The sequence below is a fragment of the Sediminicoccus sp. BL-A-41-H5 genome (assembly GCF_050632405.1).
GTDB lineage: Bacteria > Pseudomonadota > Alphaproteobacteria > Acetobacterales > Acetobacteraceae > Roseococcus.
This window is the reverse complement of the sequence record NZ_CP192601.1, coordinates 4,632,672-4,686,823: the sequence shown is the minus strand read 5'-3', so window position 1 is coordinate 4,686,823 and position 54,152 is coordinate 4,632,672. Positions and strand designations below refer to the sequence as shown.

Sequence of the window (54,152 nt, the reverse complement as noted above, 5' to 3'; positions counted from 1 at the left end):
CGCATCATCCGAGACATCGAGGCGGATGGCGCGCGCCGCGTGGCCCTCGGCGCGGAGGGAAGCGGCCATCTCCTCCACCTCCTCCAGCACGTCGGAGAGCACCACGGGATGACCGGCTTCGGCGAGGCGGCGCGCGATGCCGGCGCCGATCCCGCGCGCGGCGCCGGTGACGAGGGCGAGGCGATCCGCCGCACTCATGGCCGCAGCATCACCTTGCTGGCCGCGCGCTGCCGCGCCAGTTCGAAGCCCTCGATTCCCCGCGCGAGCGGCAGGCGATGCGTGATCATCGGGCGGAAGCCCTCCGGATGGCGCGCCAGCAGCGCGAGGACGCGGTCCCAGGTGCCGCGCGCGGCCCCGTGCGAGGCGAGCAGGCGGTGGCGCATGCGCACGAAATCGGTGAGAGCGAGCGTCAGCGGCGCCGAATGGATGCCGACCGCGACGAGCCGCCCCTCCTTCCGCAGCACGCCAAGGCCCTCCTGGATGGTGGCGGGGACTCCCGTGGCCTCCAGCACCGCATCCACCGGCGCGCCGCCGGTGCGGGCCAGGACCTGCGCGCCGAGCGGCCCTTCCGCGACATCCACGATGTCCTCGAATCCCAGCGCGCGCAGCACGTCGAAGCGCGGGCCATCGGCACGGCCGGAGATGATGACGCGCGTGGCCCCCGCCGCCCGCGCCATGATGGCGAGCGCCTGGCCGATGGTCCCCGGCCCCATGACCAGCACCGTCTCACCGAGCCCGATGCCGGCGGTGATCACGCCCTCGCAGCCGACCGCCAGCGGCTCGGCCAGGGCGCCGAGTTCGGTGTCCACCGCATCCGGCAAAGGCAGGCAATTGGCGGCCGGCACGCGCACATGCCGGGCGAAGCCGCCATCCACCGTGAGGCCGATGGTGGCCCTGCGGGTGCAGCCACGCGGATCGCCGCGGCGGCAGGCGGCGCATTGCCCGCAGGGAATGCCGGGCATCACCGCGACGCGTTGGCCGGGTGCAAGCGCGCCGGCGCCCGGCCCCACCGCCGCGACCACGCCGGCGAATTCATGGCCCATCACCACCGGCAGATGCGGCACCATGAAGCCGTAGCCCTCGGTCCACTCATAAGCGTGCACGTCGCTGCCGCAGATGCCGACATGCTCGACGCGCACCAGCGCCCCGCCGGGGCCGGGGGCCTCGGGCTCCGGCGCCTCGCCGAGGTCGAGGCCGAAGCCCGCCGCAGTCTTGCGGAGCGTGAGCATCAATAGGGCTCGTCAAAATGGCCGGCGTAGTAGTTGATCGGCGGTCGCGCATCCGGGTCGGAATGGACATCGATCAGCATGGGCCGGCGCGCCGCGAAGGCCTCGTCCAGCGCGGGGCCGATGCCGGATGCCTCGGTCACCTTCAGGCTCGCCACGCCGCAGGCCTGGGCGATCAGCGTGTGGTCCACATCGGTGAAATCCACCGCATCCGTGTGGTCGCCGAACTTCACCAGCTCGGCGTGCTTCTGGTAGCCGAGGATGCCGTTGTTCAGCACGATCAGCGTCACCGGAAGCTGCATGCGGCGCATCATCTCCAGCTCGGACCAGGAATGGCCGAATCCGCCATCGCCCGCGAGGCAGATGACGCGCCGGTCGGGGGCGGCCACCTGCGCGCCGATGGCGAGCGGCACGCCCCAGCCCAGCCCCGCGATGCCGCGCGGCGTGAGAAAGCGCTGCCCCGCGCGGCGCGCCGTCAGATACTGGCCGATCCACATGGAAGAGTAGCTGGCATCGGCCACCACGATGGCCGAGGGGTCCATCCGTCGGTCCAGCTCGGCCATGATGCGCTCGGGCCGGACCAGCCGGCCCTCACGCGTCATCACGGCCGCGATGCGGCGCCTCCAATCGGCGACGGCATCGGCGATCTCAGCCTCGATCGCCGGGCGGGCTGCGGCGCGGGCCGAGAGATCCTGCCGCGCAAGCGCGGCGCCTAGCGCCTCGAGCGTGAGGCGCGCATCGCCCACCAGGCGCAGCGCCTCGTAGTTGCGGCCGATCTCCATGGGGTCGGGGTCAATGTGGATGAAGCGCGTGCCGGGCGGGAACATCGTCCAGTTGTCGGTCGCGTTCGCATTGGTGCGGGTGCCGACGAGCAGCACGACATCAGCGCGCTCCACCATGCCGCGCAGGCGATGGGTGCGGGCGCCGGGCGACATGACATAGCCGATGACGCCGAGCGTCAGCGGATGCGTCTCATCGACTGCGCCCTTGCCCATGACCGTGGTGCCGACCGGCAGATGGGCGCCCTGCTGGAGGGCGGCAAGCGCGGCCGAAGCATCGGAGGAATGGACGCCGCCGCCGGCCAGGATCAGCGGCGCCTTGGCGCCGGCCAGCAGCGCCGCCGCCTCCTCGAGGCGGGCGGGGTCCGGGAGCGTGCGGTCGAGCGGATAGATCCCGAGGCTCGCGCGGCGGGGGCTCGGCGCCGCCGCGTTCTCGGAGAGCAGATCGGCCGGCAGCAGCAGCACGGCCGGGCCCGGGCGGCCCGAGCAGGCGGCCGTGAAGGCCATGTCCACATAGTCTTCCAGCCGGTCGGCGCGATCAATGCGGCGCACCCACTTCGCGACGGGCTCGAACATCCGGATGTGGTCGAGCTCCTGGAAGGCGTTCTTGTCCGTTTGGTTGCGGTTCACTTCCTGCACCAGGGCGACGATGGGGATGGAGGCCTTCAGCGCCTCGGCCAGGGGCGGGACCAGCAGCGTCGCCGCCGGTCCGTTCTGCGCGGTGACGACGCCGACGCGGCCGCTGATCCGCGCATAGCCGTCGGCCATGATGCCGCCCATGTTCTCCTGCCGGTACATCGCCTGGCGGATGCCGACGGCGGGTGCGGCGAGGTGAAAGGCCGAGGGCAGGCTCTGGCCGAAGGCGGTGGTGACGCCATGCCGGGCGAAGGCCTCGGCGAGGCGCATCGCGACTGTGGCATTGTGGATCGCGCCTGGTGGCGTGGCGGCGTCAGGCATTGTCTGTTTCCTTCCCGGGGCCCGCGAGCCCGTTATTCGATATATCAGACGAGTGCGGATGGGGCGGTGTCAATAGGCGCGGCCCCGTCCGGAATCCCGGAGGCGCGACACAATATGAAACATCGTCCATCTTGCAGCGCATGAGGCGCCCCACAACCTCGACAGCATGATGAACGCACAAAGCCTCCTCGAACGATTCCTCGGCAACAATGCGGCCGCGCCGCAGACGCAGCCTTCCCCCTGGTCCAGCCAGGCCGCCCCGGATGTGGCGGGCGCGGCGCGCAAGGCATTGAATTCGGCCGGTGGGCTTGGCGGCCTTGCGGCCTCCGGTGCTGCCGGCGGCCTGCTGGGCCTCCTTGTGGGGGGCAAGTCGAAAAAGCGTGGGCTCAACGGCGTGTTGAGCCATGGCGGCGCCGCGATGTTGGGCGCGCTGGCGAGCCAAGCCTATCAGAGCTGGCAGAGAGGACAGGCGGCCGCGACGGCGCCCGTGGCGGCACCGCAGCAGGTCGCACACGTCCCGCAGCCCTTCCTGCCAGCCGCTGCGCCCGGCTCTGACGGTGCGCCTTTCGAACTCGCGCTCATCCGCGCCATGATCGCCGCAGCGAAAGCGGACGGGCATGTGGATGCGGAGGAACAGCGCCGCATTTTCGAAAAGGTCACCGCCTTTGGCCTGGATGCGGAGAGCAAGGCGTTTGTCTTTGACGCATTGGCTGCGCCGCTTGGAGTATCGGACATCGCGGCCCTGGCCACCACACCCGAGCAAGCGGCCGAGCTCTATCTCGCCTCGCGCCTTGCGATGGAGCCGGACGGGGCGGTCGAGGCGGCCTATCTGGACGCGCTGGCCCATCGCCTGAAGCTGCCCGCCGAGTTGGTCGCCCACCTGAATCGCCAGGCCGACGCAGGCTAACGCGTCGAGCCAACGCCAGGGCGGGCTGGCGGCGCGGCCTCGATCTCTGCTTGGATGTCGTCAAGCAAGAACCCGAGGAAGCACGCCATGTCCCGCATCTCCCGCCGCACCGCGCTGGCTCTCGCCGGCACCGCCGCAAGCTTGACCGCTGGCGCTCAGAGCGCAGATTTCCCGAACAAGCCGCTGCGCATCATTGTGCCCTACACGCCGGGCGGCACGACCGACATCGCCACGCGCCTGGTTGCCGAGCCGTTGGCGCGCGCATTGGGCCAGCCGGTGGTGGTCGAGAACCGGCCGGGCGCGAACAGTATCCTCGGCGTCGGCGTGGCTGCCGCCAGCCCGCCCGATGGCCACACCATGGTGATGGTGCTACCCGCGCATGCGGCCAATGCGACGCTGCAGGCCGGGCGCATGCCCTTCGATCCGATGGCCCTGGCGCCCGTCTCGCTCGTCGTCCAGGCGCCATTGGTGCTGGCGGGCAGCCGCCATGTGCCAGCGCAAAATCTACGCGAATACCTGGAGTATGCGCGGGCCCGCCCCGGACATGTGAACTATGGATCGAGCGGCATCGGTGCCACGGCCCACCTGGCGATGGAGGATTTGCAGCTGCGCACCGGCCTGCGCATGGTCCATGTGCCCTATCGCGGCACGCAACCTGCGCTGGCCGACCTGATGGCCGGCCATATCGGGCTGATGTTCGACACCTACTCGACATTGAAGCCACAGTTCGAGGCCGGCACCATCCGCCCCCTCGGCATCGCCACCGCGAGACGGCCGCAATTCGCCGCCGAGCTCCCCACCATCATCGAAGGCGGCCTACCGGACTTCGTGGTGAGTTCCTGGTGCATGCTGCTGGCGCCGCCGCGCACGCCACAGTCCATACTGGACCGGCTCTCCGCCGAGGTTGGCCGCATCGTGCGGGAGCCCGCCATGGCGCAGCGCCTGGAGGATATCGGCTTCGTCGTCGAGGGCCGCAACTCGGCTGAAACCTGGGCCTTCCTCCAAGCCGAGGTCACGCGTTGGGCGGGTGTTATCCGAACCGCCAATGTCCGGGTAGACAACTGAGCGAGGCTTGTCGGAACCGGGGGGCAGCCCAGGAGCGTGACACAGTGCGAGGCACGTGCGCTCGGCCGTGATCGGCCGGCCATCGGAAGCGATGCGCGTCGCGCTCGCCGATAGCCTCTCCGTGTCTCGCTCTCTCGTACCTGTTCCGGCGCTCCGGGTAGGCTTGGGCCGATCGGTTGGCGCCAGCCGATCGTGAGGCTTGCGCGCTGGAAACCGCAGCCACCGGAACAACCTCGCCCTGTTTGTGCGCCCACTCCTCCCCGGCCTAGGATCGAAGGGGCGTCGGCAGTGCCGGGCGCGCCAAGTCTTGCCAATTCCCAGCAGTGAAGGCGATGCGACATGCGGCTTGCGAACAAGGTCCTCCTCATCACCGGCGGAGGCAGCGGCATCGGGCGTGCCACCGCCCTCCTGGCCTCCCGAGAGGGCGCCACGGTCGTGGTGGCCGACCGCAACCAGGCCGCGGCGGAAGAGACGGTCGGTTTGCTCGCCGGGCCAGGCCTCGCCCTCGCCGTGGATGTCACGATCAGCGCCGATTGCTCGCGCATGGCCGATGCGACGGTCGCGCGCTTCGGCCGCATCGACATCCTCTGCAGCAATGCCGGCTATGGCATCCAGGGCGATGTCGTGAGCACACGCGAGGAGGACTGGGAGGCGCTCTTCGCGGTCAACGTGAAGGGTGTCTTCCTCTCGGCCAAGCATGTCGTGCCCGTCATGCGCGCGCAGGGCGGCGGCGCCATCGTCAACACCTCATCCAACATCGCGATCATCGGGCTCAGGGACCGCGTCACCTACGTCGCCAGCAAGGGCGCGGTGGACAGCCTCACCCGCGCGATGGCGCTCGATCACGTGGCCGAGGGAATCCGGGTGAACGCGGTGGCACCCGGGCCCATCGGCAGTCCGTACTACGACAAGATGATCGCCAACGCCTCCGACCCGGAGGCCTTCAAGCGGGCGCTGAACGCGCGCTGCCCGATGAACCGCCTCGGCCGGCCCGAGGAAGTCGCGCAGGTGATCGTCTTTCTCGCCTCAGACGACGCATCCTTCGTCACCGGCGCGACCTATGTCGTGGATGGTGGCGGCGTGGTGATGTGAGCCTCAGCCGGCGAGGAACGGCAAAAGCCGCGCCAGGAAGGCCGTGGGCCGGGTTTGCGGATAGAAATGTCCACCATCGGGCAGCGGCTCGAACACCGCGCCCGGAATGGCGGCAGCCATGGCGCTCTGGTGGTGATGCGGCACGATCACGTCATCGGGCGTGCCAAGTACCAGGCTGGGCACAGCCACGTGGGGCGGCAGGTTCGTGCCGTCGAAGCCCAGTAAGGCGCCGATCCGCTCCGACCATCGGGCCCTCTCGGCCGCCTCGCGCTCCGGCGGCAACCATTCGGGCGCCGGGAATCTTCCCTCCGTGACAAGCCACTCGGGTGGGTAGCCGAGGAAACGGCCGACAACTTCATAGGCACCAAAGCCCGCGCGCTCCAGCACGGCGAGGCGCGTCTCGAAGAGGCTTTTCAGGTAATCGTCAGGCCTCAGCCAGCCGGCCGACAGCGCGAGGTGCGATACGGGACACAGGCCCTCCGCCGCCATGGTCAGCACAATGGCCGCGCCCGTCGAGTGTCCGCAGAGGGCGACCCTGCCGCCCAGGGCCAGCGCGACGGCCGCCGCATCGGCCGCGAGCGTGCCGATGGTGACGGGCGCCGTCCCACGCGTGCTGGCCCCGACGCCGCGCTGGTCCATCACCGCGACGCGGTGCGACCGCGCCATCTCGGGCAACAACCCCTGCCAGAAGCGCGCCGTACCCCCGAGACCGGAGAGGAGCAGCAAGGGCGGCCCCTCCCCCGTCACGGTGACAGCAAGACGGGCGCCGTCGGGTCGCTCGATCAGCATGCGCGCAGCCAGCCGTCCGCCGTCACGCCCGCGACTTCGCTGCCTCGATCTCAGCCAGCAGCGCGCGGCCGTTGGGGGCGTTGCTGAGGATGGTCTCATAGGCCGGGCGGGCGGCCGCCTTGAAGGGCGCGAGGTCGGGCTCGATGATGTTGATCCCGCGGCGCCGCACCTCGACGAAGCTCTCGTCACGGAAGCGGTTGTAATAGGCCAGGCCCTCGGTAACGGCGGCCGGCACGCTCTCGCGGATGGCGGTCTGCACATCGGGTGGCAGTGCCGTGAAGCGCGAGCGCGAGGCGATCAGCACGGAGGGTAGCTGATGGGTCTTCGTCAGAACATAATGGCGGATTACCTCGACGAAGCGGTCGGCGATCATCTGATCCGGCGCCAGTTCCGCTGCATCCACCACACCGTTCTGCAGCGCGAGGAAGAGCTCGGCATAGGCCGTCGGTGTGGGCTGCATGCCAAGGCTGCGGTAGGCTTCCACATACCCCGGCGACTGGATGACGCGGATCTTCAGGCCGCGCGCCTCGGCCAAGTTGGTGAAGGGGCGGTTGGTCAGGACGCTGCGCTCGAAGAGGTTGAACCAGGAGAGGCCGACCATGCCGACGGGATCGAGCAGCGTGAGAAGGCGTTGGCCCATCGCGCCCTGCATGAGACGGTTTGCCTGCTCGTAGCTGTCGAACAGCCAGGGGAGCGAAAGCACGCCGAGATCCCGGATGGTGTTCTCGAGCGAGGGCTGACTGTTGAACATCAGGTCGATCGCGCCTGTACGCGCCGACTGGATCAGGCGCAGTTCACCGCCGAGTGCCGAGTTCGCGAAGACATTGATCTTGACGCGGCCATTGGTGCGCCGCTCCACCAGTTCGGAGAGCTTGGTGCCGGCCACGTGATAGGAGGATTGCTCGGACAGCACATGGCCGAGGCGCAGTTCGGTTACGCCCTGTGCGCGGGCGACAAACGGCATGGCCAGGGGTGAGGCCAGGGCACCAAGGGCCAAGGTGCGGCGGGACATGGCGGACATCTGGGTGTTCTCCTGAGCGTTATCGCACCAGCGCCAGGGACAGCGCGGGCACATAGGTGATGATGAGCAGGCAGATGACGAGTGTGGCGAGGAAGGGCAGCAGCGGCGGCATCAACTGCTCCATCCTGAGCTTGCTGATGCTGCAGGCGACGAAGAGGTTCACGCCGACCGGCGGCGTGACCATGCCGACGGCCAGGTTCACCACCACGATCGTGCCGAAATGGATGGGATCGATGCCGAAGGCGATGGCCGCCGGCGCCAGCACGGGCGCGAGGATGATGATCGCCGCCAAAGTCTCCATGAACATGCCGACGATGAAGAGAAACCCGTTCACCAGCAGCAGGAAGATCAGCGGACTCGCGGTGATCGCGGTCAGCCACGCGGCCACGGCCTGCGGCGCCTGGTAGGTGGTCAGCACATAGGCGAAGACGCTGGCAAAGGCGACGATGATCAGCACGATGGCCGAGGTCTTGGCGCTGCCGGCCAGGATCTCGGGCAGGTCCCGCCACTTAAGCTCCTTGTACACGAAAAGGCCGAGGATCAGCGCATAGACGGCAGCCACCACCGCGGCCTCGGTCGCCGTGAAGATCCCCCCATAAATGCCGCCCAGCACGATGATGGGCATGAGCAGCGAGAGGGTCGCGCGCTTCGTCGCCGCCCAGACATCGCGGGCGATCTCGCGCGGGACGAAGCGCGTGGGGTCGCCATAGCCGCGCATCGTGGACTGCACGATGATCAAAGCCATCATGCTGAAACCGATCAGCAGGCCAGGCAGGATGCCGGCGAGGAAGAGCGAGCCGATGCTCTCGCTCACCGTCACCGCGTAGATCACCATCGGGATGGAGGGCGGGATGATGACGCCGATCTCGCCTGATGACGCGATGATTGCCGCAGCGTAAGGCTTGGGATAGTTCCGCTTGGTCATCTCGGGCACTAGGATCGAGCCGATGGCGGCGGCAGTGGCGGAGGAAGACCCGCTGATGGTCGCGAAGAACATCGCCGTGAGCACGCCCGCCGCCCCCAGGCCACCGCGCACCCAGCCCACCAGCGCAGCCGCGAGGCCGACGAGCCGCGTGGCCATGCCACCCGCCAGCATGATGCGGCCAGCCATGACGTAGAAGGGAATGGCAAGCAGGGTGAAGCTGTCCAAGCTCTCCAGCGCCGCCTGGGCGATGACGATGAGCGGAATGCGCTGGGCGTCCAGCGCGATGAGCGGCGCCATCCCGAGTGCGAAAGCGATGGGCACTGCGGCCGCGAACATGACGATCAGGGCGATGGCGGTCCCGATCATGGCTCAGTCCGCCACGGCATCGAGGGCACCGCGCGGATCGCTGCCCTCGATGATGCAGGCCAGAAGGAAGCCCAGGATGTTCATCACCATCAGGCCCGCACCGATCGGCAGCGCCATGAAGACGTACCACTTGGAGAGCCCAAGCACCGGGCTACGCTCGATCTCGCCGATCTCGGCGAACTCGAGCCCGATGACGACAAGCAGCAGGCAGAAGGCGGCGCAAGCGAGATAGGCGAGCACCTTGACGGCAATACCCATCGCGCGGGGCACCGCGTGAGTCACCACGTCCAGCGCGATGAGTTCACCATGACGCAGCGCCCAGGCCGCACCCAGAAAGACCGTCCAGATCATCGAGAAGCGCGCCACCTCCTCCGTCCAGGCGGCGGAGGCGTTGAAGCCGATCAGCGGCAGTGCGAAGCGCACGATCACCTGGCCCAGCGCACCGACCGTCATCATCAGGAGCAAAAGGGCGAGCACGTATTTGAGCAGAAGGTTCACGCCATCAATGGCGGCGAGGATCAGCCTCATGGGCGGCACGCCTTCTCCAGATGGCCGCGCAGGGCGGCAATGGCACGGTCCCGCCGCTTCTGGCGTGCAGGGATCTCGGCGAGCGGGAGTTGGGCACGCAAGCCCGCTTCCAGCTTATCGACCGCGGCCGGCGTGAGCGCCTGGGCCGCGCCGCGATCCTTCGCCACATCGTTCAGGATATAGCCGAACAACTCCATGTACTGCCGGATACCGCCCAGCGCATTCAGGTCCACGCCCGCGAAGGGACCGATGACGGCCCAGCGCAGGCCGAAGCCGTGGGTCAACGTGGTATCGGCATCCTCTGGGCTGATCACGCCGTCGCGGACGAGCGCCACCATCTCGTTCAGCATGGCCGCCTGAATGCGGTTCATGGCGAAGCCGCTGATCTCGCCATGCACGCGGATGGGCTTCTGGCCGACTGCCTCCATCACCCGATAGGCCTCCGCCAGCGTCGCCTCCGACGTGCCCGGATGCGTCACGATCTCCGTGACCGGCAGCAGGAAGGGCGGCGTGAGCGGATGCACCACAATGAAGCGATCCGGCCGCCTCAGCACGGAGGCGAGTGCCGCCTGGGAAAGGCCCGAGGTCGAGGTCGCGAGGATCGCATCCTTCCGCATCGCGGCTTCCACGCGGGGCAGGACCTCCTGCTTGATCGCGAGGTCCTCCTTCACCTGCTCCTGCACCCAATCCACCCCGCCCACGGCATCGGAAAGATCGACATGGGTGGTGATGCGCGAGGCGCCGCCCGGGAGGCCGGCGATGGCGGAGCCTTCCAGCGCTTCGAAGACGGCGGCGACGCGGGCGGGGAAACGCTCCAGCGCCCCCGCATCGCCATCCCACACGCGCACTGAGCAACCGGCGCGGGCGAAGACCACAGCCCAGGCCGTACCGATGGTGCCAGCGCCGATCAGCGCGACGGTCGGGAGCGCTCTCATTGGATCGGCGAGAAGTTGGAGGGCGTCAGGATGCGCGTGTTCTGCACATCCAGGTAATCGGCCACCATGTTGAGATAGGCCTGCCATTCGGGGTCGGCCAGCATAGCGGCGCGGCGGCGGGCGCGGTCATCGAGCCCGCCATAGCCCCAGAGGGCGACGACGTGGTTAAGTTCGCCGATTTCCGTGGTGAAATAGCCGAGGAAGCGGCCCAGATGCTTCAGTTGCAAGGGCAGCCCATGCTTTTCATATGTGGCAACGAAAAGCCCCAGCTTGCCGGGCTTCAGGCGATAATCCCGCTCCTCGACGATCATGCGGTCAGGCCTTGCGAGGAAGCGTGCCGAAGACGGTCTCGGCCTCGATCTGCAACACATCCGCGGGGCGCGGGAAGTTCGGCGGCTGCGGGTCGCCCGCCTTCCGCTCACGGCCAATACGGGCGAAGAAGGTTTCGAGCCCACCCGGCATCATCAACCACATGAAGGTCATCGGGCCGTCATCGCTCGCCTGGAAGCGGTGAGACCGACCCTTGCCGAGGAAGATGCAGGTGCCCTTGCTCATCGGCACCTTGTCCGTGCCGTTCAGCAACGCCTCGCCGCTGCCCTCCAGCACGAAGATCACCTCCTCATTGTCGGGGTGGACGTGTTCACGCACGAAGCAGCCGGCGTCCACCAGCTGCGTGCCCATCGAGAAGGGCGTCTCCGCGCCGATTTCGTTGGAGGCGAGCATGCAACGCACGAAGCCATTGGCCGGCACAGGCTGCCAGAAGGAGCGCGCCTCATCGGGCTGCACGACGACAAGCGGCGCTTGCGGCATAGGGGTGTCGGGCATCAGGGATTCCTCCTACGGGGGATGATTGGGAAGGCGCGAGAGGGCGCCAGCAGGCTGGTCAGCGCCTCGGCACGCCGGCCGATGTGGCGGGCCAGGATCTCGGCACCGCTGGTCGCGTCGCGTGCCACAAGGGCCTCCAGCAGCGCATCATGCTCGTCGAAATTCAGCTCCGGGCGTGGCCCGGTGGCATAGGCCCAGCGAATGAAGGTGGTGCGAGCGTTCACCTCGCCCAGCATGCGCAGCAACTCCATGTTGCCGCCCAGCGCGCAAAGCGCCTCATGGAACCGTACATCCTCGCCCACCATCGCCGCGCGATCGCTCATTTGGCTGGATTGACGAAGCGCGGCACGCCAGGATCGGCGCAGCGTCGTGATGTCAGACGCCTTCGCCCTCTCGCAGGCCTGGCGAAATCCCGTGACTTCAAGCGCAGTACGCAACTCGTAGAGGTCCATCGCCTCCTTGAGGTCGAGGTCGCGCACGTAGAACCCGTGGCCGCCCCGCGCCAGCACCAAGCGTTCGGCCGCCAGGCGGTTCAGCGCCTCGCGCACCGGCGTGCGCGAGAGGCCAAGGCGCTCGGCCAACTGGACCTCGTTCAGTCTTTCGCCAGGACGCAGTTCAAAGATGAGAAGCATGCCGCGCAGCGCCTCATAGGCCGTGTCGCCCGCACTGCCCCGCGCGGGCTCGATCTTCGACGGCGGGGCTTTCGCAGCACGCATCTCAGCAGCATTATTCAGCGCTGTATGCAATGCAAGTGGATTCAGGCGAAGGGCCGATCCCGGCGGAGATAGGCCAACACCATTTCGCCCAGCATCTCCTCATAGATCCCGATGCGCTCCGGTCGGAACAGATCGCCCGCGAAGGCCGCGGAGAGAGTCCACCGATTGGCGCAGTAGAAATAGCCAAGCCCCGACATGGCGACGTAGAGCGCTGTCACATCCACATCCTCGCGGAACAGCCCCTGCGCCCGCCCGTCGGCCAGCAGTCGCTCAAGGGTCGCGAAGAGCGGATTGTACAGGCGTGGGATGTTCGCGGCGGCGCGCAAGTGGCGCGCGCGATGAAGGTTCTCCTCGTTCATGAGCGCCACGATTTCGGGATGCGCACGGAACAGGCGGAAGGTGTCATGCGCCAGGCGCCTCATCCCCTCCACCGGACCCAACGCATCCAGCGCGGCCGCATCCTGCCCGGTGCGCAGCAGCGCATAGACATGCTCCAGCGCCGCGATCCACAGCCCCTCCTTCGAGCTGAAATGGTGAAAGACAAGGCCCTTGGCCACCTCGGCCCCACGCGCGATCACGTCCATGCGCGCGCCTGCGAGACCCTTCTCCGTGAACTCGCTCACGGCCGAGGCCAGGATGGCGGCCTTGGCCCCCTCAGCATCGCGCGAGCCGCGTTTTCGTGGTTGACGAGGATGCTTCATTCGGACCATGGTTCCCGTTATTGACCACTTGGTCAATATAAATGCTGGCCTTCCACACTGGAGTTCAACCGGAAATGCAGGCACGCATCGGCGTGGACGTCGGCGGCACTTTCACCGATGTGGTGCTGGCCCTTCCGGGCGGGCGGATCGTCGTCAACAAGACGACGACCACACCGCACGACCCCGGCGAAGGCGTGGCGACCGGGATCGCCGCCGTCATCGCTGAGGCCAGGCTCGATGCGCGCCAGGTGAGTGAGATCGTGCACGGCACCACCGTCGCTTCCAACACGATCCTGCAGAAGGCCGGCGCACGCACAGGCCTGCTGACGACCCAGGGCTTCCGCGACGTGCTGGAGATCGGGCGCATCCGCACGCCCGGCATGTTCGACCTGGCCTGGCGCAAGCCCGAGCCACTTGTGCCCCGCCGCTGGCGGCTGGAAGCGCGGGAGCGCATCGCGGCCGATGGTAGCGTGGTCACGCCGCTCGACGCGGAGAGTGTCCGCGAGGCAGCGGGCTTCTTCACGGCCGAGGGCGTGGAGGCGGTGGCGATCTGCTTCATCAACTCCTACGCGCATCCCACGCATGAGCGGAAAGCCGCCGCCCTGCTGCGCGCGGCTGCGCCGCAGCTCCTCGTCACCGCCTCCTGCGAGGTGCTGCCCGAGATCAAGGAGTATGAACGCACCAGCACGGCCGTGGTGAACGCCTACCTGCTACCAGCCATGCGGGGCTATCTCTCGCGCCTGCAGCGGCGCCTCACTGCCATCGGCATCATGGCGCCGGTACAGGTCATGGCCTCCAATGGCGGAATGATCGGCCTGGATACGGCGCGCGAACGGCCAGTCTTCGCGGTCGGCTCAGGCCCCGCCGGTGGCGTCGCAGGTGCGGCCCGCCTTGGCGACGGCATCGGCGCCCGCGATCTCATCGTCTTCGACATGGGCGGCACCACGGCCAAGGCCGCGATCATCGAGGGCGGCCAGCCCTCGCTGGTCACCGAGTACGAGTTCCGCGACGGCATCAGCACGCCCTCCCGCTTCGTGAAGGGCGCCGGCTACATGCTCAAGGTGCCGGCCATCGACATCGCGGAAGTCGGATCGGGCGGCGGTTCCATCGCGCGCATCGATGCGGGCGGGCTGCTGGTCGTGGGCCCGCAAAGCGCAGGCGGCGATCCGGGGCCGGCCTGCTACGGGCGCGGCAATGCCGAGCCTACCGTGACCGATGCGAACATGGTGCTGGGCTATCTCAACCCCGCGGCGCTCGCTGGCGGCTCGCTGCGCGTCGATGCGGCGCTCTCGCGCGCCGCCATCGCCACGCGCGTCGCAGACCCGCTGAAGCTCACGGTCGAGGAGGCGGCGCATGGCATCCGCCAGGTGGCCAATGTGAACATGGCGCGCGCCATCCGCGCCGTGACGGTGGAGCGCGGCAAGGACCCGCGCGACCTGGCGCTGATGGCTTTCGGCGGCGGCGGGCCGCTGCATGCGGTGGATGTGGCGCGGCTGCTCGGCATTCGCCGCGTGCTGATCAGCCCCGTGGCGGGCGTCTTCTCGGCCGCCGGCATGCTGGCGGCGGAGGCCGTGCATGAGTTCGTCCATCCGCTGCTCAAGCCGCTCGCACAGGTGACGCCGGCCGAGCTCACCGCCGCCCGAGAAGAAATGGCGCGGGCCGGGCATGCGGCACTCGCCCATGAGGGCTATGCGGCGGAGACGGTCGAACTGCGCTTCGCGGCGGACCTGCGTTACTCTGGCCAGTCATCCCAGCTCACGGTACCCGTCAGCGACTTCGCCGCCGGCGCGCTGCATGCCGGCTTCGAGCGCCTCTATGGCGAGACCTTCGGCTACACCGCCGCCGGCGAAGCCGTCGAACTCGTCAATCTACGCCTCTCCGCCATCGGCCGGGCAGAGGGCCGCATCGATTTCCCCTCCCTTTCGCTCGATGCGCGGGCGTTGGCCGGCGCGGTGGGCGAGCGCCTCGTCTCCTTTGCCCGCGGGCAGCCCCCCGTAGCCACGCGCCTCCTGCCGCGCGCCGCCCTTTCGGATGGGCCTGTTCATGGCCCGGCGATCCTGGAAAGCTACGATACGACGATCATCGTACCCCCCGGCTGCACGGCGCGCGCCGCGGGTTCCGGCACCGTGGTCATCGAGATGGAGGCGACCGATGCCTGAGGATCCGATCACCTTCGCCGTCGTCAAGAACGCGATGGACGCGATCGTGGACGAGGTGGCCTACACCGTCATCCGCACCGCGCGCTCCGAAATCGTGAAGGATGTGATGGACTACAGCGCCGCCATCTGCGACGCGAAAGGCGAGATGGTAGCCCAGGCCAAGACAATCGCGCAGCATCTGGGTGCCATCCCGGAGGCGATGGCCGCCGTGCAGGCGCGCTGGGGCGGCCAGCTCGCCCCGGGCGATGCGGTGGTGATGAACGATCCCTATTCGGGCGGCATGCACCTGCCCGACATCTTCATGTTCTACCCGGTCTTCGAAGGGGGCGAGCTGCTCGCCTGGACCGTGGTGATCTGCCACCACACGGACATGGGCGGTCGCGTGCCCGGCTCCAACGCCGCCGATAGCACGGAGATCTACCAGGAAGGCATCCGTATCCCGCCGCTCAAGCTCTATCGCGCGGGCGTCATGGACGACACGCTCTCAGCGATGATCGGGCTGAACGTCCGCGTGCCGGAGATCGTGCTGGGCGATCTGCGCGCGCAATACGCCGCCTGCCAGGTCGGCGCGCGGGAACTGGGTGCGCTGGTGCACCGCTACGGCGTGGAGGGCATGCGCGGGCACCTGGCGGGACTGCTCGACTACGCGGAGCGCATGGCGCGCGCCGAGATCGCCACCTGGCCCGTTGGCATCTATCGCTTCACCGATCATATCGACAGTGACGGACTCTCGGAGGAGCCTGTGCCGCTCACCGTCGCCATCACGGTCGTCGGCGACGGCACGCTCAAGGTGGATTGGGCCGGCTCCTCGCCCCAGGTGCGCGCGGCGATCAACTCGACCCTCTCCTTCACCAAGTCCAACAGCTTTCTCTCGGTGCGCTGCGCGCTGCGCGGCGACATCCCGAACAATGCCGGCGTATTCCGCTGCATCGAGGTGACGGCGCCGGAAGGCTGCGTGCTGAACCCCATCTCTCCCGCGCCCGTCGCCGCGCGTGCGCTCACCGGCTACCGCGTGATGGACACGATGTTCGGCGCATTGGCGCAGATCGTGCCCGACATCATTCCCGCCGCCGGCGAGGGGGGGAACACGGTGGTCTGCCTCGGCGGCCGCCACCCGGACAACCGGCCCTTCATCATCGTGGACATGATCAGCGGTTGCTGGGGCGGCCGCCCCGACCAGGACGGCATCGAGGCGATCACCAATCCCTCGCAGAACCTCTCCAACACGCCGATCGAGGTCCTGGAGCGCCAGCACCCGGTCCGCATCGAAGAATACGCGCTGGTGCCCGACAGCGGCGGGCCGGGCCGCTTCCGCGGCGGCATGGGCCTTGCGCGCAGCTATCGCTTGCTGGCGGAAGATGCGGTGCTTCAGCTCCGTGCCGACCGGCTGCGCTTCGCCCCCTATGGCCTGGATGGCGGTGAGCCCGGCGGCGTAGCGGCCAATTGGCTCGGCGAGGGTAACGCGCGCGAGGCCATTCCCGGCAAGGTGACCATGCGCATGCAGCGCGGCCAGCTCCTCACCCATCACCAGGCGGGCGGCGGTGGACATGGCCCGGCCCTGGCGCGGGACCCCGCAGCGGTCGCGCTGGATGTCTGGAACGGCAAGGTGAGCGTGGACGCAGCACGGCGCCGCTATGGCGTGGTGATCGAGAATGGTCGCGTGAACAGCATCGAAACCGCAAGACTGCGCGGGCAGCAGCAGGGAGAACGGGCATGACTAAGGATTTCCGCCTTTCGCGTCGTGGCGTGCTGGTCGCCGCCGGCACCCTCGCCACGCCGGGCCTCGCCCGCGCGCAGGGCGAGCGCCTCACCGTGCGCCTCGATTTCTCGCCCTGGGGCGTGCAGGCTGCGATGCATCTCGCTGAGACGCGCGGCTGGTTCCGTGAGGCCGGCCTCACCGTGGACGTCCAGGATGGGCGTGGCAGCGGCAATACGCTCCAGTTGGTGAATGCCGGCCAGGCCGATGTGGGGCAGATCCAGGTCGGCCTCATCGCCCAAGCGCGCGAGCAGGGAGCCACGGTGCGCGCCTTCGCGGGCTTCGGCCGCCGCACCGACCTCGCGGTCCTGGTGGATCGCGACAGCCCGATCCAGCGCGTGCAGGATTTCCGCGGGCGCAGCCTCGTGGTCTTCGCGGCCAGCCCCTGGGCACCCTTCATCGATGCATTCCTCCGCGCGGGTGGGCTGGATCGCAGCACCGTCAACGTGATGTTCGTGGACCCCTCTGCGCTTTGGGGCACCTACACCGCCAAGCGCGCCGACGGGCTGATGTCCACCGCACCCTCCGCGCTGCCGGTGGCCGAGCGCCCGCGGCCAAGCCGCGCCATCCTGGCCGAGAGCGCCGGCATCAGCTTCCCGAGCTACGGCCTGATCGCGACCGAGGCGACCATCCGCGCACGCGGCCCCGCACTGCGCCGCCTGGCCGAGACGCAGCAGCGCGCCTGGGCGCATCTGCGCAGCAATCCGGATGACGGCGTGGAGGCCATGCTGCGCCAGCGCCCCGATGCGCGGCTGGATCGCACTGTGACGCGCGACCAGATCCGCCTGACCCTCGAGTTCTTCGACACGCCGGCCAGCGCCGGGCGCCCGATCGGCTGGCAGGCGGAGGCGGACTGGACGGCCGCCCTGCGCTCGCTGGAGGCGGCGGGCGCTATCCGCGCCGGCTGGCAGGCGGGCAGCTACTTCACCAACGACCTGGTCGGCTGAGCGGCGCATGGGGCTGTGCATCGAGGTCCGGGGCGGGGGCAAGACCTACGCCTCCGCGCGCGGCCCGGTCACGGCCCTCGCCGATGTCGGCCTCGAGGTGCGCGAAGGCGAGTTCCTCTCGCTGCTTGGTCCCTCGGGCTGTGGCAAAAGCACGCTGCTGCGCGCGATCGCCGGGCTCGACCCGCTGACCTCCGGGGCCATCACGCTGCGCGGCGCGCCGATCACGCACCCGCCGGAGCGCATGGGCATGGTCTTCCAGCGCGACGTGCTGCTCGACTGGCGCAGCATCCGCGACAACGTCCTGCTGGCCGCCGAATTCCAGGGACTGCCGCGCCGCGCCCACGAGGCGCGTGCCATGGCGCTGCTCGACCGCTTCGGCCTCGGCGCCTTCGCCGACCGTCACCCCTGGGAGCTCTCGGGCGGCATGCGCCAGCGCGCGGCCATCTGCCGGGCGCTGCTCTGCGAGCCCGAGATCCTGCTGATGGACGAGCCCTTCGGCGCGCTGGACGCGATGACGCGCGACGACCTGAACCTCGAGCTCTCGCGCATCCAGCAGGATGGCGGACGCACCGTAGTCTTCGTCACGCATTCCATCGCCGAGGCGGTCTATCTCTCCGACCGTGTCGCCGTCATGTCCACGGGCCCCGGGCGGGTCGTGGAAGTCTTCGACATCGGCTTGCCGCGTCCCCGCCCGCTCGCACTGCGGGAAACGCCGGAATTCGCGCAGCATGTGGCGGCTATCCGAGGGCTCTTCTCGCGCCTTGGCATCGTGAAGGAATAGGCGATGGCGGGCGGCTCCCATACCCAGGGCATCGGCGGCACCCTGGCCGTCCTCGCTGGACTGCTGCTGGCTTGGGAGGCGGCGGTCTGGGTTTTCGCCCCCGCGCCCATCCTGCTGCCGCCGCCCAGCGCCATCCTGGCCGAACTCTGGTCCAGCCCGCGCTATTTCCTGCGCCATGCGGGCTTCACGCTCTGGACCACCCTGACGGGCTTCGCGCTCTCCGTCGTGCTCGGTGTTGCGCTTGCGGTCGCGATCGTCGCCTCCCGCTGGGCAGACCGTGTGATCACCACCATCCTCGTGGTGATGAACTCATTGCCCAAGGTGGCGCTGGCGCCGCTCTTCGTCATCTGGATGGGCACGGGGGCCGAACCCAAGATCGCCATCGCGGTGATGCTGGCCATCTTCTCGATCGTGGCGGATGTGGCCCTTGGACTCCGCTCGGTGGACCCCGATGCGCTGGCGCTCGCCCGCGTGCATCGGGCCACGGCGTGGCGCATCCTGTGGAAGGTGCGCTTCCCCAACGCGCTGCCGGCGCTCTTCGTCGGCATGAAGGTGGCGATCAGCTTTGCGCTGGTGGGCGCGATCGTGGGTGAGTTCGTCGGCGGCTCGGCCGGCCTCGGCCATGTGATCCTGATCGCGCAGGGGCAGTTCGATACGGTGCGGGTCTTCGCGGCACTCTTCGTGCTGGGCGTGATCGGCACGCTTCTTTTCTATATGGTCGAGGCAGCGGAGCGCCTCGCCCTGCCTTGGCACGTCTCGCAGCGCAGTCAGCATGGCACCTCGCCACGCTGAGCCTCGGCACCGGGTGACCGCACAGGACCCGGCCCCAGCACGTATCGGTATGCTGCCGGATCAAGCCGGGACGGTGCCGCGCCCCCTTCCCTTCTGCCGACGCTACCACGGGTCAGGAACGCCCGGGCGCACGATGTAACCGCAGCAGGCGCCGGGGAGAAGACAGGATGAGCAAGCCGCCTCCCGTCGCCCCCGAGCCCATGAAGGACATCCCATGCTCCCAGCGAGCCTCAACGGCCAGGTCGCTATCGTAACCGGCGGCGCCGGCGGCATCGGCCTAGGCATCGCGCGCCGCCTCGCGCAATCGGGTGCCATCGTGGCGCTGGCGGATCTCTCGCTGGACGCTGCCACGCGATCCGCGGCCGTGCTTGATGCCGAAGGGCTGCAGGCCGCGCCGGTCGCCATGGACGTCGCGGATGAAGCGATGGTGGAGGCGGGCGTCGCCGAGGTCGTGGCGCGCTTTGGCCGGCTGGACATCCTGGTGAGCAATGCCGGCATCCAGATCGTCCATCCGATCGAGGAGTACCCCTTCGCCGTATGGAAGCAGATGCTGGCGATTCATCTGGACGGCGCCTTCCTCACCACCCGGGCCAGCCTCCGGCAGATGTACCGGCAGGGCGGCGGCAGCGTGATCTACATCGGGTCGGTGCACTCCAAGGAGGCGTCGCGGCTGAAGTCGGCCTATGTCACCGCGAAGCATGGCCTGATCGGCCTGGCGAAGGTGGTGGCGAAGGAAGGCGCGGCGCATGGCGTGCGCGCCAACGTCGTCTGCCCGGGTTTCGTGCGCACGCCCCTGGTCGAGAAACAGATTCCGGAGCAGGCGCGGGCGCTTGGCATCTCGGAGGCGGAGGTCGTGCGGAACGTGATGCTGCGCGAGACGGTGGATGGCCAGTTCACCACCGTCGAGGACGTGGCCGAGGCGGTGCATCTCTTCGCCTCCGCCGGTTCCAGCGCGCTGACCGGGCAATCGCTGATCGTCAGCCATGGCTGGTGCATGGAATAGGCCCGTGCGCGTGCGGCATCGGCGGGCGCATCTCGCCGCCTGGTGTGGATTGCTGGTCCTGCTGCCGCTCATGCTGGGCGCGGCGCTGTACCAGCGCGCGTCCATGCCGGCGCGGGAGGTGCCGCTGCGGCTCGCCCCACCGTGAGCCACCGCTTCCTTCCCGTGAGCTGGACACCTGCCAAGCTCTTCTATGATGGGTCGCTGCTATGCGGTGTCGCGGCCTATCTCGGCGCCTATCTTTGGCTTGCGCCGCTCCTCGGTGCCGCGCCGCTGGATGACCAGAGCCTGCGAATGCGCGCCTTCGGCAGCGCTGCCTTCCTGCTGCTGACCATGGCGCTGGCCATCGGCCCGCTGGCGCGGCTCGACCGTCGCTTCCTGCCGCTGCTCTACAACCGCCGCCACCTCGGCGTCGTCACATGTGTGCTGGCACTGGCTCATGCGGGCGAGGTTCTGGGCTGGTACTTCGCCTTCAGCCCGATTCCCGCCTCCATCGCGCTGCTGACCGCCGACCCGGGTGCCGTGCCCTTCATCGCCTTCGGCATGCTCGCGCTCGGCATCCTCATCCTGCTGGCGGCGACGAGCCATGATTTCTGGTTGGCCTTCCTGGGGCCGGCACTGTGGAAGGCGCTGCACCAGATGATCTACCTCGCCTATGCGGCGGTGGTGGCCCACCTTGCCTTCGGTCGCCTGCAGGACCCGGGCGCCCTGCCGCTGGCGCTGCTGCTGGCGCTTTCCGTGACCGCGCGGCTCGCAATCCACCTCATGGCTGGCGCCCGCGAGGCGCGGTCGGATGCGGCGCTGACGCCACCCGCGCCCGCCGCGCCCTGGGTCATCGCCGGGCGCGCCGAGGCGATTCCCGAAGGCCGCGCCCTGGTGGTCCGCCCACCAGGGGGCGAGAAGGTAGCGATCTTCCGGCACGAAGGCCGGCTTTCCGCCGTCAGCCATCTCTGCGCGCACCAGCACGGGCCACTGGGCGAGGGCCAGGTGCTCGACGGCTGCATCACCTGCCCCTGGCACGGCTACCAGTACCGGCTGGAGGATGGCTGCTCCCCGCCGCCCTTCACCGAACGGATCGCGACCTATCGCCTCCGGCTGGAGGATGGCTGGGTCTGGCTCGATCCGCGCGCCAATCCGCCGGGCACGCATGTGCCCGCCCTGGTGCTGCGGTGAGGGATATCTTCGTGGGCTGGGCCACCCGCCCGCCTGCGCATCTGCGGTCCTTCCTGCGGCGCATGGCATTCGGGTTGCCCTTCGCGCTGCTCGGTTTCGGGCTGGTGCTGGGCCTCGCGCCGCAGGACCCTGCCGGGCCGCGCTTCGCGACCGCCGATACCCCCTTGCCCGCCCTGCCCACGCCCGAGCCCGGCGTGACCGGCGTGCTCACCCTGCGCCCCTATCCGCTGCTGCATATCGGCGCGGGCAGCGACAAGCGGACGCTGCTCCTGGCCGGCGACGGCAAGCAGCGCCCACCGGGCGATCTCGCGGGCCTGGACGGCCAGCGCGTAACGGCGGCGGGCTTTCTGCTCTCGCGCGGGGACATCGCGATGCTGGTGCTCGGCGCGCCGCCTGTCGCACGCGGCGATTCCGCCCCACCTCCGCGCGAGTTCCTCGGCCGCTGGCGCATCACCGGCGAGATCTGCGACGGCAAATGCGCGGCCGACGGCATGCGGCCCGGCACCGGCATCGCGCATCGCGCCTGCGCCGCCCTGTGCCTCGATGGTGGCATCCCGGCGGTCTTCGTCAGCGAGGCGCCGTTGCTCGGCCATGCCTATCTGCTGCTGGCGAGCACGGAGGGCGGGCCGATGGGCCCGGCGCTGAGGCCGCTCATCGGCCGCCGCATCACGCTCGAAGGCCAGGTGGAGCGGTTGGGCCGGCTTCTGGTCTTTCGGGCGGAGCCGCCGGCTTGAAGCGCCTCACGCCCTTCGCGCTCGCGGCGGTGATCCTCCTCGCGCTGCCGGAGCCCGGCCTGCCGGCGCGCGCCCTGCTGCTCTTCCCGGCGCTCGGCCTCCTGGCCCGCTGGAGCGAACGCCACCCCGGAGACACTCATGATGCCTGACACCCGCCGCGTGATCCTCGTGACCGGCGCCGCCGGCAATCTGGGCCGCGCCACGCTCGCCTGCCTCGCGCGGGAAGGCAGTGCCCTGGCCGCGGCGGACCGGACGGGCGATGTTGGGAGCCTGCTGCCGGTCGGCCTCGACGAACCCGCGGCGCACCTGGCGCTTCCCGGGCTCGACCTGCTGGACGCCGCCTCCTGCGAAGCGGGCATCGCCCGGGTGATGGCTCGCTTCGGGCGGCTGGACGGCGTCGCGCAAACGGTGGGCGGGTTCGCCATGCAGCCGATCGCCGAGGCGGGGCCCATGGAATGGGAGGCGATGTTCCGACTGAATCTTCTCTCGACGCTGAATATCTTTCGCGCCGCCATCACCGTGATGCGCCCGCGCGGAAGGGGCAGCCTCTGTGCGGTCGGCGCGCTCGCCGCGCTGAAGGCGCCGGCCTCGATGGGCCCCTACGCCGCGTCCAAGAGCGCCGTGCTGCGGCTGGTGGAGAGCTACGCGGAGGAGCTGCGCGGCACAGGCCTGCGCGTGAACGCCGTGCTGCCCACCACGATGGACACGCCTCAGAACCGCGCGGCGATGCCAGGGGCGGACCCCAGCGGCTGGGTGCGGCCGGAGGCGGTGGGGCAGGTCATCGCCTTCCTGCTCTCCGACGCCGCAGCGGCGGTCAGCGGCGCCTGCGTCCCTGCCGCCTGTCACGGCTGAGAATCTTCATTCGCTTTTCGTGGGAACTCAACAAATCCCGCAGAGGGTTCCTATAGGCCGCGCGGCCGCCTCAGGCAGCCTCCTCTCCAGGTTGAAGGAGACAAGGGCTGATGGAATTGCACCGCGCGAAGCTGTGCGCGTCTCGAACGCGCGTGGGCCGCCTCCCTGACGCGGATCATGCTCGCCCGCTGGAAGCGGTCATGGCCGCCATCCAGGCTGGGGAGGAGCGGGCCTTTGCGGAACTGGCCCGCCGGGTGACGCCCTTGCTGCTGCAGGTCATCCGCCGCCGCGGCGTGGCGGCGGCGGACCTGGATGACGTGGTGCAGGAGGCGCTGCTCGCGCTTCACCGCAGCCGGAACAACTATGATCCCGCCCGGCCCTTCCTGCCCTGGCTGGTTGGCATCGCCCAGCATTGCGCAAAGGACCGATGGCGGAGGGAGATGCGCGAAGACCGCTGCAGGCTGGCCTTTCGCGCCGAACACCGGATCTGGGAGGAGCACGCAGCGCCGCATGGCGGGACCGGCGGGCTGCTGGCCGATTCCCTGCACTCGCTGATCGCCGCATTGCCGCCGGCCCAGCGCGAGGTGATCCGCCTGGTCGCCATCGGGGGGATGGATCTGCGCGCCGCCTCCGCCGCCACGGGCCGCACCGTGGGCGCGATCAAGGTGAACCTCCACCGCGCGCGGGAGGCACTGCACCAGCGTCTTGCGGAGACCGGCGAGGTCACCGCGGCACGGCGCAACCGGCCGGCCTCCCGTCCCGAAGCTGTGGCCCAGGAGCCTGCCCATGCCCGATAGCCCCATCCCGAAACGCCCAGCCGGCTACGACAAGAAGGTGGCGCTGGTCCTGCAGGGCGGCGGCGCGCTTGGCAGCTACCAGGGGGGCGTCTACGAGACGCTGGCCAGCAGTGAATACCTGCCCGACTGGGTGGCTGGCATCTCCATCGGCGCCATCAACGCCGCCATCATCGCCGGCAACGCGCCCGATCGGCGCGTCGAGCGCCTCCGGATGTTCTGGGAGACCGTCACCGCGCCGCCTTCACTCTGGGCGGATTGGCTGGAGACCTCCTTCGAGGCCTGGAACGACCCTCGGCCAGCCGCGGCGCTGCGCGCGCTGATGCTGGGCCAGCCGGGCTTCTTCCGGCCCCGCCCGGCCGCGTATTGGCTGTTCGGCGAGAGCCGCGTCAGCTTCTACGAGACCGACGCGCTGCGCGGCACGCTCGAGACGCTGGTGGATTTCGACCGCATCAACGCAGGCGAGATGCGCTTCAGCATCGGCGCGGTGAATGTCCGTACCGGCAACATGGTCTATTTCGACAATTCCGAGATGGCGATCCGCCCGGAGCACGTCATGGCGAGCGGTGCGCTGCCGCCCGGATTCCCCGCCGTCGAGATTGACGGCGAACTGTACTGGGATGGCGGCCTCGTCTCCAACACGCCGCTGCAATACGTCGTATCGCAGGTGCCGCGCCGCTCGCGCCTCAGCTTCCAGGTGGACCTCTTCCCCGCGCGCGGCGCCCTGCCCCGCACCATCGAGGAGGTGCAGGAGCGCGAGAAGGACATCCGCTACAGCAGCCGCACCAGAGCCGCCACGGACATGCTGGCCCGTGTTCATGATCTCCGGCACAACATCAACACGCTGTGGGACAAGCTGCCCGACGCGCTGCGCAACACACCCGAGGGCCGCTACCTCTACGATTTCGGCTGCGTGACGACGATGGACATCGTGCAGCTGATCCATCGCGGCGATGCTGCGCAAGGCCAGGCCAAGGATTACGAATTCAGCCGCGCGACCATGGAGCGCCGCTGGGCGCAGGGCATGGCCGATGCCAGGCAGACACTGGTGGCTTCGCCGTGGTTGGCCCCGATGCCCCAGGAACTCGGTGCGCGCAGCTTTGACGTGGCGGCGGCCGCACGGCGCGAGGCGCGGGAGGCCAAATCCACGACCGATGGCGAAAAGCCGGCCGAGGTGGTCACGCCCATGAAGCGCCGGAAGCTCGCCTGATGGAGGAGCTGGAACTTCGCGAAGGTGCCTTCGCCATGCCGCACACCAGCCCCTCCTATCCGGTCGGGCCCCATCGCTTCACGGGCCGCGAATACTTCACCCTTGAATACCGCACCGATGCCGCGAAGCTGCGCGAGCTGCTGCCGGAACCCCTCACGCCCGCGGGGGACAGCGCACGCTTCCAGTTCGTGCGGATCGAGGATGGCACGGGCTTCGGCGCGTATCGTGGCGCGGCGCAGATCATCCCCGCGCTTCTGCCGCGTGGCGAAGCGGCCGGCTATGTGCATGCCATGTATCTCGACGCGCATGCGCCCATCGCGGGCGGGCGCGAGCTCTGGGGCTTTCCGCAGAAGCTCGCCTCCCCCGTGCTGCGGGTCGAGCGGGACACTCTGGTCGGTACGCTCGATGTCGGCGGCGAGCGTGTGGCCAGCGCCAGCATGGGCTACAAGCACCGCGCCCTGCCCGAGACAGGTCTGCGCGCCGCGCTGGAGGAGCCGGGCTTCCTGCTCAAGATCATCCCGCATGTGGATGGCCGCCCGCGCATCTGCGAGCTGGTGCGCTACCGTCTGGCGGAGATTGTCCTGCATGGCGGCTGGACCGGCCCCGCCGCCCTCTCCCTCGTCCCGCATGCACTGGCGCCGGTCGCGGCGCTGCCGGTGCTGGAGGTGCTCTCGGCCACGCATCTCCTCGCCGATCTCACACTCGAACTGGGAGAGGTCGTGCATGACTATCTCGGCTGAATGCTGAGCACGGAGGCTGCGCGGGTGCTGCTGGGCCTGCTGGCGGATTATGGCGCGGGCGGCCTTGCCGTCGCGGTGGCGTTCCTCGCGGGCGCGATCGAGCGCGCGGCGCCCGCGGCGCGCGGCGCGCATGCCTTCCGCCCGCTGCTGCTGCCCGGGCTGATCCTGCTCTGGCCCCTGGTGCTGTGGCGCTGGCCGCCACCCGAACGGTGACCGGCCATGCGTGATCGGGTCCTGGCACTGCTGGGGGTTATCGCGCTGTGCTGGCTGCTGATCCGCCTGGCAAGCGAAGCAGATTGGCAGCGCCCCTGCCTGCTGCTGACGGCCGTCGCGCTGGGCGCCGTCTTCGTGCGCGTAGGCTTCGGCTTCGCGGGCGGCTACCGGCAATTCCTGGCGGGTGGCGATGGCCGGGCGATGGCAGCCTCGCTCGTCATTCCCGCGCTGCTGCTGCCGCTGATCCTGCCGCTCGCCGCCACCGATCCTGGCTACACGCGCTTCGTCGCGCCCATCAACCTCCCGCTGATCCTGGGGGCGATGATGATGGGTGTTGGCATGCAGATCACCAATGGCTGCGCCTCGGGCGCCGTCGTCGCGGCGGGCGAGGGTTCGCGTCGCATGCTGGTGGCGCTGCCCTTCTTCAGCCTGGGCGGCGTGGTGGGCAGCCTGTTCGCACCTTTGCTGGAGGCCCACCTGCCGAGCCTGGGCCATCTCGACCTGCTGGCGCATCTCGGCCCCTCGGGGGGCGTGGTCGTGATGGAGGCGCTTCTGCTGGCGCTGGCCTGGCTCCTGCTGCGGCGCGCACCCCGGCCCGTGCCGGCGCCCTTCGGCCACGCCGCGCTGATCGCGGCCCTCGCCGGGCTGATCTTCCTGTTGGCGCGCGAGCCTTGGGGCATCGCCTTCGGGCTCACCCTCTGGGGCGCGAAGGCGCTGCGCTGGGTTGGCCTGGATGCCGGCCATGCCGACTACTGGATGGCGGCGCATGCGGCCGCAGGGCTGGAAGGTCCCTGGCTCTGCCATGTGACGGCGCTCACTGATGTGGGGATGTTCCTGGGTGCGCTCCTGGCCGCCGCCGGGGCGGGGCGCATGCGCCATCGCGTCGCCATCGGCACGCAGGGCGTCATCGCCGCCGCGCTGGGTGGGCTTCTGATGGGGGTTGGCGGGCGCCTCTCCTATGGCTGCAACATCGGCGCCTTCATCAGCGGCACGGCCTCGGGCAGCCTGCACGGCCTGGTCTGGCTCGCCGCCGCCCTGCCGGGGGCGTGGCTGGGCTTGCGCCTGCGCGGCTGGTCGGGGCTGCCGCGGAACTGACGCGGCCCCGGCGAGCGCAGGGGCCCACCGCCCCCGTGAGATCAGGCGCGGGAGCCGTGCACCAGATCCTCAAGGCGGTGCCATTCCTCGGGGATCGGCACGATGCATTCGATGAGCTTCGGCCCGGCCTCGGCCATCGCGACCCGGAGGGCGGCATGGAAAGCCTCAGCGGTCTCCGCGCGCAAGGCCGGCACACCCAGGCCCGCCGAGACCTGCAGCCAGTCAATGGACGGATTGGCCAGGCTCAGCATCGACTCCATGCGCGCATTCGCGGCCCCATCGCGCACCCGCGCGAGTTCCAGCCCCAGAATGTTGTACCGGTCATTCCGGAGCAGGATGATCGTGATGTCGGCCTTCTCTCGCGCCATGGTCCACAACGCCTGGACGCCGTACATGCCGCTGCCATCCGCCTGCAGCAGCACCGTCTTGCGGCCCGGGCAGGCGATGGCGGCGCCCAGCGCCATGGGCAGGCCGCCCCCGATCGCGCCGCCATTGAGCGGATTGAGATAGTCGTGCGGGCGGGCGCCCTTGGTCGCCGTGAAGATCCAGGGCGCGTTGGTCGCCGCCTCATCCACGAGGATGGCGTTCTCCGGCAGAAGGAGGCTGAGCGAGGAGCCGATGGCGCTGGCGGTGAGCGGGCCGGCCGGTGCCGGGCCGTCGAAGGCCGGATGGCGCGGCACCGTGGCGCCCAATGAACCGGTGGCGGCTTCCAACGCCTCCAGCGCGGCGGCGAGGTCATGCCGCTCATCGGCCATGCCGAAGAGTTCACAGCCCGCGGGCGCCTTCATGGTCGGCTTACCCTGGTAGGCGAAGGTCGCCACCGGGAATGCCGCACCGACGAAGACCATCTGCTCGAAGCCGGCGAGGAACTGGACGCAGATTTCGAACTCGTAGGGGATCGGCTCCACCACCGGGCGGCCCGCCCCGCGCGCGAGATGGCCGGACGCGAAGGTCTCGCTCAGGAGCGTCGCCCCGGTGCGGGCGGCGATGCGGGCGGCAGTCTCCAGCGCCGCGCCATTCTGCGCGGCGCCACCGATCACCAGCGCCGTCTTCCTGCCATTCGCCAGCAGCGCTGCCGCCTGAGCCACCGCCGTGGCGGAAGCGGAGAGGAGCGCCGGCTGCACGGGCGGCGGCGGCGGGTTCGCCGCTTCCCAATGCCGGTTCGTTGGCGCGACGATGGTGCAGACCCGTCCGGACTTGGCCTGCGTCGCGGCCTCGGCGCCGAGTTGGCCCAGATGCGTGGCGCTGCGCGCCTCCTGGCACCAATGGGACACGGCACGCGCCAGATCCGTGATGCGGCCATTCACCAGCTCATGCTCGGGATAATTGGGCTGATGGTAGGAGGCATTGGCGCCGACGACATTCACCATCGGCGTATGCGCCCGGCCGGCATTGTGCAACATGGCGATGCCGTTGGCGAAGCCGCTTGCCACATGCAGCAGCGTGAAGGCGGGCTTGCCCGCCATACGCGCATAGCCATCGGCGGCCCCGGTCACGACATCCTCCTGCAGGCACAGGATGGCGCGTACTTCCTCCGACAGCCCCATCTCATAGACCAACTGCATCTCGGAGGTTCCGGGATTGGCGAAGCAGGTGGTGATGCCGGCATCCACCAGCGCCTTGAAGAGGGATTGTGCGCCGTTCATCTGCCTATCCTCAGTCCGAGCAGCCATTCGCTGCGGGCCGGCCAGCCAGGCGGTCGGCGACCCATTCCAGATACATCGCCTGCGAGGCGCCCGGCGTGGTGAAGTGGCTCTGCGCGCCCAGAAGCTGCGTGCGTGCCACATTGCCGCCCATCGCGCACATCTGCCCGCGATAGGCCGCGCCCATCGCAGGCGGCACGGTCACGGCTGCACTGCCGAAATAGATCGCGACCGGCGCCACCGGCCTGACCGGCGGCACGCTGCCCGCCAGCAAGGCCTGCACCCAGGCCGCCCCGTTGACCGGCGCAGCACGCAGGAGCGTGCGGTAATTCGCGCCGTAGACGAAGCTCATGGTGTCGCTCAGCACATGCATGCACTTGCGGCGCAGCAGGTGGTCCAGCTCACGCGCCCCCAGATCGGTGAAGATGTCCGACATCTGCAGGCCAGGCGTCGAAGCCACCGTGGCCCAGAGCGTCATCGTGAAATGCGCGAAGTTGAAGATGTTGTCGGAGAAGGACAGCCCGATCCCCTGGATGATGCGCGCCGCATCCGCGTCGTCCAGTTGAACACGGGGCAGCATCGCGGCGACATCCTGCGGCGCGAGTGCCACCACGCCGCGCAGATCAATGCCGTCGAAGGCGGTGCCGCGCTTGTTGAGGTAGTCTCGCATGCTTGCCGCAGCGATGGCCGCCCCTCCCCCCTGCGACCAGCCATAGATGATCGCGCTGCGACTATTGCCGGCGAAGCCCATCGCCCCGGCCGAGCGGACCGCGTCAACCGTGTCACGCGCGTTGGTAACGGCAACCGAATACTGATGGTCGCCGCCACCGCCCAAGCCCTGGTAGTCGGTTGCCACCACGACATGGCCGCGCGCGATGAAGGTGTCGAGCGCGGGGATGCCGTAATCGGTCCAGGAATCGCCGTCGGGCAGGACATACTGGTTGAGGTTCCGCGCGGGATCCGCGACCTGGGAGGGGCCGCAGCCCTGCGCCGTTCCGGTCGTGCCATGGCCCCAGGAGATGATGGGGCGCCCCTCCGCCGGCATGTCCCCGCGCGGCGCGACGACGATCGCCGTGTTGATGGTGGGACGATCCCTAAGGTCCGAGGAGATATAGGCGATGCGCCAGGCCTGGGCATTCGGGATGCTGGTCGGGACATCCTCGCGCAGCAAAACCTCGCCCAGCCGGCCGGCTGGGGCCAGGCTTGAGGCGCGCAGGTAGAAGGACGCGAGCGGCATCGGCGAGGGCTCGGCGGCGGCGCGCACGGACGACTGCCCCATGGCGTCGGCTGCGAACAGCGGGGCTGCAACGACCAGACCCGCGCCGATGAAACGCGCGAAGCACGAGATGACAGACCCATGCGACCGCACCAGCATTGCGCAACCCTCCAGTCCGATCACGCGGCGTTTTCATGAATTTTCACTTTGATGAGGATAGGCGAAACCCTCCCGAAAACGGATCATGATTTCGAAATCATCCCGACTTCGATGAAAATCCGCAAAATGACATGCTGGCACGGCGCGCTGGCCTGGCGGTCTCAGCCGCGGTGATCGGCAAACGGGCGGGCCAGATCCAAGGGGCGCTGCAAGACGCGTGGCAGGCGCGGCGCGCTTCCCGGCCACCCACGCCACGCCTCCACCCCCCTGCCCTGGTCGTGCGCCTCAATGCGCGGCGCCGGAAAAATCCATCGGCAGGCGGCAGGCGGCGACGCGCACCGCCCGCGTCGTGGCTGGCGTGTTGCGGCTGCGCCCCACGAAGCGCGGCACGCCCGCGGAAAACACCGCGCCCACCGCCGGGATGTCGCCATTGCGCAACGCCGAGAACGCGTCGGCGCAGGCGCCGCCCGCGCAGGCATCGAGCAGGATCACATCCGCGTCCCTCCCCTCCGCGAGGATCCCGGAATTGAGCCGGTAGACGCGGGCATTGTTGCCGGTGGCGGCGGCGATGGCGATCTCCGGCGCCATGTCGCCGAGGCTGGCCAGGTGGCTCATCGTATAAAGCATGCCCAGCGGCATGATGCCGCTGCCCGTCGGCGTATCCGTCGCGATGAGCAGGCGCTCCAGCTGCCCGGCCTCGGCGAGCAGCCGCGCCGTCAGCAGCGCGGTGCGAAGGTTGCCCGCGGTGCAGATCTGCAGCGCGATGTCGCTCTCGTTCACGAGCCGCGCGAAGCCGGGTTCGGGCATGGCGACCGGGCCGCCATTCACATGGAAGCTCACATGCGGCTGGCTCGCCAGCACATGTTCCGCCCAGATGCCGGAAGAGCCGGGGATGGAGGAGCCGCCGGTGTGCATGGTGGTGATCATGCCGGCCTCGCGCGCCGCCAGCATCAAGGGGGCGTAGTCATGCGGCGTGGGGAAGGCGCCGAAACCTGCCTTGGCGAGCCAGATCCCGGCCGCCACCAGCTCCCGCAGATCAGCGGGCGTAAGGCCGGGCTCCAGGATCACCGAGCCCGCATGCACGCGCATGCCGCCCGGCCGGTAGTCGCGGAAGCACGCGGCGGCGGCCAGCGCCAGTGCCTTCACTCCCGCCGGGTCCTTGGGCCGGCCCGGCACGTGCACCTCAGAGGCGGTGATGGCGGTGGTGACGCCGCCATGCAGGTAGCTCTCGAGGAATCCCACCGTGCGCTGGCGCGGCGTGTAGTCGCCGAAGGTGATGTGGACATGGCTGTCAATCAGCCCGGGTGCGGCAAGCGTCCCGCCCGCGTCCACCACCACGTCACACGCCTCCAGCGTCGTCGCATCCAGCGTGCCGATGTGGCTGATCCGCCCCGCCTCCATCAGGATGGCATTCGCGTCGCGCAGGGGCGCGGCAAGATCGCCCGTGGCAAGGCCACCCAGGTTGACGATGGCGGCGCGCATCAGCGCAACCCGTCGCGCTTGGAGATCTCGGACGCCTTGAGTCCGCCCACACGCGCATCAATCCGCCCCCGATTGGCGATGACGATGATCAGCGCGACCTCGTCCGCCTGCGGCGCATCGGGCAGCATCAGCGTCATGCCGTCGTAGTGGGTGCGGACATAGAGCGCGTCCTTGTGCGCGAGCGGCACGTCGATCATGGTCCCCGGCGTGCCGCGCTTGGTGAAGGAGGGGAGCCAGGCCAGGCCCCCGCCCACCGCCGCTCGCAGCGGCTCGGCGAAGATGGTGGTGAGCATGGCATTGGCGTGCTCCTGCTCGCCCGCCAAGCCCACCACAGCGCCCTTGCCGTAGCTCTCGATGGCGTGCTGCCCCATGGCGGCGACGGCCATGGCGGAAAGCTCCCGCCCGACCGCCTCGCTCGCCGCGATGCTGGCCGAGAGGTCCTGCACGAAACCCTGCGCGGAATAGGGGTTCACGACCACGCCGGTCACGGCCACTCGCCGAAGCGGGGGGCCGGCGTCTCCGCTGCCCGGCGGCACCGCGATCTGGTCCACCATGACGAAGGAGCGCCGGAGCTCGAGCCGCATGGCCGCCGCCTCAGGCATTGGCCGGCGGCGGGCGGCTGCCGACCAGCACGAAATTGCCGTCACGCACCTCCAGCACATAGGTGGTCTTCAGCGCGTCGCCCTGCTCGGTGAAGCGCGCCAGCGTGCCCTCGATCGTCTCCACATTGCGCATGGCGCGCAGCGCGTCGCGGATCGCGGCGCGCTCGGCGGCAAGGCGCGCGCGTTCGCCCGTCACGCGCACCTGGCGCATCGCGGCGGCGTAGAAGTGGACGATGCTGTGCGCGGCCGCGTCATACATGCCGGGCCGCAGGTCACCCGTCTCGCCGGCCGCCTGGGCGCGCCTCACGAATTCGTCGCGGAAGGCGATCGCGCGCGGACTGTCGAAATTGTAGAAATGCGTCGAGGAGACGAGCGTGCCATTGCCATCCGCGCCCATACGCGAGGGCAGGTTCACATCGACGATGGTGGTGCCACCCACGATGCGGCCGCGCATGCCCTGGCGCCGCATCTCGCGGACCAGCACGATGGCGGGCTCCGGCGGGCCACCCATGCAGACAAGGTCCGGCGCGGCCCCGCGCATCTGCGCGACCTGGGCCGACATGTCGAAGGCCGCGACCGGGAAGGAAACGGTACCCGTCACCGGAATGCCCGCGGCCTGGAGCAGATTGGGAAACACCGAGGTGCCCATGGAACGGCCGATCACCTCATCCGTCGTATAGGCGATGGCGGCGTTGCGGGTCTCGATCCCCTTCTCACGCACCACCGAGAGGAGGCGCTCGAAGAGATACGCCTCGTCCGAGGTGTTGCGGAAGGCGAAGCGGAACGGGGCGGCGAGGCCCGGGGCGCTGCTGGCGATGGCCATCTGCGCGATGCCCAGTCGGTCCCCCACCGGGAAGGCCACGCGGCATTCGCTGCTGCTGAAGGGGCCGATCACCGCAAGCGCGCCGTCATCTTCCGCGAATTGGCGCGTCGCGATCGCCGCCTGTTCGGGGCGCGAGGCGGTGTCGAAGCTGCGGATGGCGATCGGCCGTCCATGGATACCGCCCGCCGCGTTCACCTCCTCGACCGCGAGGTTCACCGCGATCTCGTTGCGCCGGGTAAGTGAGACCCAGTTGCCCGACTTGGCCGTCGTGAAGCCCAGCGGCAGAGGGCCCGCTTGCGCGGAGGCGATGGCGGGCATGGCAAGCCCGGCCAACAGCAGAGGGCGACGGCGGATCATGGGGAAACTCCTTCCGTTGGGATGTGGTGGGACGGTTCCTCGGGCGCGCTTCCGCCCAGATAGGCGCGGCGCACGCGGTCATCGCGGAGCAACTCGGGCGATGGGCCGTCAAAGGCGGTGCGGCCCAGTTCGAGAACAAGGGCGTGGCGGCTCGCCTCCAGCGCCAGCATCGCATTCTGCTCGACCAGCAGGATGGCGATGCCCTCGGCATTCAGGCTCGCGATCAGCGCGAAGACCTCGGCCGTCAGCCGTGGCGAGAGGCCGAGCGAGGGCTCGTCGAGCATGATGAGCATGGGACGCGCCATCATCGCGCGCCCGATGGCGAGCATCTGCTGCTCGCCGCCCGAGAGCACGGCGGCCTTCATGTGCCGGCGCTGCGCCAGGTTGGAAAAGCGGCCGTAGATGGCGTCCAGCTCCGCGGCACCGGGCGTATCGCGGCGCGGATAGGCGCCCATGAGGAGGTTCTCCTCGACCGTCAGGCTGGTGAGCACGCGGCGCCCTTCAGGCACCATGACGAGGCCGCGGCGCACACGCTCGGCGGGCTTGAGGCGCGTGATGTCCTCGCCCCGGAAGCGGATGCGCCCCGCCTGCGCCGGCAGCAGGCCGAGCAGCGTGCGCAGCAGCGTCGTCTTGCCCGCGCCATTGGCGCCCAGCACGGCCATCACATCGCCATCGCCGACATTCAACGACACCTCGGCGAGCGCCTTCACCGGCCCATAGGCGGCGGAAAGGCCGGTCGCCTCAAGCATGGGCGTAGCGCTCCGGCGCATGGCCCAGATAGGCTTCGATCACGGCGGGTTCGCGCGCGATCTCGGCCGGCGTGCCCTCCGCGATCTTCTCGCCGAAATTCAGCACGGCGGCGCGCTGGCAAAGTCCGCCGACGAAATGCATGTCATGCTCCACCACCAGGAGCGTGACACCCCCCTCGGCCACGCGATGGAGCTCCGCCAGCAGGGCGCCGCGCTCCTGCGTGTTCAGCCCCGCGCAGGGCTCGTCGAGCAGCAGCAGGCGCGGCCGCGCCATCAGCGCGCGCACCACCTCGACGCGCTTACGCAGGCCATAGGCCAGGCCGGCGGCCAGGCTTCCCGCATGGCCAGCCAGCCCCGCCTCGGCGAGGCGCGCCCGCGCCTCCTCGCGCAACGCCTTGCCCCGGCCCAGGCCGAGCGGCAGCAGCATCGCGAGCGGCCCACCGGCATGCACATGCGCGCCCAGCAGCACATTCTCCAGCACGGTCAGATGCCCGATCAGCCGGATATTCTGAAAGGAGCGTGCAAGCCCGTGGCGGATGCGCCGGCGGGGAGCCACGGGCACGAGGTCCAGGCCGCCCAGCCGGATCTCTCCGGCATCGGGCGCGTAATAGCCGTTGATCAGGTTGAAGACGGTGGTCTTGCCCGCGCCATTGGGGCCGATCAGCGCCACGCGCTCGCCCCGCCCCACCTGGAGGTCGAGACCCCGCACGACATCCAGGCCCCCGAAGCTCTTGCGCAGGCCGCGGATGTCAAGCAGCGGCGCGATCATGCCAGCCGGACCACCCGGCGCAACCGCATGAGGTCGGCGCGCGTGACAAGGCCTTGCGGCCGGACCGCCATCACGAGGATGACGGCCGCGGCGAAGAGGACGTAGCGCCAGGCGGCAGCCCCACGAAAAATCTCCGGCAGCAAGGTAAAGAAGGCGGCACCGATCGCCGGCCCCCAGACCGTCTGCGTGCCGCCCAGCACCACCGAGAGGACAATGGTGACGGAGAGCAGAACGCTGAAATGCTGCCCCTCGATGAAGGAGAAATGATGCCCATAGAGCCCGCCCGCCAGCCCCGCCAGCACGCCGCCGATGGTGAAGGCGGCGAGCTGCGTAAAGGGCACATGCACGCCGAACAGCGCCGTCACCGTCTCATCCTGCTCGATGGCGTGCAGGTTCATGCCCAGCCGGCTCCCGCCCAGCCAGAGCGCCAGCAGGAAGACGCCGGCCGCGCAGGCGGCGATGGGGGCGAGGCCCAGATGGCCGATTACCGGATAACCCGCCGCGCCGCCCACCACATCGAGGTTGATCAGGATGCCCCGCACCACTTCGTTGAAGGCGAGCGTGGCCAGCGCGAGATAAAGCCCCCGCGTTCTCAGCACCGGCCCTCCGATGGCCAGGGCGAGCCCGCCCGCGCAGACCGCCCCCGCCGCGATGGCCATGGGCAGCGACCATTCGAGCTCATTGCTCAGCACGGCCGAGGAATAGGCGCCGATCGCCATGAAGCCGGCCGTGCCCAGGTTCACCTGCCCCGCCGCCAGCGGCAGCCAGGCCGCATAGGCCGCGATGATGTTGATCGCGAGCAGCGTGAGGATGGCGGCGGTATAGCCGCTCACAGCTTCTGCTGCCCAAGCGCGGGGTCCCCGAAGAGGCCGGTCGGCCTGATGATCAGGCTCAGCAGCAGGATGCCGAAGACGACCACGTTCACATGATCGGCCGAGAGGGCGCCGACGGCGAAGATCTCGACCAGTCCGATCACGAGCCCGCCGATCACCGCCCCCCAGATATTGCCCATCCCGCCCAGCACCATCGCCGAAAGCCCCTTGAGCGCCACCTGGTCGCCCATATAGGGCGAGACCAGCTGGTAGGAGAGCGAGAAGAGCACGCCGGCCAGCGCGCAAAACAGCCCGGCGAGCAGGAAGAGGCGCGGCGCCACGCGATCCACCTCCACGCCCAGCATGGTGGCCGTCTCGGCATTTTCCGCAACGCTGCGAATGCCGCGGCCGAGCTTGGTTCGCTTGAGCAGCGCCTGCAGGCCGATGACGAGGCCGATGGACAGGATGAGCCCGAAGAGCTGCGGCAGGCCGATCACGATATCGCCCACGCGCCAGTTCGCGTCCCCGAAGGGCGAGGGAATGGCCCGCGCATCGGAACCCCAGCGTACCAGCACGAGGTTCTCGAAAAGGATGAGGAAGCCGAGCGAGGAGACCAGTGGGATCAAGGGTGGCCCGCCGCGCTGCAAGCGCCAGGTGAGCCGCTCCACCACCAGTGAGGCCAATGCGGCCACGGTCAGCGCCAGCAGCACCGCGACGGGCCAGGCAAGGCCGGCGGCGACGCCGGCCCAGGTGAGAAAGCCCCCCAGCATGAAGAGCGCCGGGACGGAGAAGTTCAGGAAATTCAGGCAGCCGAAGAAGAGCGTGAAGGAGACGGCGACCAGAACGTAAATGCCGCCCAGCATCAGCCCGTTGACGAGCTGCTGTGCAATCACGCCGCGCGTCCCGGCGCGGCACCTTCCGGCATGCCATAACTGCCCAGCAGCCCGTCCACCATGCCAAGCGCACGCTCCCAGTCATAGGTGCGCCAGGAGTGCCCGCGCGTGACGAATTGCGCGCCGGCATAGAACATCTCGTATTGCAGGTGGCGGCTCGCGAATTCGCTGCCCACCGCATCCCAGGCCAGCTTCATGAACTTCACCCGCTCATCCGGCGTGGCGACCGGTGATTGCTGCGTGGTGCGGATGATGCGCGCTATCTCGGGATTGCCGTAATCCGCCGCCGAGGAGGGCAGCATGATCATGCCGCCCCCGGCGAGGTCGCGGATGGTGGAGACGATCTGCGGATAAAGCTCCTGCGTCAGCACCTGGGCCGCGTACATCATGTGCTTGTTGGGCACGAACCATTCGCCCTGCTGGGAGCCCGAGGCCTCCATGCCATGCAGGATGGCCTCGACGCCCGCGGCCTGGGCCGCCAGCTTGCCCAGCGCATCCCGTACCGGGGGCATGTTCACCGTGCCGATGGTCTCGGCCACGCGGCGGGCGATGCCGGTCAGGAAGCGCAGCTTCTCCGTCAGGCGGATCTGCGCCTGATAGTTCTGCATGGTGTGGCCCCAGGTGTCGTGGAACTGGGCGCGGCACATGTCGGTGTCGCGATGCACAAAGACACGCTCCCACGGCACCTTAACATCCTGGAACCACACCACGGCGTCATTCTCATCGTAGCGCGATGAGAGCGGGTTGTCCCATTCGCTCACCGCATGCGCCTCGTAGGATTTGCGCGAGAGAACCTTGAGCCCCTTGGTGTTCATCGGCAGCGCGCAGGAGAAGGCAAGGTCCTCCTCGCCCGGCTTCAGCGGCTGCAAATTCGCCACCAGCACCTCATTGGCCATGATGGAGGAGGTGCCAAGCATCTTGCCGCCGCGGATGGTGATGCCGCCCGCATCCTCATCCACAATGCGCGCGGAAAGATCGGCCTCCGCCTGCTCGCCCCAGGCCTTGGAGCGGTCGGCCTGCGGGTTGATGATGACATAGGTCAGGAACCAGTCCTGGCGCGTCGCCTCGGCCACGTAGTCGCGCAGCGCGCGGGCGCGGGCGGGGCCGTGCTTCTCGAAAACCTCGACGCCCATGACCTGGCCGATCAGCGCCGAGGCCACATGATCCGGGCTGCGGCCGATGAAGCCGCAGGATTGCGCCGACCAGGAGGAGAGCGCCTGGCGCCGCGCCACAAGCTCCTCGCGCGAGCGGGGCATCTGCCAGGCCCGGCTCACGCGGCGCCCGCCGCCACAGTCGAAGGTCATGCGCTCGATGTTCTCGGGACGCGCCTGGTAGTCGTAGAGCATGCCGGCCGATTGCACGGCGCCGCGAAACGCAGGGTGCGTCGTCACATCGGCGACGAGCGCGCCGTCGAGATAGACGCTGCGGCCATCGCGCAGGCTCGAGATGTGCTGGGCGCCAGTCTTCACGTCAGCCATGCTGGGACACTCCCTCGGGGTTCATGCGGCACCGCGCTGGTCCTCGGCGGCAAGCACACGCTGCAACTCAAGCGCGCGGTCGGCCGCACCCGTCAGGCTCTCGACGAGGCGCAGCAGCGTGCGGAATTCTGCGCGCGTGAGCGGGCCGAATTCGATGTCGTTCACCAGCCGTTGCGTCGGCGCGAGGGCTGCGAGGCGGGCAGTTCCGGCCGCCGTGACGGCGAGTTGCACGCGGCGTCCATCCTGCGGGTCGCGGCGCTTCTCCAGCAATCCGGCGGCTTCAAGCTTGTTCGTCTCGGCGGTGATGAAGGCCGCGCTCACCTTCATGTGGCTAGCGACGTCGCTCACCGAGACCGGGCCCTGCGTGCCCAGGTGCAGCACGGAAATCAGGATGGAATAAGCCGGGCCGGCGAGGCCGATGCGCGCGGCATGACCGTCGCGCAGCGCTTGGTGGCGCTGGGAGAGCGCGAGCAGGCCATTCACCAGCCGGCGGAAGGCGGCATCCGACCCGTCCTCCAGCAGCGCCGGCCGGGAGGTGGTCAGCGGTGCGGGGCTCGGCATTGTGGCGCGGCGCTTCGGCATGAGGGAAGCGTAGGTTAACTAGATTAACCATTGCAACGCATTTCTCCTGGGCCCGACCGATTGGGAGAGTGGACAGCAGAGCTGAGTTTCTTCAGCATTTTGTCAGAACAGGGAGGCAGGCATGCCCATCAACAAGGCCCATCTCGAATTCCACGCGCTGGATCTCTCCGCCGGCTGGGAAACGCCGCCCGGCTATCCGCCCGGCATCCAGCAGAAGATCCTGGCCGGCGCGCTCGATGAGGTCGGCAAGCGTGGCTGCCGCACCCGCCTGCTGCGCTTCGCGCCCGGCGCCTTCACGACCGCCCCCTTCGTGCACGACTACTGGGAGGAGGTGTTCCTGGTGACCGGCGACCTCTTTGTCGGCAATGACGCTGAAGGCAAGGGCGGCGAGAAGTTCCTGCCGATGACCTACGCCTCGCGGCCGCCGGGCGCGTGGCATGGCCCGTTCCGCAGCGAGGGCGGCTGCATCCTCTATGAGAGCCACAGCTACGATCCCGCCTGAGCGGCCGGCGTGACGCGGGGCTGAATCCGCCCCATGGTCGCGGCAAGGCGCCACGCCAGGGGGAACACCCGGCCAGTCGGCGCCACGGAGGAGACCGATGCCGCATCGCCGTGCGCGCTCATGAACGCGCCTGCACCCGACCCCACAGCGCCGGCGGCATCTCGAGGCGGCACATCGCCCTTCAGCCAGCGCAGCTTCCGCTTCCAATGGCCCTCGGACCTCGCCGTCTCATGGGCCTTCGAGATGGAGACGCTGCTGCTGGCCTGGTTCGTCCTGGTCGAGACGGGGTCGGTCATCTGGCTCACCGCCTTCGGCGCGCTGCAATTCGTGGGGACGCTGATCTCGCCGCTTTATGGCGTGGCGGGCGACAGGCTCGGTCAGCGGCGCGTGCTCTCCTGCATGCGGGCGGCCTATGTGGCGCAGGCATCATGCCTGGCGGCGCTCGCGCTGACGGGCCAGCTCAGCGTCGTGGCGGTCTTCATCATCGCGTTCGGCATGGGGCTGGTGCGGCCGTCGGACATCGGCGTGCGCAACGCGCTGATCGCAGCCACCATGCCCGCCCCTCTGCTCGCCAAGGCCATCGGCATCGAGCGCGTGAGCATGGACGCCGCGCGCGTCGTCGGCGCGCTGACCGGCGCGGGCATCGTGGCCGCGCTCGGGATGGGCCAAGCCTATGTGGTGGTGGCGCTGCTCTACCTCATCAGCCTCGCGCTCACCTTCGGCATCCGCGAGCCCGCACGGGAGGCGGCAAGCCTCGCTCCGGCCTCCGTCATCGCCATCTGGCAGGAGCTGGGCGCCGGCATCGCCTATGCCCGCCGCACGCCCGCGCTCATGGCGGCACTCTTCCTCGCCTGCCTCGCGAATTTCGCGGCATATCCTCTCACCGGCGGCCTGCTGCCGCATGTCGCGCGCGAGGTCTACCGGATCGACCAGACCGGCCTCGGCACGCTCTTCGCCTGCTTTTCGGGTGGGGCTGTTCTGGGCTCGCTGCTCGTCAGCCTGCGCGGCGTCGGGCCGCAGCCGGCCCGGATGATGACAGCCTCGGCTGCCTTGTGGTTCCTCTTCCTGATGGTCTTCGCGCAGGTGGACAATGTCGCCATCGGCATGGCGCTGCTCATGGTCACGGGTTTCCTGCAGAGCCTGTGCATGGTGCCGATGTCGGTATTGCTGCTGCGCATCACCGCGGCGGCATTTCGTGGACGGATCATGGGCCTGCGCATGCTCGCCATCTATGGGCTGCCGGTGGGGCTGTTGCTGACGGGGGTGGGCGTCGCAGAGATCGGTTTCGCGGCAACCGCCATGATCTTCGCCGCCTTTGGCCTTCTGGCGACGCTGGCCATCGCCTGGCATTGGCGCGCGGCCCTCTGGCGCATACCGCCGCCGTGAGGCAGCCTACCTCATCCCCTGCGCCGCGCTGCCTGGGATCAGGCCCCGCAGATAGCTCGCGATATCCGCGAACTCGCGCTGCCGCCCGGTGTCGATCGAGACGGTCGCCGTGATGCCCGCCCGAAGCGGCGGCTCGTCCGGGCGCGGCAGCAGGCGGATGCGCACCGGCAGGCGTTGCACCACCTTCACCCAATTCCCCGACGCATTCTGCGGCGGCAGGATGGCGAATTCCGCACCGGTTGCGGGACTGATGCTCTCCACCTCCCCCTCCCAGACCAGGCCCGGATAGAGGTCCAGCACCACCTGTACGCGCTGCCCTATGCCGACATGCGCCAGCGTGGTCTCCTTCAGATTGGCATCCACCCAGGGCCGGCGGTCCGAAACCAGGGCGAAGAGAGGTACGGCCGCGCGCAGCTGCTCGCCGCGCTGCACCCGCATGTTCACCACCGTGCCGCCGACCGGCGCCTTGATCTGGGTCCGCGCGAGATCCAGCGCCGCGCGGTCCCGCTCCACCAGGCGCTCGCGCACATTGGGGTGATCATCCACCGGCAGGTCCGCGTCGCCCTTCAGCGTCGTGAGCAGCCGCACCAGGCGCTGGCGCACCACATTGATCCGCTCGCGCGCCACATCCGCGTCGTTCTGCGTCTCCTCCAGCCGTGTGGCCGGCGAGACGCCGCGCGCCGCCAGTTCCTGCTGTCGGCGCGCCTGGCGTTGCAAATGATCGGCGCGCGCCTGCAATTCGCCGAGTTCGCTCTGCGTCTCCCGGTAGGTGGCACGCGCGACTTCGACCAGGGTGCGCGCGGCATCCAGCTCCGCCTCGGCCTTCTCGACAGCGAGGCGGAAGGGCTCGGGGTCGATCCGCAGCAGCACCGTGCCGGCCTCCACCCGCGCATGGTCCCGCACCAGCACCTCGACGACGCGCCCCGTCACCTCGGGCGCGATCTGGACGATGTCGGCGCGGACATAGGCGTTCTCGCTGGTGATGTAGCGCCCTCCCTGCTGCCAGATCAGCAGCCCGCCCAGCACGGCCAGCGCCGGCACCAGCAGCAGGAGCACCGAACGCAGGCGGGGCGTGCTCACGGCGCATCCTCCTTTGCGCCGCGCGGGCCCATGGCCTGGAGCTGCTGCTTCACGCGCTCCATCATGGCGGTGAGGACGGCGCGTTCCTCATCCGCCAGCCCGCCCATCATCTCGTCGAGGAATTCGGTGGCGATACGGCCCATCTCGGCCTGGATGCCATCGGCCTCGGCCGTCAGGTGCAGGCGGTTGACGCGCCGGTCGGCCGGGTCGGGCCGGCGGACCAGCCAGCCGCGCCGCTCCAGCCGGTCCAGCATGCGTCCCGCGGTCGCGCGCTCCATCTCCAGCATCTCGGCGAGCTCGGTCTGGGTGATGCCGGGATAGCGGTGCAGCCGGCTCAGCACCTGCCATTGCGGGCGCGTCAGGCCGATCTGGCGCGCGCGGCGGTCAAAGGCCGCACGCATCATCCGCGCCACGTCGGTGATCAGGTAGCCGATATGCCGGCGATCAGCCTGGTCCGGCGGCATCAAAAGCCTCGCCTTCCGATTGTTGTCATGGCTATCATTGTTCGGACAACCATCGCCCGGCTACAAGCGAAAAAGGGAGGCCCTGCCCGGATGCGCAGCGAGGAGCTCTCCGTCCCGCGCCGGATCGCCATCCTGGCGGCGGTGGTGCTGGGCTCCACCCTTTATGCGACGACGCTGCTCGTCGCCTCCTCCCTGCTGCCGCAGATGCAGGGCAGCTTCGCCGCCACGCCGGACGAGATCGCCTGGACCACCACCTTCAACATCCTGGCCACCGCCATCGTCACGCCGACCACGGGCTTCCTCGTTGCGCGCTTCGGCCGGCGGCGGGTGATGATCGTCTGCGTAACGGGCTTCACCATCGCCACCTGGGCCTGCGGCCAGGCGGAGTCGCTGGAGGCCATCGTGCTCTGGCGCATCGTGCAGGGGGGTATCGGCGCGCCGGTCGTGCCGCTCTCCAACGCCATCGTGCTGGACAGCTTCCCGCGCCACCAGGCGGGCCTTGTCAGTTCCATCTACGGCATGACGGTGGTGCTGGGCCCGGTGATCGGCCCCGTCTTCGGCGGCATCCTGGCCGAGACCTACAATTGGCGCTGGGCCTTCTACATGATCGTCCCGGCCGGGGCGGTGGCCGCCGTGGCCCTGCATTTCGCCCTCCCGCCCGATCGCGACGAGCCCCGACAGCCCATGGATTGGCTGGGTTTCCTGCTGCTGGCCACGGCAATCGCCTGCGTGCAGCTCGTCCTCTCACGCGGGCAGCGGCTGGACTGGTTCGACTCCACCGAGATCATCCTGGAGACCTGCCTCGCCGTCCTCGCCTTCTACGCCTTTGTCGTCCACTGCCTGACGACGGAGCGGCCCTTCCTGAACCTGCGCCTGCTGCGCCACCGCAACTACGCGCTCGGGCTCATCCTCGTCTTCATCTACGGTATGGTGAACTTCACGCCGATCGTGCTGCTGCCCACGCTGCTGCAGCAGCATGCCGGCTATCCGGACAGCATCATCGGCATGATCGTGGGCTATCGCGGCCTGGGCGGCGTTGTGGGGTTCGGCCTGACGCTGCTGATCGGCCGCTGGGATCCGCGCATCGGCATGAGCATCGGCTTCGGGCTGCTGGTGGTCTCGGGGCTGTGGCTGATGAGCCTCGACCTCAACGCGGGGGTGAACCTGCTGCTGGCCAATTCGGTGCTGCAGGGTGTGGCCGTCGGCATCATCTGGGTGCCGCTGACGGTGATGACCTTCGGCGACCTCGACACCCGCGACACGCCGGAGGGGATGTCGGTCTTCCACCTGTTGCGCAACATCGGCTCCAGCCTCTTCATCTCGCTCAGCGTGACCGAGATCGTCCGCTCGGGCGCCATCAACTACAGCCGCATGATGGAGATGCTCTCGCCCTACAACCGCGCCCTGCTCTGGCCAGGCAGCATGGGCGGTTGGGAGATGGAGACAGCGCAAGGGCTTGCCCGCCTCTCGCGCGAGGTGGACCGCCAGGCGGCCATGATCGGACACCTCAACGCCTTCGGGATGTACATGGCGGTCTCCGGCCTCGCCATCCTCTTCGTGCTGCTGGTGCGCGGACGGCGGCGCTGAGCGGCGCCGCGCTCAGCGGATGCGCACCCCCGTCTCCTCGATGATGCGGCGCCAGATGGGCGCGTCATGCGCGATCATCGCCGCGAACTCCTCAGGACTGCTGCCGATGGCCTCATAACCCACGCCGCGGATCAGGTTGGTGGGGCCGGGCCGGCGCACCGCCTCGCCCATCGCACGGCCCACCGCGGCCACGATCGCGGGGGGCGTGCCGGCCGGCAGGAACATGCCCTGCCAGATCTGCGGGTCGAAGCCCGTCATTCCGAGCTCGGTCAGCGTCGGCACACCGGGCAGGTCACGCGCGCGCTGGGGGCCCGTGACGCCGAGCGGGCGGAGCTGTCCGTTGCGGATGAAATCGCGCGCCGAACCGGCATCGATGAAGCCGCAGCAGAGCCGCCCCGCTATCAGCTCCGAGATGAACTGCGCCGTGCCGCTGAAGGGTACCGGCTCGACATCCAGCCCCAGCTGCCGGGCCAGCAGCATCCCCTGCAGATGGCTCGCAGAGCCATAGCCATAATTGCCAAAGGCCAGAGGCTCGCGCGTGTTCCGCGCCCGGGTGGCGAATTCCTGCAGCGTCGTGACCGGCAGGCCGGCGCGCACCACGAAGACGCCCATCGCCGCCGTGATCTGCGAGACGGGCAGCAGGTCCCGCCCGATGATGTAGGGCAGGTTGCTGTCCAGCATCGGCCCGATCAGCGAACCGGAGACGGCGGAAAGGATGGTCATGCCATCCCGCCGCGATTGCATGACGCGCGTGGCCCCCAGCACGCCGCCGCCACCCGGCACATTCTCCACCACAACCGGCTGGCCCAGGATTTCCGAGAGCGGCTCGGCCAGCACGCGCGCCACGGCATCCGCCGCGCTGCCGGGGGCGCCGGCCAGCACCAGGCGCACCGTGCCGCCACCGGGCTGCAGCGCCTGCTGCGCCGTTGCCGGTGCCGCCAGCATCAGCAGGGCGAGGAGGGTCAGCCAGGAACGTCGCATCATCATGGATTCTTCCTTCCGCGCCATCAGGCCGCCACCGCGTGGATCTCGCGCAGCGCCGGCATCACCTCGGCCGCATAGAGCCGCACCGAGGCCTCCACATCCGCGGGTGCGAGGCCGCCGAAGGTGAAATTGCCAATCAGGTAGTTCAGCCCGCCTTCCCGCACCTGGCGCCCCAGCGCATCGCGCACCGTGGCGGGCGAACCGGCGATGGCCTGGCCCGCCTCCACCAGCGTGTCGAAATCGGGCGGCAGCTTCGCATTCACCGGCTGCGTGCCATGCTTGTGCCAGAGCTTCATGAAGTGGCGGTAGAAGGTGGGCCAGGCGGTACGGCCCAACTCCAGCGCCTCGGCATCCGTGTCCGCCACCAGGATGTAGCGGTTCACGCCGATCAGCGGTTCCTTCCCGCCCTGCGGATGCGCGGCGTGCCACTCGGCCCGGTAGCGGTCCGCCACCGCGCGCACCCGCGCGACCGGCCCGCCGCAGAGCACGTTCACGCCGTTCTGCGCGGGCCAGACGGTGGAGTCGGGCGAGGCGAGCGCATACCAGATGGCCGGATGCGGCTGCTGCAGCGGCGCGATCTCCTTCGGCACGTCGTCGATCTGCCAGAAGCGGCCCTGATGCGTGAAGGAATCCCCCGCCGCGAAGAAGCCGCGGATCACCTCCAGCGCCTCGGTGTACATCTCGCGCGCATGCGCCACATCCACGCCCAGCGCCGCGAGTTCATGCGGCGAGGCGCCGCGGCCGATGCCGAATTCGAAGCGCCCACGGCTGAGATGGTCCAGCATGCACATCTCCTCCGCCAAGCGCAGCGGATGATAGGTCGGCAGCAGATAGACCAGTGGGCAGAGGCGCAGGTTGCGCGTGCGCTGCGTGAGGGCGGCGATGAAGACGCTGGGCGAAGGCGCGGTGCTGAGCGGCGTCGCGTGGTGCTCGCTCATGTGGTAGCGGTCAAAGCCCAACTCGTCATATAGCGCGGCGAGGCGCAGCCGATGCTCGTACTGGTCGGCCAGCGGCAGGTGGCCGCGGTCATTCTGGTCGAAGATGCCGAACTGCATGGGCCTGTCCTGCCTTGGAGATGCGTTGGTCATGGCGCCGGCACGATGCGCGGCGGGGCGGTGATGCGGTCGATCTCCGCCAGCTCCTCCTGGCTCAACGCCCAGCCGGTGGCGGCGATGTTCTGCGTGATCTGCTCGGGCTTCGTGGCGCCAGCGATGACGCTCGCCACTGTCGGCCGCGCCAGCAGCCAGGAGAAGGCCAGTTCCAGCATCGTGCGGCCGCGCGCGGCGCAGAAACCCTCCAGCGCCTCCAGCACGGACCAGTTGTGGTCGGTGACGAAATGCCCGGAGAGCACAGGCGTGATGGCGAGCCGCGCGCCAGGCGGCATCGGCGCCTCGCGGCGATACTTGCCGGTGAGTAGCCCGCTCGCCAGCGGGAAATAGGGCAGCAGGCCCAGGCCATGCGCCGCCATGGCGTCCAGCAGGCCTAGATCGGGCTCGCGCGCCAGGAGGCTGTATTCGTCCTGGCAGGAGATGAAGGCGTTGAGCCCGGCCGAGCGCGAGGTCCAGAGCGCATCCACCACCTGCCAGGCGGCGAAGCGCGAGCAGCCGATATAGCGCAGCTTCCCCTGGCGGATCAGGTCGTCCAGCGCACGCAGCGTCTCCTCGATCGGCGTCAGCGGATCGAACTTATGCACCTGGTAGAGATCGATCCAATCGGTGTTCAGCCGCTTCAGGCTTTCCTCGATCGAGGTCATGATGCTGGCGCGCGAGACGCCACCGAGCCGCCCGCCCGGCATCGGAATGCCGACCTTGGTGGCCAGCACGACCTCCTTGCGGCGCGCGCCCAGGATCTGGCCGAGAAACTCCTCGGAGCGCCCGGCCGCGCCACGCGGATAGACATTGGCCGTGTCGAACAGCGTGATGCCGTGGTCCAGCGCCGCATGCACCACGGCCTGCGTGGCCTCGAAATCCGACCGCCCGCCGAAATTGTTGCAGCCGAGGCCCACGGCGGAGACGCGCAGGCCGGAGCGGCCGAGCTGGCGCTGCTGCATCACTCCACCCGCGCGCCGGAGGCCGCGACCGCGCCGCGCCAGCGCGCCATGTCCTGCCGCAGGAAATCGGCGAAGTCGGACGGGCTGCCGGGGACGAAGGTGACGCCCTGCGCGGCCAGGCGCTCCCGCAGTTCCGGTGCGGCGAGCGCGGCGGCGATGGCGCCATTCAGGGTCCGGATCACCGCTTCCGGCGTGCCGCCGGGGGCCACGAAGCCCTGCCAGCCCACCGCCTCGAAGCCCGGCAAGCCCGCCTCCGCCGCGGTCGGCACATCGGGCATCGCCGCGAGCCGCATGGCCGAGGTGACGCAGAGCGCGCGCAGCGTGCCCGCAGCCACCTGCGGCATGGCACCGGGCGGATCGGCGGAGAGAACCTCCACCTGCCGGCCGAGAATCGCCGCCATGGCCGGCGCCGCGCCATTGAAGGGCACATGCGTCATCTCGATGCCAGCGCGCTGCATGAACAGCGCCATGGCGAGATGCGGGAAGGTGCCCGAGCCCGCGGAGGCATAGTTCAGCCGGCCCGGCGCCTCACGCGCGAGCGCGATCAGCTCGGCCAGGTTGCGCGCCGGCACATCCGCCCGCACGACGAGCACATTCGGCACGGCGATGGCGCGGATGATGGGCGCGAAGGCCGTCTCCGTCTCATAGGGCAGGCTGCGATAAAGGCTCGGATTGATGGCGAGGCTGGTGTTGGCGAGCAGCAGCGTGTGCCCATCCGGCGCCGCCGCGGCGACGGCGCGTGCCCCGGCAATCCCGCCTGCGCCGGGGCGGTTCTCGACGACGGTCGCAACACCCAGGCTCAGGCGCAGCCGCTCCGCCACCAGCCGCGCCAGCGTGTCGGCCAAGCCACCCGGCGCGAAGGGCACGACGAGGGTGATCGGCCGTGACGCAAAAGCCGGCGCCTGGGCCGCCGCCCGCAGGGACGTGGCCAGCAGGGCCGCGGCAGCCAGGCTGCGCCGCCCCCAGATGACGCGGGAATGCGCCATGGAACCTCCCTCCCTCCGTGGCCCGACAGGGGGCCTTGTTCTTGCTCCACAGCGTGGCGGGCGCGCGCCAGGACTGTCAATCATGCCGCCTTGTCATCGTCCTCGGCCGCGACCGGCGCATCCTGGCGCGAGGTCCCGGTGCGGCTGAACTCCGCCCTGCGTAGGAGGGACCGTGCGCGCGGCCAATCCTCCAACCCGGAGATGGACGGCCCGCTGGGAAGGGCGACATGGCCCGGCCATGGTCCGCGCCGTGGCGCGCTGACCGCGCGCTCAGTCCAGCACGATATTGGCACCCCGGATGACGGCGCCCAGCGTCTCGATCTCACGCCGCGCGAGCGCATCGAGTTCGGGGATGGTCATTGCCGCTGTCGCGGCGCCGCCCTCCTCCGCGCGGCGGCGGATGCCGGGGTCCAGGGCCAGGCGGCGGAACTCCGCATTCAGCCGGCCCAGCACCGGCTCCGGCACGCCGGCCGGGGCGAAGAAGGCGAACCAGGCATCCATGGTGAAGCCCGGCAGCCCGGCCTCGGCCGTCGTCGGCACATCGGGCAGCCCCGCGCTGCGGGTGGCGCTCGCCATGGCGAGCGCCTTGACCCGCCCGGCCTGCACCAGCGCGATGGCCGACGAGGGTGTGGTGATGAAGATCTCCACCCGGCCACCCGCGACATCCTGCAGCGCGGGTGCCGCGCCGCGATAGGGCACATGCACCATGGGGGCGCCGATCGCGCGCGAGAGCACCTCGCCCGCGATGTGCTGGATCGAGCCATTGCCCGAGGATGCGTAGTTCACGCGCCCCGGATTGGCGCGGGCATAGGCGATGAACTCGGCCAGCGTATTGGCCGGCAGGTTGGGCGCGGCCAGGATCACATGCGGCGCCATGGTCGCCATCGCGACCGGTGCGAGGTCGCGCACCGGGTCCCAGGTGATGTTGCGCATCATGGCCGGATTGCCGGCATGGTAGCCCGAATACTGCAGCAGCAGCGTATGGCCATCAGGGGCGGCGCGCACGGCGGCCTGGATACCGATATTGCCATTCGCCCCCGGCCTGTTGTCGATCACCACGGGAACGCCAAGCGCCTGTGACAGCCCTTCCACGAAAAGGCGAGCGGCGAAATCCGAACCGCCGCCGGGCGGATTGGGCACGATGATGGTGATGCTGCGGCTGGGCCAGCCCTGGGCCAGACCATCGCGCGGCAGAAGAGCGAGGGCAGGCGTGGCGAGCAGCGCGCGGCGGGCAATGCCGGTCATGGGGATTCCTCCGTTTCTTGACGCCGAGTGTCGCGGCAGCGGCGCGCCGGGGCAAGCGGGGGAAGGAGGACGGAAGCACGGCATGCATGCCGGCCCCACCTCTCCCTCGCGCAGCCGCGCCGACGCGTCAGCCGGGAGCCCCGGCGCGGGCCGTCACCGCACCTCGCTCCAGGCCGGCCTTGGCTTGCAGCCCCTTCATTCGGGACGGATTCCCGTGCGCCGGCTCCGGCAAGGCGCGCGGTGCCAGCATCACGACCCGCGGGTCCACCACGAAGCCGGGACGTCGTGACGGACAAGGGCACCGGACGCCCGAAGGCGATGTGCGGCGCGGCGGAGGTCACGCTATCGAACATCATGTCCACCAGCCCGGCCACCCGGTCGGTCACCGCCGGGGCCGATCGGCGTCAGGGCACGCGCTCGAGCGTGATCCCGGCCGGGTCGGCGAAGAGGGCGCTGGCGAGATGAATGGAGGTTCCGCCGCCGGCCGAGGTCTGGCCTACCGATCGCTGCCCGTGCGGTCCTGCGTCGCCGTGAGCGGCGGCGGTACCTTCGGATCGCCTGCGGCGCGGTCGCGATGGAGCGCCGCGCGGGCGAGCAGCATGAGCGTGACCGGCGTGGTGACCACCATGAACACGGTGATCAGCACCTCGTGCAGCACCGGCCGTGTCTGCAGGACGGAGAAGAACAGCATGGAGGCCAGCAGGATGCTGCCGATCCCGAGCGTCGTGGCGAGCGTGGGGGCGTGGACGCGCTCGTAGAACCCGCGCAGCCGAAGCAGCCCGATGGAGCCCACAAGCCCCAGACCCGCGCCGAGCAGCAGCAGCAGCGCGACGGGGATCGCCGCCCAGAAGGGAAGGTCCGCCGCCTGGCTCATTCGATGACCTCGCCCCGCATGAGGAATTTGGACAGCGCGGCCGTCGCGACGAAGCCGAGCAGGGTGATGAGCAGCGCGGCCTCGAAATAATGGGTGCTGCCGGTCCGGATGCCGAACACCAGAAGGAGCATCGCAGCGTTCACATAGAGCGTGTCGAGCGCGAGCACGCGGTCCCGCGCGCGCGGGCCGATGAGCATGCGCAGCGCCGCGCAGCCCATTGCCGCGGCGAGCAGGATCTGGGCGGCCAGGACCGACCAGGCGAGCAGCGCGGCGCTCATTCGAAGATCTCCATGAGCCGTCGCTCCCATTTGTCCTTGATCGTGCGGACCCAGCTTTCTTCGTCCACCATGTCCAGCACATGCAACAGCATCGTCCCGTCCTGCGCATCGTAGTCCACCCAGACCGTGCCGGGGGTCGCGGTCAGGATGCAGGCCAGGGCGGACAACCCATAGGGGCTGCGCATGTCCAGGGGGATGTGGACGAAGCCGGCGCGGCGGCCGCTCGGCGCGGCCGGTTGGAGGATGATCCGCGCGACGGCGTTGTTCGACCGTACGATCTCCACCAGCACATCGAACAGCAGGCCCGGCACCGCGCGAAGCCGCCCGACGCGGCCCTTGGGCATGCCGAGCGCCGCGAGGACATGAACGGCCGCCACGGCCAGGACGCCGCCGAGCAGGATGGCGCCCGGCGAGACGCTTTCGAGCAGCAGCAGCCACAACGCGAAGAAGGCCAGTGCCAGCAGCGGATGGGGCAGCAGGCGGGTCATGGACGTGGCTCCGGCTGAGCGGCGGCACCACCAAGCACGCCCTCCAGATAGGGTCCGGGCGCGTGCAGCGCCGAGGCGGCTGCGAGGGTGTAGTCCATCACGGGCCCGGCCGCGACGGTGAGCACGGCGCAGAGCGCGAGCAGCAGCCCGACGGGCGCGACCTCCAGCAGGCTCACCCGCGGCACGGCGATGGGCGAGGCCCAGAAGATGTCGATCCCCGTGCGCACCATCGCCACCACCGTCGCCAGCCCCGAGAGCACCAGCGCGGCGATGAAGGCCCAGCTCGCGCCGGACACCGGCGCGCCGGCCGGTCCGAGCAGCGGCGCCATGATCGCGAACTTGGCGAGGAAGCCCGAGAGTGGCGGCAAGCCCGCCAGCAGCAGCGTGCAGGCCATGAAGCCGAGGCCGAGCATCGCGACCATGGCCGGGATCGCGACCCCCACGGCCTCAGGTTCCCGCATGTCCTCCTTGTCCTCGCCGCTGCCGAAGGCCTCGCGCGTCACCGCCAGCACGTCCGCGCCGACCTCCCGTCCGCGCTCCACGAGCTCGATCAGCAGGAAGAGGGAGCCGAGCGCGAGGACGGAGGTGGCGAGGTAGAGCAGCGCGCCGCCCGTCACCGCCGCCTGGCCCGTGCCCACGGCGGCCAGCAGCGTCCCGGAGGAGACGAGTACGCTGGCTCCCGCCATGCGCGGCAAGTTCTGCGCCGCCAGCACCGCGACCGAGCCGAAGGCGATCGTGAGCAGCCCGCCGGCCAGCAGCACCGTGGCCCCGAAGCCGGCCGAGGCGCCGCCCTCCTCGCCGAACAGCAGCAGCCAGACCCGCAGCACCGCATAGACGCCGACCTTGCTGAGGATCGAGAGGATCGCGGCCGCCGGCGCGGCTGCGGCCGCATAGGTGCCGGGCAGCCAGAAGCCGAGCGGCCAGATCGCCGCCTTGATCAGGAAGGCGACGCCCATCACCGCGAGGCCCGCCTCGAGCAGCGCGCGGTCCGCGTCCGCCACGTCGCGCATCCGCGCTGCCAGATCGGCCATGCTGAGCGTGCCGGAGATGCCGTAGACGACGCTGACGCCGACCAGGAACAGCAGCGATGCGACCAGGTTGACGACGAGATAGTGCAGCCCCGCCCGAACGCGCGCCGTGCCCGAGCCGTGCAGGGCGAGGCCGTAGGAGGCGGCCAGCATCACCTCGAAGAAGACGAAGAGGTTGAACAGGTCGCCGGTCAGGAAGGCGCCGTTCAGCCCCATCAGCTGGAACTGGAAGAGCGGATGGAAATGCGTCCCGGCGCGGTCCCAGCGCGCCAGCGAGAAGATGAAGGCAGCGAGCCCCAGCACGGCGACGAGCGCGAGCATCAGGGCCGAGAGCCGGTCATGCACCAGCACGATGCCGAAGGCCGCCGGCCAGTCGCCCTTGCGGTAGACCCGGACCTCGGGCGTGTCGGCCATGCCGAGCAGCAGGACGGCAAGGCCCAGGAGCGTCACCGTCGATGCGAGCCCGAGCGCCACGACTGCCCCGCGCCGGCGGTCGCCAGCCAGGATCATCAGCGCGCCGGCGAACATCGGCACGAGGATCGGCGCCGCCACCAGGTGGTCGGTCCAGGCGATCATCGGTCGCGCTCCCGCCCGTCCACATGGTCGGTGCCGGTCAGGCCCCGCGCGGCGAGCAGCACGACGAGCAGCAACGCCGTGGTGGCGAAGCCGATCACGATGGCGGTCAGCACGAGCGCCTGGGGCAGCGGGTCGGTGAACTGCGCGAGGCTGCCCTCCTGCCCCTTCTCCAGGATCGCGGCTGCGCCGGTGCGCAGGCCGCCGGTCGAGAAGATGAACAGGTTCACCGCATAGGCCAGCAGCGACAGGCCGATGATCACCTGGAAGGTGCGCGGCCGCAGCAGCAGCCAGACGCCCGATCCGGCCAGCACCCCGATCGCGAGGGAGACGACGAGTTCCATCAGCCCTCTCCCGCTGCGGCAGGTTGTGCGGGCGCTGCCGGCCTGCGAGGCGTGGCGCGGTGCGCGCGCACGGACTGGTGCGCGAGCGCCACGAGCATCAGCAGCGTCGCCCCCACGACGAGCGCGAAGATGCCGATGTCGAAGACCAGCGCGCTCGCCGTCGGGACCTTGCCGATGACCGGCAGTTCCGCATAGGCGAAATAGGTCGTCAGGAACGGGCGGCCGAAGGCGAGTGCCGCGAGCGCGGTGCCGGATGCGACCAGCAGCCCCCCGCCGATCCAGAGCTGCGGGCGCAGGCGCAGCCGATCCTCGGTCCAGTCGGTTCCGGCGATGATGTACTGCAGGATGATGGCGATCGCGACCACCATGCCGGCCGAGAAGCCGCCGCCCGGCAGGTCATGGCCGCGCAGCAGCAGGAAGAGCGCGACGATCAGCATGGCCGGGAAGACGAGGCGCGTCAGGGTGAAGGGCACCAGCAGCCAGTCCCCGCCCGCGCGCGGCTGGCCGCGGCCCGTCACCGCCGCACCCGCCACGGCGCCATCGGCCTGCACCTGCTGCTCGGGCAGCGCGACGCTGTCCGGCGCAGGGCGGAAGCGGCGCAGCAGCGCATAGGCGGTCAGCGCGACGGCGGCGACGACGAAGATCTCGCCGAGCGTATCGAAGCCACGGAAATCCACGAGGATGACGTTCACCACGTTGGTGCCGCCACCCTCGGTGTAGCCGCGCTGCAGGAAGTGCTGCGCCAGCAGCTCCGGCGGCACCCGCGTCATCACCGCGTAGGACAGCGCCGCGAGCCCGCCGCCAGCCGCCACGGCGAGGGCGAGGTCGCGCAGCCGCCGGGTGCGGGTCAGCACCTCCGGCCCGCGGTCGCCAGGGAGTTCGACACGCTTCGGCAGCCAGCGCAGCCCGAGCAGCAGAAGGACGGTGGTGACGACCTCAACCGTCAGCTGCGTCAGCGCGAGATCCGGGGCGGAGAACCAGACGAAGGTGACCACCACCGCGAGCCCGGTGCCGCCCAGCAGCATCAGCGCAACGAGGCGGTGGAATTTCGCCATCCAGGCGGCGCCGACGGCGCAGGCGCCGCCCACCAGCCAGATCAGCGCGAGCACCGGGTCCACCGGGGAGGCCGACAGGTTGCCCGGCCCGAAGCCGCGCAGCCACACCGCCGCGCCGCCCGCCAGGACGGCGAGGAGGACGATGAGCCGCAGCTGCGGCTGCAGCCGGCGCGTGCCCGCCAGGCCCTCGGCGCGGCGCGCCAGCCGCCAGGAGAGGAAGACCATCGTCCGCTCGAAGATCCGCTGGCCCTCGATGCGGCGGAGCAGCGGCTCGCCCTCGATGTCGCTGCGCAGGCGGCGCTGCAGCAGGAGATAGAGCAGGAGGCCGCCGGCCAGCGCGATCATGCTCATCACCAGTGGCAGGTTGAAGCCGTGCCACACCGCGAGGCTGTAATAGGGCACGTCGTCACCCAGGATCGAGCGCACCGCGAGGTCGAGGAACGGCCCGATCGTGGCGGCCGGCAGGACGCCGACGCCGATGCAGATCAGCACGAGGATCTCGACCGGCAGCCGCATCCAGTTCGCTGGCTCATGCGGCGCGCGGGGCAGGTCCGTCGGCTCCGGCCCGAAGAAGGCGCCGTGGAT

General features: G+C 69.6%; 58 protein-coding genes (2 of these 58 cut by a window edge). 22 read left to right on the top strand and 36 right to left on the bottom strand.

Going from position 1 to position 54,152, the window contains the following annotated elements; all coding sequences use genetic code 11:
• The 3 genes in view from ACQ860_RS22990 to ACQ860_RS22980 are tightly spaced (each overlapping or abutting the next) and all read right to left on the bottom strand, a layout consistent with a single transcriptional unit that may run on beyond the window.
• A protein-coding gene (locus tag ACQ860_RS22990; RefSeq protein WP_431305628.1) for an SDR family oxidoreductase crosses the window boundary here: on the bottom strand, nt 1–198 show its 5' portion. 561 nt of this gene lie to the left of the window's left edge; 198 of the gene's 759 nt are visible here — the first part of the coding sequence; its start codon is at nt 196–198; its stop codon lies beyond the left edge, outside the window.
• Entirely contained in the window at nt 195–1,229 is a 1,035-nt protein-coding gene (locus ACQ860_RS22985; protein WP_431305627.1) for a zinc-dependent alcohol dehydrogenase, read from the bottom strand. Before ACQ860_RS22985 ends, ACQ860_RS22990 begins: the two co-directional genes overlap by 4 nt.
• Nucleotides 1,229–2,962 carry an acetolactate synthase catalytic subunit gene (locus ACQ860_RS22980; protein WP_431305626.1) on the bottom strand — a complete coding sequence of 578 codons (1,734 nt, stop codon included), beginning with the start codon at nt 2,960–2,962 and terminating at the stop codon, nt 1,229–1,231. The genes ACQ860_RS22985 and ACQ860_RS22980 overlap by 1 nt, the downstream gene beginning before the upstream one ends.
• Nucleotides 2,963–3,128: 166 nt before the next feature.
• Between ACQ860_RS22980 and ACQ860_RS22975 the strand changes: the two genes are divergently transcribed.
• From ACQ860_RS22975 to ACQ860_RS22965, 3 genes are all read left to right on the top strand, one after another.
• Entirely contained in the window at nt 3,129–3,869 is a 741-nt protein-coding gene (locus ACQ860_RS22975; RefSeq protein ID WP_431305625.1) for a tellurite resistance TerB family protein, read from the top strand.
• Between the two features lie 87 nt (nt 3,870–3,956).
• A complete protein-coding gene (locus tag ACQ860_RS22970; RefSeq protein WP_431305624.1) occupies nt 3,957–4,934 on the top strand; it encodes a tripartite tricarboxylate transporter substrate binding protein in 978 nt (325 codons plus the stop codon).
• Between the two features lie 339 nt (nt 4,935–5,273).
• Nucleotides 5,274–6,026, top strand: a complete 753-nt coding sequence (locus tag ACQ860_RS22965; protein ID WP_431305623.1) for an SDR family oxidoreductase — start codon at nt 5,274–5,276, stop codon at nt 6,024–6,026.
• Between the two features lie 3 nt (nt 6,027–6,029).
• Here the strand turns inward: ACQ860_RS22965 and ACQ860_RS22960 are convergent, their stop codons facing one another.
• From ACQ860_RS22960 to ACQ860_RS22920, 9 genes are read right to left on the bottom strand one after another with little or no spacing between them, the layout of a single operon-like run.
• Complete coding sequence (locus ACQ860_RS22960) at nt 6,030–6,815, bottom strand: alpha/beta fold hydrolase (RefSeq protein ID WP_431305622.1); 786 nt, start codon at nt 6,813–6,815, stop codon at nt 6,030–6,032.
• 22 nt (nt 6,816–6,837) lie between these two features.
• Nucleotides 6,838–7,827: a TRAP transporter substrate-binding protein gene (locus ACQ860_RS22955; RefSeq protein ID WP_431305621.1), complete on the bottom strand. Its 990-nt coding sequence runs from the start codon at nt 7,825–7,827 to the stop codon at nt 6,838–6,840.
• A 28-nt stretch (nt 7,828–7,855) separates the two neighbouring features.
• Nucleotides 7,856–9,127 (bottom strand): TRAP transporter large permease, encoded by a 1,272-nt coding sequence (locus tag ACQ860_RS22950; RefSeq protein WP_431305620.1) that lies wholly within the window; start codon nt 9,125–9,127, stop codon nt 7,856–7,858.
• 3 nt (nt 9,128–9,130) lie between these two features.
• Nucleotides 9,131–9,655, bottom strand: a complete 525-nt coding sequence (locus ACQ860_RS22945; RefSeq protein ID WP_431305619.1) for a TRAP transporter small permease — start codon at nt 9,653–9,655, stop codon at nt 9,131–9,133.
• A complete protein-coding gene (locus tag ACQ860_RS22940) occupies nt 9,652–10,590 on the bottom strand; it encodes a 3-hydroxyacyl-CoA dehydrogenase NAD-binding domain-containing protein (protein ID WP_431305618.1) in 939 nt (312 codons plus the stop codon). The genes ACQ860_RS22945 and ACQ860_RS22940 overlap by 4 nt, the downstream gene beginning before the upstream one ends.
• Entirely contained in the window at nt 10,587–10,901 is a 315-nt protein-coding gene (locus ACQ860_RS22935; RefSeq protein WP_431305617.1) for an NIPSNAP family protein, read from the bottom strand. The genes ACQ860_RS22940 and ACQ860_RS22935 overlap by 4 nt, the downstream gene beginning before the upstream one ends.
• A 4-nt stretch (nt 10,902–10,905) precedes the next feature.
• A complete protein-coding gene (locus tag ACQ860_RS22930) occupies nt 10,906–11,415 on the bottom strand; it encodes a cupin domain-containing protein (RefSeq protein ID WP_431305616.1) in 510 nt (169 codons plus the stop codon).
• Nucleotides 11,415–12,131, bottom strand: a complete 717-nt coding sequence (locus tag ACQ860_RS22925; protein WP_431305615.1) for a GntR family transcriptional regulator — start codon at nt 12,129–12,131, stop codon at nt 11,415–11,417. Before ACQ860_RS22925 ends, ACQ860_RS22930 begins: the two co-directional genes overlap by 1 nt.
• A 41-nt stretch (nt 12,132–12,172) precedes the next feature.
• Nucleotides 12,173–12,832: a TetR/AcrR family transcriptional regulator gene (locus tag ACQ860_RS22920; RefSeq protein ID WP_431305614.1), complete on the bottom strand. Its 660-nt coding sequence runs from the start codon at nt 12,830–12,832 to the stop codon at nt 12,173–12,175.
• 74 nt (nt 12,833–12,906) lie between these two features.
• Between ACQ860_RS22920 and ACQ860_RS22915 the strand changes: the two genes are divergently transcribed.
• From ACQ860_RS22915 to ACQ860_RS22840, 16 genes are all read left to right on the top strand, one after another.
• The gene (locus tag ACQ860_RS22915) at nt 12,907–14,991 is read left to right on the top strand and encodes a hydantoinase/oxoprolinase family protein (RefSeq protein ID WP_431305613.1); all 2,085 of its coding nucleotides are present in this window, start codon (nt 12,907–12,909) and stop codon (nt 14,989–14,991) included.
• Nucleotides 14,984–16,708 (top strand): hydantoinase B/oxoprolinase family protein, encoded by a 1,725-nt coding sequence (locus ACQ860_RS22910; protein ID WP_431305612.1) that lies wholly within the window; start codon nt 14,984–14,986, stop codon nt 16,706–16,708. Before ACQ860_RS22915 ends, ACQ860_RS22910 begins: the two co-directional genes overlap by 8 nt.
• Nucleotides 16,705–17,694: an ABC transporter substrate-binding protein gene (locus tag ACQ860_RS22905; protein ID WP_431305611.1), complete on the top strand. Its 990-nt coding sequence runs from the start codon at nt 16,705–16,707 to the stop codon at nt 17,692–17,694. The genes ACQ860_RS22910 and ACQ860_RS22905 overlap by 4 nt, the downstream gene beginning before the upstream one ends.
• A gap of 7 nt (nt 17,695–17,701) precedes the next feature.
• Nucleotides 17,702–18,475 (top strand): ABC transporter ATP-binding protein, encoded by a 774-nt coding sequence (locus ACQ860_RS22900; RefSeq protein ID WP_431305610.1) that lies wholly within the window; start codon nt 17,702–17,704, stop codon nt 18,473–18,475.
• Nucleotides 18,476–18,478: 3 nt separating this feature from the next.
• Entirely contained in the window at nt 18,479–19,267 is a 789-nt protein-coding gene (locus ACQ860_RS22895; RefSeq protein WP_431305609.1) for an ABC transporter permease, read from the top strand.
• A 214-nt stretch (nt 19,268–19,481) separates the two neighbouring features.
• Nucleotides 19,482–20,270, top strand: a complete 789-nt coding sequence (locus tag ACQ860_RS22890) for a 3-hydroxybutyrate dehydrogenase (RefSeq protein ID WP_431305608.1) — start codon at nt 19,482–19,484, stop codon at nt 20,268–20,270.
• A gap of 4 nt (nt 20,271–20,274) precedes the next feature.
• Nucleotides 20,275–20,415, top strand: a complete 141-nt coding sequence (locus ACQ860_RS22885; protein WP_431305607.1) for a hypothetical protein — start codon at nt 20,275–20,277, stop codon at nt 20,413–20,415.
• Nucleotides 20,416–20,432: 17 nt separating this feature from the next.
• On the top strand, nt 20,433–21,440 hold the full coding sequence (locus ACQ860_RS22880) for a Rieske 2Fe-2S domain-containing protein (protein WP_431305606.1): 1,008 nt from the start codon (nt 20,433–20,435) through the stop codon (nt 21,438–21,440).
• Between the two features lie 62 nt (nt 21,441–21,502).
• Complete coding sequence (locus ACQ860_RS22875) at nt 21,503–22,174, top strand: hypothetical protein (protein ID WP_431305605.1); 672 nt, start codon at nt 21,503–21,505, stop codon at nt 22,172–22,174.
• On the top strand, nt 22,171–22,323 hold the full coding sequence (locus ACQ860_RS22870) for a hypothetical protein (RefSeq protein ID WP_431305604.1): 153 nt from the start codon (nt 22,171–22,173) through the stop codon (nt 22,321–22,323). The genes ACQ860_RS22875 and ACQ860_RS22870 overlap by 4 nt, the downstream gene beginning before the upstream one ends.
• The gene (locus ACQ860_RS22865; protein ID WP_431305603.1) at nt 22,316–23,026 is read left to right on the top strand and encodes an SDR family NAD(P)-dependent oxidoreductase; all 711 of its coding nucleotides are present in this window, start codon (nt 22,316–22,318) and stop codon (nt 23,024–23,026) included. Before ACQ860_RS22870 ends, ACQ860_RS22865 begins: the two co-directional genes overlap by 8 nt.
• Nucleotides 23,027–23,226: 200 nt before the next feature.
• Nucleotides 23,227–23,823 (top strand): RNA polymerase sigma factor, encoded by a 597-nt coding sequence (locus tag ACQ860_RS22860; RefSeq protein WP_431305602.1) that lies wholly within the window; start codon nt 23,227–23,229, stop codon nt 23,821–23,823.
• On the top strand, nt 23,813–25,030 hold the full coding sequence (locus tag ACQ860_RS22855; RefSeq protein ID WP_431305601.1) for a DUF3734 domain-containing protein: 1,218 nt from the start codon (nt 23,813–23,815) through the stop codon (nt 25,028–25,030). The genes ACQ860_RS22860 and ACQ860_RS22855 overlap by 11 nt, the downstream gene beginning before the upstream one ends.
• Nucleotides 25,030–25,770 carry an acetoacetate decarboxylase gene (locus tag ACQ860_RS22850; RefSeq protein WP_431305600.1) on the top strand — a complete coding sequence of 247 codons (741 nt, stop codon included), beginning with the start codon at nt 25,030–25,032 and terminating at the stop codon, nt 25,768–25,770. The genes ACQ860_RS22855 and ACQ860_RS22850 overlap by 1 nt, the downstream gene beginning before the upstream one ends.
• Complete coding sequence (locus ACQ860_RS22845; RefSeq protein WP_431305599.1) at nt 25,771–25,983, top strand: hypothetical protein; 213 nt, start codon at nt 25,771–25,773, stop codon at nt 25,981–25,983.
• Nucleotides 25,984–25,989: 6 nt separating this feature from the next.
• The gene (locus ACQ860_RS22840; RefSeq protein WP_431305598.1) at nt 25,990–27,078 is read left to right on the top strand and encodes a YeeE/YedE thiosulfate transporter family protein; all 1,089 of its coding nucleotides are present in this window, start codon (nt 25,990–25,992) and stop codon (nt 27,076–27,078) included.
• Between the two features lie 41 nt (nt 27,079–27,119).
• Here ACQ860_RS22840 and ACQ860_RS22835 read toward each other — a convergent pair whose 3' ends face one another.
• The 11 genes from ACQ860_RS22835 to ACQ860_RS22785 all read right to left on the bottom strand — a co-directional run bounded on the left by ACQ860_RS22835 (nt 27,120) and on the right by ACQ860_RS22785 (nt 38,643).
• Complete coding sequence (locus ACQ860_RS22835; RefSeq protein WP_431305597.1) at nt 27,120–28,724, bottom strand: acetolactate synthase large subunit; 1,605 nt, start codon at nt 28,722–28,724, stop codon at nt 27,120–27,122.
• A 10-nt stretch (nt 28,725–28,734) separates the two neighbouring features.
• Nucleotides 28,735–29,985 (bottom strand): lipase family protein, encoded by a 1,251-nt coding sequence (locus ACQ860_RS22830; protein ID WP_431305596.1) that lies wholly within the window; start codon nt 29,983–29,985, stop codon nt 28,735–28,737.
• A 396-nt stretch (nt 29,986–30,381) separates the two neighbouring features.
• Nucleotides 30,382–31,578 carry an amidohydrolase family protein gene (locus ACQ860_RS22825; RefSeq protein WP_431305595.1) on the bottom strand — a complete coding sequence of 399 codons (1,197 nt, stop codon included), beginning with the start codon at nt 31,576–31,578 and terminating at the stop codon, nt 30,382–30,384.
• Nucleotides 31,578–32,162, bottom strand: a complete 585-nt coding sequence (locus ACQ860_RS22820) for an amino acid synthesis family protein (RefSeq protein WP_431305594.1) — start codon at nt 32,160–32,162, stop codon at nt 31,578–31,580. Before ACQ860_RS22820 ends, ACQ860_RS22825 begins: the two co-directional genes overlap by 1 nt.
• Before the next feature lie 10 nt (nt 32,163–32,172).
• On the bottom strand, nt 32,173–33,360 hold the full coding sequence (locus ACQ860_RS22815; RefSeq protein WP_431305593.1) for an ABC transporter substrate-binding protein: 1,188 nt from the start codon (nt 33,358–33,360) through the stop codon (nt 32,173–32,175).
• Entirely contained in the window at nt 33,357–34,109 is a 753-nt protein-coding gene (locus ACQ860_RS22810) for an ABC transporter ATP-binding protein (RefSeq protein ID WP_431305592.1), read from the bottom strand. Before ACQ860_RS22810 ends, ACQ860_RS22815 begins: the two co-directional genes overlap by 4 nt.
• Nucleotides 34,102–34,878: an ABC transporter ATP-binding protein gene (locus ACQ860_RS22805; RefSeq protein ID WP_431305591.1), complete on the bottom strand. Its 777-nt coding sequence runs from the start codon at nt 34,876–34,878 to the stop codon at nt 34,102–34,104. The genes ACQ860_RS22810 and ACQ860_RS22805 overlap by 8 nt, the downstream gene beginning before the upstream one ends.
• Nucleotides 34,875–35,711 (bottom strand): branched-chain amino acid ABC transporter permease, encoded by an 837-nt coding sequence (locus ACQ860_RS22800; RefSeq protein WP_431305590.1) that lies wholly within the window; start codon nt 35,709–35,711, stop codon nt 34,875–34,877. The genes ACQ860_RS22805 and ACQ860_RS22800 overlap by 4 nt, the downstream gene beginning before the upstream one ends.
• Nucleotides 35,708–36,583, bottom strand: a complete 876-nt coding sequence (locus tag ACQ860_RS22795) for a branched-chain amino acid ABC transporter permease (RefSeq protein ID WP_431305589.1) — start codon at nt 36,581–36,583, stop codon at nt 35,708–35,710. Before ACQ860_RS22795 ends, ACQ860_RS22800 begins: the two co-directional genes overlap by 4 nt.
• On the bottom strand, nt 36,580–38,061 hold the full coding sequence (locus tag ACQ860_RS22790; RefSeq protein WP_431305588.1) for a 4-hydroxyphenylacetate 3-hydroxylase family protein: 1,482 nt from the start codon (nt 38,059–38,061) through the stop codon (nt 36,580–36,582). Before ACQ860_RS22790 ends, ACQ860_RS22795 begins: the two co-directional genes overlap by 4 nt.
• Nucleotides 38,062–38,082: 21 nt before the next feature.
• The gene (locus ACQ860_RS22785) at nt 38,083–38,643 is read right to left on the bottom strand and encodes a MarR family winged helix-turn-helix transcriptional regulator (protein WP_431305587.1); all 561 of its coding nucleotides are present in this window, start codon (nt 38,641–38,643) and stop codon (nt 38,083–38,085) included.
• A 121-nt stretch (nt 38,644–38,764) separates the two neighbouring features.
• Here ACQ860_RS22785 and ACQ860_RS22780 point away from each other — a divergent pair, with 121 nt between their 5' ends.
• Both ACQ860_RS22780 and ACQ860_RS22775 read left to right on the top strand, forming a co-directional pair.
• Nucleotides 38,765–39,145, top strand: a complete 381-nt coding sequence (locus ACQ860_RS22780; RefSeq protein ID WP_431305586.1) for a hypothetical protein — start codon at nt 38,765–38,767, stop codon at nt 39,143–39,145.
• Between the two features lie 120 nt (nt 39,146–39,265).
• Nucleotides 39,266–40,531 carry an MFS transporter gene (locus ACQ860_RS22775; protein WP_431305585.1) on the top strand — a complete coding sequence of 422 codons (1,266 nt, stop codon included), beginning with the start codon at nt 39,266–39,268 and terminating at the stop codon, nt 40,529–40,531.
• A 6-nt stretch (nt 40,532–40,537) separates the two neighbouring features.
• On the opposite strand, the gene ACQ860_RS22770 is transcribed toward ACQ860_RS22775, so the two are convergent.
• Both ACQ860_RS22770 and ACQ860_RS22765 read right to left on the bottom strand, forming a co-directional pair.
• Nucleotides 40,538–41,611, bottom strand: coding sequence for an efflux RND transporter periplasmic adaptor subunit (locus tag ACQ860_RS22770; protein ID WP_431305584.1), 1,074 nt, complete (start codon nt 41,609–41,611; stop codon nt 40,538–40,540).
• Nucleotides 41,608–42,075, bottom strand: coding sequence for a MarR family winged helix-turn-helix transcriptional regulator (locus tag ACQ860_RS22765; protein ID WP_431305583.1), 468 nt, complete (start codon nt 42,073–42,075; stop codon nt 41,608–41,610). The genes ACQ860_RS22770 and ACQ860_RS22765 overlap by 4 nt, the downstream gene beginning before the upstream one ends.
• Before the next feature lie 90 nt (nt 42,076–42,165).
• On the opposite strand from ACQ860_RS22765, the gene ACQ860_RS22760 reads away from it, so the two are divergent.
• Nucleotides 42,166–43,662, top strand: a complete 1,497-nt coding sequence (locus ACQ860_RS22760; RefSeq protein ID WP_431305582.1) for a DHA2 family efflux MFS transporter permease subunit — start codon at nt 42,166–42,168, stop codon at nt 43,660–43,662.
• Nucleotides 43,663–43,674: 12 nt separating this feature from the next.
• Here the strand turns inward: ACQ860_RS22760 and ACQ860_RS22755 are convergent, their stop codons facing one another.
• The 11 genes from ACQ860_RS22755 to ACQ860_RS22705 all read right to left on the bottom strand — a co-directional run.
• Entirely contained in the window at nt 43,675–44,649 is a 975-nt protein-coding gene (locus tag ACQ860_RS22755; protein ID WP_431305581.1) for a Bug family tripartite tricarboxylate transporter substrate binding protein, read from the bottom strand.
• A gap of 20 nt (nt 44,650–44,669) precedes the next feature.
• Nucleotides 44,670–45,701, bottom strand: coding sequence for an LLM class flavin-dependent oxidoreductase (locus tag ACQ860_RS22750; protein ID WP_431305580.1), 1,032 nt, complete (start codon nt 45,699–45,701; stop codon nt 44,670–44,672).
• Nucleotides 45,702–45,730: 29 nt separating this feature from the next.
• A complete protein-coding gene (locus ACQ860_RS22745) occupies nt 45,731–46,696 on the bottom strand; it encodes an aldo/keto reductase (RefSeq protein ID WP_431305579.1) in 966 nt (321 codons plus the stop codon).
• Nucleotides 46,696–47,682, bottom strand: coding sequence for a tripartite tricarboxylate transporter substrate binding protein (locus ACQ860_RS22740; RefSeq protein ID WP_431305578.1), 987 nt, complete (start codon nt 47,680–47,682; stop codon nt 46,696–46,698). Before ACQ860_RS22740 ends, ACQ860_RS22745 begins: the two co-directional genes overlap by 1 nt.
• 270 nt (nt 47,683–47,952) lie before the next feature.
• Nucleotides 47,953–48,927 (bottom strand): Bug family tripartite tricarboxylate transporter substrate binding protein, encoded by a 975-nt coding sequence (locus ACQ860_RS22735; protein ID WP_431305577.1) that lies wholly within the window; start codon nt 48,925–48,927, stop codon nt 47,953–47,955.
• A gap of 496 nt (nt 48,928–49,423) precedes the next feature.
• Nucleotides 49,424–49,801 carry a Na+/H+ antiporter subunit G gene (locus ACQ860_RS22730; protein ID WP_431305576.1) on the bottom strand — a complete coding sequence of 126 codons (378 nt, stop codon included), beginning with the start codon at nt 49,799–49,801 and terminating at the stop codon, nt 49,424–49,426.
• Nucleotides 49,798–50,079, bottom strand: a complete 282-nt coding sequence (locus ACQ860_RS22725; protein ID WP_431305575.1) for a K+/H+ antiporter subunit F — start codon at nt 50,077–50,079, stop codon at nt 49,798–49,800. Before ACQ860_RS22725 ends, ACQ860_RS22730 begins: the two co-directional genes overlap by 4 nt.
• Nucleotides 50,076–50,567, bottom strand: coding sequence for a Na+/H+ antiporter subunit E (locus tag ACQ860_RS22720; protein WP_431305574.1), 492 nt, complete (start codon nt 50,565–50,567; stop codon nt 50,076–50,078). The genes ACQ860_RS22725 and ACQ860_RS22720 overlap by 4 nt, the downstream gene beginning before the upstream one ends.
• Nucleotides 50,564–52,171 (bottom strand): monovalent cation/H+ antiporter subunit D, encoded by a 1,608-nt coding sequence (locus tag ACQ860_RS22715; RefSeq protein ID WP_431305573.1) that lies wholly within the window; start codon nt 52,169–52,171, stop codon nt 50,564–50,566. Before ACQ860_RS22715 ends, ACQ860_RS22720 begins: the two co-directional genes overlap by 4 nt.
• Nucleotides 52,168–52,512 (bottom strand): Na+/H+ antiporter subunit C, encoded by a 345-nt coding sequence (locus ACQ860_RS22710; protein ID WP_431305572.1) that lies wholly within the window; start codon nt 52,510–52,512, stop codon nt 52,168–52,170. The genes ACQ860_RS22715 and ACQ860_RS22710 overlap by 4 nt, the downstream gene beginning before the upstream one ends.
• On the bottom strand, nt 52,512–54,152 hold the 3' portion of the coding sequence (locus ACQ860_RS22705) for a monovalent cation/H+ antiporter subunit A (RefSeq protein WP_431305571.1). Its footprint extends 1,299 nt past the window's final position; 1,641 of the gene's 2,940 nt are visible here — the last part of the coding sequence; the start codon falls outside the window, past its right edge; the stop codon is at nt 52,512–52,514. Before ACQ860_RS22705 ends, ACQ860_RS22710 begins: the two co-directional genes overlap by 1 nt.

Bases quoted from the DNA above. Each gene is read 5' to 3' on its own strand.
- ACQ860_RS22720 (WP_431305574.1), bottom strand. From the start codon at position 50,567: ATGACCCGCCTGCTGCCCCATCCGCTGCTGGCACTGGCCTTCTTCGCG.
- ACQ860_RS22765 (WP_431305583.1), bottom strand. From the start codon at position 42,075: ATGCCGCCGGACCAGGCTGATCGCCGGCATATCGGCTACCTGATCACC.
- ACQ860_RS22835 (WP_431305597.1), bottom strand. From the start codon at position 28,724: ATGAACGGCGCACAATCCCTCTTCAAGGCGCTGGTGGATGCCGGCATC.
- ACQ860_RS22850 (WP_431305600.1), top strand. From the start codon at position 25,030: ATGGAGGAGCTGGAACTTCGCGAAGGTGCCTTCGCCATGCCGCACACC.
- ACQ860_RS22930 (WP_431305616.1), bottom strand. From the start codon at position 11,415: ATGCCCGACACCCCTATGCCGCAAGCGCCGCTTGTCGTCGTGCAGCCC.
- ACQ860_RS22745 (WP_431305579.1), bottom strand. From the start codon at position 46,696: ATGCAGCAGCGCCAGCTCGGCCGCTCCGGCCTGCGCGTCTCCGCCGTG.
- ACQ860_RS22725 (WP_431305575.1), bottom strand. From the start codon at position 50,079: ATGAGCGCCGCGCTGCTCGCCTGGTCGGTCCTGGCCGCCCAGATCCTG.
- ACQ860_RS22905 (WP_431305611.1), top strand. From the start codon at position 16,705: ATGACTAAGGATTTCCGCCTTTCGCGTCGTGGCGTGCTGGTCGCCGCC.
- ACQ860_RS22790 (WP_431305588.1), bottom strand. From the start codon at position 38,061: ATGGCTGACGTGAAGACTGGCGCCCAGCACATCTCGAGCCTGCGCGAT.
- ACQ860_RS22975 (WP_431305625.1), top strand. From the start codon at position 3,129: ATGATGAACGCACAAAGCCTCCTCGAACGATTCCTCGGCAACAATGCG.
- ACQ860_RS22960 (WP_431305622.1), bottom strand. From the start codon at position 6,815: ATGCTGATCGAGCGACCCGACGGCGCCCGTCTTGCTGTCACCGTGACG.
- ACQ860_RS22895 (WP_431305609.1), top strand. From the start codon at position 18,479: ATGGCGGGCGGCTCCCATACCCAGGGCATCGGCGGCACCCTGGCCGTC.
- ACQ860_RS22965 (WP_431305623.1), top strand. From the start codon at position 5,274: ATGCGGCTTGCGAACAAGGTCCTCCTCATCACCGGCGGAGGCAGCGGC.
- ACQ860_RS22740 (WP_431305578.1), bottom strand. From the start codon at position 47,682: ATGGCGCATTCCCGCGTCATCTGGGGGCGGCGCAGCCTGGCTGCCGCG.
- ACQ860_RS22970 (WP_431305624.1), top strand. From the start codon at position 3,957: ATGTCCCGCATCTCCCGCCGCACCGCGCTGGCTCTCGCCGGCACCGCC.
- ACQ860_RS22735 (WP_431305577.1), bottom strand. From the start codon at position 48,927: ATGACCGGCATTGCCCGCCGCGCGCTGCTCGCCACGCCTGCCCTCGCT.
- ACQ860_RS22710 (WP_431305572.1), bottom strand. From the start codon at position 52,512: ATGGAACTCGTCGTCTCCCTCGCGATCGGGGTGCTGGCCGGATCGGGC.
- ACQ860_RS22985 (WP_431305627.1), bottom strand. From the start codon at position 1,229: ATGCTCACGCTCCGCAAGACTGCGGCGGGCTTCGGCCTCGACCTCGGC.
- ACQ860_RS22945 (WP_431305619.1), bottom strand. From the start codon at position 9,655: ATGAGGCTGATCCTCGCCGCCATTGATGGCGTGAACCTTCTGCTCAAA.
- ACQ860_RS22805 (WP_431305591.1), bottom strand. From the start codon at position 34,878: ATGATCGCGCCGCTGCTTGACATCCGCGGCCTGCGCAAGAGCTTCGGG.
- ACQ860_RS22750 (WP_431305580.1), bottom strand. From the start codon at position 45,701: ATGCAGTTCGGCATCTTCGACCAGAATGACCGCGGCCACCTGCCGCTG.
- ACQ860_RS22760 (WP_431305582.1), top strand. From the start codon at position 42,166: ATGCGCAGCGAGGAGCTCTCCGTCCCGCGCCGGATCGCCATCCTGGCG.
- ACQ860_RS22845 (WP_431305599.1), top strand. From the start codon at position 25,771: ATGCTGAGCACGGAGGCTGCGCGGGTGCTGCTGGGCCTGCTGGCGGAT.
- ACQ860_RS22935 (WP_431305617.1), bottom strand. From the start codon at position 10,901: ATGATCGTCGAGGAGCGGGATTATCGCCTGAAGCCCGGCAAGCTGGGG.
- ACQ860_RS22730 (WP_431305576.1), bottom strand. From the start codon at position 49,801: ATGAGCCAGGCGGCGGACCTTCCCTTCTGGGCGGCGATCCCCGTCGCG.
- ACQ860_RS22925 (WP_431305615.1), bottom strand. From the start codon at position 12,131: ATGCGTGCTGCGAAAGCCCCGCCGTCGAAGATCGAGCCCGCGCGGGGC.
- ACQ860_RS22825 (WP_431305595.1), bottom strand. From the start codon at position 31,578: ATGCGCGCCGCCATCGTCAACCTGGGTGGCCTTGCCACGGGCGATCTT.
- ACQ860_RS22920 (WP_431305614.1), bottom strand. From the start codon at position 12,832: ATGAAGCATCCTCGTCAACCACGAAAACGCGGCTCGCGCGATGCTGAG.
- ACQ860_RS22810 (WP_431305592.1), bottom strand. From the start codon at position 34,109: ATGCTTGAGGCGACCGGCCTTTCCGCCGCCTATGGGCCGGTGAAGGCG.
- ACQ860_RS22875 (WP_431305605.1), top strand. From the start codon at position 21,503: ATGGCATTCGGGTTGCCCTTCGCGCTGCTCGGTTTCGGGCTGGTGCTG.
- ACQ860_RS22855 (WP_431305601.1), top strand. From the start codon at position 23,813: ATGCCCGATAGCCCCATCCCGAAACGCCCAGCCGGCTACGACAAGAAG.
- ACQ860_RS22980 (WP_431305626.1), bottom strand. From the start codon at position 2,962: ATGCCTGACGCCGCCACGCCACCAGGCGCGATCCACAATGCCACAGTC.
- ACQ860_RS22955 (WP_431305621.1), bottom strand. From the start codon at position 7,827: ATGTCCCGCCGCACCTTGGCCCTTGGTGCCCTGGCCTCACCCCTGGCC.
- ACQ860_RS22890 (WP_431305608.1), top strand. From the start codon at position 19,482: ATGCTCCCAGCGAGCCTCAACGGCCAGGTCGCTATCGTAACCGGCGGC.
- ACQ860_RS22840 (WP_431305598.1), top strand. From the start codon at position 25,990: ATGCGTGATCGGGTCCTGGCACTGCTGGGGGTTATCGCGCTGTGCTGG.
- ACQ860_RS22715 (WP_431305573.1), bottom strand. From the start codon at position 52,171: ATGATCGCCTGGACCGACCACCTGGTGGCGGCGCCGATCCTCGTGCCG.
- ACQ860_RS22815 (WP_431305593.1), bottom strand. From the start codon at position 33,360: ATGATCCGCCGTCGCCCTCTGCTGTTGGCCGGGCTTGCCATGCCCGCC.
- ACQ860_RS22860 (WP_431305602.1), top strand. From the start codon at position 23,227: ATGGCCGCCATCCAGGCTGGGGAGGAGCGGGCCTTTGCGGAACTGGCC.
- ACQ860_RS22820 (WP_431305594.1), bottom strand. From the start codon at position 32,162: ATGCGGCTCGAGCTCCGGCGCTCCTTCGTCATGGTGGACCAGATCGCG.
- ACQ860_RS22940 (WP_431305618.1), bottom strand. From the start codon at position 10,590: ATGAGAGCGCTCCCGACCGTCGCGCTGATCGGCGCTGGCACCATCGGT.
- ACQ860_RS22755 (WP_431305581.1), bottom strand. From the start codon at position 44,649: ATGATGATGCGACGTTCCTGGCTGACCCTCCTCGCCCTGCTGATGCTG.
- ACQ860_RS22865 (WP_431305603.1), top strand. From the start codon at position 22,316: ATGCCTGACACCCGCCGCGTGATCCTCGTGACCGGCGCCGCCGGCAAT.
- ACQ860_RS22780 (WP_431305586.1), top strand. From the start codon at position 38,765: ATGCCCATCAACAAGGCCCATCTCGAATTCCACGCGCTGGATCTCTCC.
- ACQ860_RS22915 (WP_431305613.1), top strand. From the start codon at position 12,907: ATGCAGGCACGCATCGGCGTGGACGTCGGCGGCACTTTCACCGATGTG.
- ACQ860_RS22910 (WP_431305612.1), top strand. From the start codon at position 14,984: ATGCCTGAGGATCCGATCACCTTCGCCGTCGTCAAGAACGCGATGGAC.
- ACQ860_RS22775 (WP_431305585.1), top strand. From the start codon at position 39,266: ATGAACGCGCCTGCACCCGACCCCACAGCGCCGGCGGCATCTCGAGGC.
- ACQ860_RS22900 (WP_431305610.1), top strand. From the start codon at position 17,702: ATGGGGCTGTGCATCGAGGTCCGGGGCGGGGGCAAGACCTACGCCTCC.
- ACQ860_RS22785 (WP_431305587.1), bottom strand. From the start codon at position 38,643: ATGCCGAAGCGCCGCGCCACAATGCCGAGCCCCGCACCGCTGACCACC.
- ACQ860_RS22950 (WP_431305620.1), bottom strand. From the start codon at position 9,127: ATGATCGGGACCGCCATCGCCCTGATCGTCATGTTCGCGGCCGCAGTG.